This is a genomic window from Methylobacterium sp. P1-11 (genome assembly GCF_008329595.1).
In the GTDB taxonomy this organism is placed as follows: Bacteria; Pseudomonadota; Alphaproteobacteria; order Rhizobiales; family Beijerinckiaceae; genus Methylobacterium.
This window is the reverse complement of record NZ_NPKS01000016.1, coordinates 112,744-159,406: the sequence shown is the minus strand read 5'-3', so window position 1 is coordinate 159,406 and position 46,663 is coordinate 112,744. Positions and strand designations below refer to the sequence as shown.

Genomic DNA, 46,663 nt, shown 5'->3' with positions numbered 1-46,663 from the left:
TCTGATCCTTCAAATGCACAAGCATGAAGTGATATTGCTGCTCTTCTTCGGCGAAGCCGCCGCAGGGATAGCTTATCAACTCCAACTGGAATTTCCAGACGGCTGACGAATGGCTGCTTCCGGGATGCGATAGCGACTGTCGAAATGGCTGGGTTGGGTCGGTAGCGGGTCGTCCGCTTAGGGTGGAAAGCCGCCGGTCTGCTTTCGGGCGACAATGGGCGGAAGCGGACGGCATATCTTCTCCCACTCCCGATCCATTGCAGAAGGCCGAGAGGTCCGCTTCCAGGCAGGTCAGTTAGCTTACTTCGGCAGTTCCTGGCGCGAAGCCTGATGTAGGCTCTCGCGCGGCAACCCAATGACAGCTCGCCGCTTACAGCGAGCCTCTAACCATTCGATGCATCGGCGCAGGCGGACACATCGGGCGCTTCGCCCAACGCCGCGAACGCCCGACGTGCGCGCTCGATCTCAGCGTGGTGCGTCTCAGCCCAGATCCACACACCGCAGAACGCCGCCCCCAAGCTTTGACCCAGCGGCGTCAACCTGTAATCCACGCGTGGTGGGATCACCGCGTGCACCGTCCGTCGCACGAGACCATCCCGCTCCATCTGCCGGACCGTCTGTGTCAGCATTTTCTGGCTGATCCGGCCCACTGCCTTTCCGAGTTGCGTGAACCGGAGGGTGCCGTGCTCGTCCAGCGCTTCGAGGATCAGCATGGTCCACTTGTCGGCCACCTTGGCGATGATGTCGTTCACCAGCGCCTCGATCTCCGGATCGACATCCTTCGGGATCGGCCCCCGCCGTCGCGCCTCGATCATGGGGTCAGGGGCGGCTCTACGCATTTGACGCTCTCCTTTTGGTAAGTACCAATCTTTTCGGTGCCTACTTCAGTGTGGAGAGTGTGGCTCATACTCTCTGCAGCGACAACAACGAAGGTCGCCCTCATGAAAACCTCAGGTAACGCCATCCTCATCACCGGAGGCGGCTCTGGGATCGGGGAGGCTCTCGCGCATCGCTTCCACGATCTGGGCAATACCGTCATCGTCGCCGGTCGCCGGCTGGAGGCACTGGAGCAGGTCGCCATCGGCCGTCCGGGCATACACGCCATGGTGCTCGACATCGCGGATGCCGAACATATCACCGCATTCGCTAAGCGGGTCGTAGCCGAACACCCGGCGCTGAACGTGGTGATCAACAACGCCGGGATCATGCGCTTCGAGGCGCTGGATCAGGCCCGCGACCTCTCAGATGCCGAGGCGACGATCACCACCAACCTGCTCGGCCCGATCCGGCTGACGGACGCCTTGATCGAGCATCTGCTCGGGCGCCCTGATGCGGCTCTGATAAACGTGTCCTCCGGACTGGCCTTCGTTCCCCTAACGGCGACACCGACCTACTCGGCGACAAAGGCCGCCATTCACAGCTACACGGTGTCGCTGCGAGAGGTTCTGAAGGGCAAGGTCGAGGTGATCGAACTCGTGCCCCCTGCGGTTCAGACCCACCTGACACCCGGCCAAGCCACCCGAGAGGGTTACCTGCCGCTGGCCGACTTCATCGACGAAGTCATGGCGCTTTTCCAGCAGCAGCCGACGCCGCGCGAGATCCTCGTGCAGCGCGTCGCCTTTCAGCGCAACGCCGAAGCCGAGGGCCGCTTCGACGAGACCGTGATGACCCTGAACGATGCCGCTCGCAAGGCGCGCGAGGCGCAGGGCTAAGGCCGTCGGGCCCGCCCACCTGCCAAACCGCCGTTTCATCCCCCACCGTGGAGAAGACCGATGCCCTTCGCTAACATCAAGGTTCCCGAGGCGGCGCTCAGCCGCGCGCAGAAGGAGGAGATTGTCCACCGCATGACGAACCTGTTCGTCGACTACTTCAGCGAAGCTGTTCGACCACACACCATGGTGCTGATCGAGGAGGTCAAGGACGGCGGCTACGCCCGGGCCGATGAGGTGTTCGTCATACCGGGTGCATACCGCGCAAAGGACTGATCGCGTAGGAGCCGCCCATGGAAACAGCGGCCCATACACCCGGCGTCAACGCAAGCTGGTGAACGAACGTCGCAGCCGGCGGTAAGTCTGCCGCTTCGATCAACCTTCGCAGTCCGATGGGCGAAATATGCGACGGCTGTTTCCGAAGCAGTGGTGCGCCGTGCCGCATGCCTCCATGCCGACCAGGCATCGCGGCAGCTTGGCGAAGAACGGCACCCCCTGCGCCCGCCGTAGCGCCTTGCGAACGAAGACGTGCCCAGCTGCATCGACGGCGTGAACCTGGAAGATGCTCTTGGCCAGATCGATGCCGACGGTGGTGATCTCAATGGGAATGGCTCCTGCATCTGCGTGGCTGCTGCTTCGACAGCGACCACATCTTGGCACCGAGATGCCGTCGGTCGGAGCGGGAGCCATCCACCCCATCTGCTTTGAAGTAGACCAGCCGCTTTCGGCCGATTTCGTTGAAAAACTCGGGACCGCGCTGAAAGAGCGCTGCGGTGCGCCCCCGAAGGAGAATTTTCTACTATAACCTTGCCCGACACTCGCCGAAACGGCGGCAGTGATCAGCTATGAAAGACAGAAATTCTCCGGGGCGCCGCTTTGGATGAAGCCTGAAAAGCCGCCTCCGAGCTTTTCAACAAAATCCGCCCATTGCAGTCATTCAGTTAAATCTGTCAGCATCTCCGTAGCAGACATGACGCAAGCGACAGACTTAGCCACAGATCGCATCATTAGCCAATATCCAGTTGAGCTTGATCCGCCGACCGCCCGTCGTCTACGGAAGACGAATCAAATCTTGCTATTGAACACTCTGTGTAAGTCCGATCAGCATGTCGGCTGATCGGGGGGCGTCGCGGCACGACGGACCGTCGAGCGCGCGGCCTCGATCGCCACCGTGGCGGCGCCGAGCAGCCTCGGTTCCGTCGGTCTGTTCAGGGCGTGACGGGCGATGCTCGCCGCGAGGTCGTCCACCTCACCCGCGATGGCGTCCAGACGTTCACGGCTGGTCTCCCGCCGAGCGGCCGAGCGGAGGGCCAGCAGGCGCGTCGTTGCCACCTCAATCCGCTGTCGACGGATGCGGCCGAGGCGCTGCCGCAGCCAAGCGACCGTTGAGCCGACACCGCCGCCCAAGATGGCCACGAGATAGATCCAGCTCTCGTAGCGCTCGATGAACGTCTCCTGCTCACGCTCATAGTAGTCGATGGCGCCCGGGTGAATGGGCAGCCGCGCGGTGGTGGCGTCCGCGGTGTCCTCGTAGGCCGGATAGGTGAGAGCCTCGGCGGCCGATACGGTCTCGGCCAGCGCCGCGCGCATCTCGAACAGATGCTGCGTTACCTCGGCGGCGACGCTGCGCGACAGGGTGGCGCGTGCCATCAACCGATACGACGAGCCGACGGTCGTGACGTCCTCGGCCGGCAGGCGGGGATTGCCACTGAACAGCCCAGCCGGCACCGTGACCGACTGGAGGCGCGGCCAGCGCGCCAGCACCGCGGCGGTGTCCGGCACGCCGACCAGCGTGACCGTGCCGTCCGAGCTCGCCGCGCGGACGAACCCGATCAGGCGCCGCGCGGCCGGAAGCGTCGGGGTCGTCACGAGCGCCATCGCGTCGATGCGCCCGTCCTCGAATGCGGACGTCACCTCCGCTTCCTCGAGCGGAACGAGGAGAACGGCCTGCGGCGGAACAGGACCGCTCGGGGGGGCGGTGAGCAGTTCAAGCCCGTCACGGGTCATCAGGTCACGCAGAAGCGTCCTGTCCGCGTCCCGGCTGGCCAGCATCCCCAGCCGCTTGCCCGCCAGGTCCGGGATGTCCCCGATGCCGGATCGGGCGGGCGCTGCCACGAAGGCCGCGAGCTCCCGCAGGATCGCGAGGGTCAAGCCGTTCTCGGGCATTGCGACGTCCGGTCGGACCACTGCCAAATCCGCTTTGCCGGTTCTGAGCGCGTCCGCGCTCTCGCGGACGCCGGGGAAGTCCAGGATCCTGAGTTGGACCCCGGTTTTCCTGCGGGCGAGTTCGCCCGCGTAGGCCCGCAGCAGGTCCGGCTCGGTTCCGCCATTCGGGGCCACCGCAAGGATCAGGGTCGTGGCGCGGGTGAACTGGAACCCGGCCGCCGCGGTGACGACGAGCACGAGAACCAAGCCGACGGTGAGCCACGCCTCACGACCGACAGGTAACGTCGATTTGCGCATGCCAATCCCCGACCCTCAACAGCTCGATCCGTCCTCCGCGCGCCGCCGGGCAAGCGGCTCGGGATCGCGGTGACGTGCCATCATGATCGATTGAGTTCCTGGCGCGTGCTCAAGTATCATCGATTTCGGGGGATGACATGCTGGCGCAACTCGCGATCGGCACGCTCGGTAGCGTGTGCAGCATCACGATCCACGCCTTCATGATGACCATCATCCTGAAGGTAGTGCGTGCGCACCGCGCCATACGCGGTTACAGCAGCGTGACCCTGTGGCGCATCATGTCGTCAGCCGTGAGCGTCATCATGGCTCAAAGTGTTGAAGTTGCAATCTTGGCCGCGATCTACAAAGTGGCGCACATAGCACCCGCAGGATCCGATCTTCTGTAATTCGCGTTCGTCAATTATACAACGCTCGGTTACGGCGACATCGTTCCAGTTGAACGTTGGCGGCTCCTCGGCCCGATCGCTGCAATGAACGGGATCCTTCTGTTCGGCTGGTCGACAGCTGTGATCTTCTAGATCCTGCGGCGGACCCTGGCCCCCATGGAAAGAGACGCGATCTGAGGCCACGCTCCGCAAATCACAAGCGCCGGGTTCCGTACGGCGTCGATCTTTCAAAACCGATCCGAAAGACAGATCGCGGCTCGTTGCGTCTTCACTCCGCAACAATCTCCAGGACGGTGCTACAGCCAGCCTTGTTCTCTGACTGAAAACGGGGGTTCCGATGAGAGATCCCGGCACGGCGCGTCGAACCGAGCAGAAACGCGTGCCGCCGGATCTCGGCCGCGACGTGGTGGCGGGGCTCGCGGCCGCGACCGTTGTCCTGCCGAAGGCGATGGCCTATGCCACGGTGGCCGGACTGCCGGTGTCGGTGGGGCTCTACGACGCGTTCGTGCCGCCGCTCATCTATGGATTGCTGGGCTCGTTGCGCGTCCTCTGCGTGAGTTCCACGACGACCCTGACTATCCCGACCGGGCCGAGCTCGGAAGCGTGGCTCCGGACGGCGATCCGGCGCGACTTGCGGTCGCCGCGGCGACGTTGACGGCCATCGTGGGCGCGCTTCTTCTGGCGGCACGGCTCCTCAAGCTGGGCTTCATCGCAGCTTCATCTCCGTGCCGGTGCTCACGGGTTTAAAGACCGGCATTGGTCTCGTTATCCTGCTGGATCAAGCGCCCAAGCTCCTCGGGCTGCATATTCCGAAGCAATCGTTCTTCGCCGGTCTGGCGAGCCTCATCCGTCACCTCCCCAATATCTGTCTGCCAACCTTGGCCGTCGGTGGCACCACGCTGGTCATCCTCATCGCCGTGGAGCGGTTGAAGCCGCACTCGCCGGCTCCTCTGGTCATGGCCGCCGCCGCGATCGCCGCCTCGTGGGCGCTGAACCTGGGCGCGCGGGGCGTCGCCACTGTCGGACCGATCCTGCGGGGCCTGCCGTCCCTGACCGTGCCCGATCCCGGACTCGTCTTCGCACTCCTGCCGGGCGCGATCGGCATCGCCCTGATGAGCTTCACGGAGAGCATCGCGGCGGCACGGGCCTTTGCCGCCCCCGGCGATCCGCCGTCGATGCCAACCGTGAACTGGTCGCGACCGGATCGGCAAACCTGGGCGGAGCCCTGCTCGGCGCCATGCCGGCCGGCGGCGGAACGTCGCAGACGAGCGGAGTTGTGCCGGCCGAGGCCCGAGACATTCGATGCGAGCACCTGCGGACGCGGCGTCGTCGGCGGAGACGGTCTCGCCCGTTATCTCGGCGAGACCGGAACGCTGCCGTTCTTCGACTGCTTCCGGTGGCTGCCCGTCGACGAGTCCGCACGCGATCTCCCGGCGCTCGCCAGCGTCTTCGATTACGATGTCAGCAGTAACGGCTTTCCTGTCGAGCTCAAGCACGCGCGCGGGATCGAGCCTCACGGACGTTCCGGCGATCCAGGCTTCACGGCACCCGGGCGCGGGGACTTCCGGCTAATCCAAGGAGCGCTGGCAGCAACATCAGGGTGCACGGTGATGGAGACTTCGGATCACAATCTCGTCTGCGAGGAAAAGACAGGAAACCTAGCATTCGTCGGTGCACTTGGCCCTGACGGACGCCTCTACGAAGGGCCCGCCTCGGCGCGATTTCAACTTCCGGAATAGTGTGAGCCTGTGTTGGTTCGGCTCGCTCAGGTCTGCCTGGGTGCCGTTGACCGGTCCGTAGCTGCATGACCGCCGCAGTCGAGCAGGTCGCTGATGCTGGGGGTGCTGTCTTCGGCTTCGCGCACCAACGCAAAACCGGCAGATTCCTTATCGGACGGGGCTGCGTGAACATGAGGCCTTTGCCACCAACCAAACACGCGCTTTTGGTGTCACTGATCGCTGCAGCGCTACTGAGATCCAGCCCGGCGGCGGGTGGCTGGCCTTCAGGCCGGCAAGCGTTTCGATCTGCGGAGGGCAGGCATGGCTTGGAAAAACTAGGGAATCTTTTGCGAGAATTTTGCAGGGGCGATTGTCCGCCCGCGGCCGAGCCGGCGCAAGCTCTGATTCGCCAAAGGGTTAAGGGCTTAGCGTTGTCTCCCGCCGTTTCGGGGGTGCGCCGGGGCGGGTGAGGATACCGCCGTAAGCCGTTGGGCTACATTGGGAATAGATTGGAGCGGGCGATCGGGATCGAACCGACGACATTCAGCTTGGGAAGCTGACGTTCTACCACTGAACTACGCCCGCCGACATGGCCGACACGGAGACAGTTCGTTGCGGAGGGCGAAGTCCGAACGGCGCCGTGCGCTCATGTGCGGCCGAGGTTTAGCAGTTCGATGGCGACGGCGTCAAACGCCTCGGCCATCCACGCACCGGGCGCCCGGCTCTTTCGGCCCTCTTGGAGGCATGCCGTCGCGACAATCGCGTTGAATCGGCGGAACGCTGCCGCGCGCAGGTCGTTCCGCTCCTTGGAGCGGTCGCGCAACCGGAACGAGAACAAGCTGCCATCATGTGCGGAATCTGCGGTGAGATCTGCTTCGACCGGCCGGCCGATCCCGCTTCCGTCCAGGCAATGATGGGATGCCTGCGGCCGCGCGGGCCCGACGGTGAGGGTCTCTTCGGATCGGGCCGGGTCGTTTTCGGCCACCGCAGGCTCAAGGTCATCGATCTGTCCGAGGCCGGCCAGCAGCCCATGGTTGATCCGAGTCTCGGCCTCGCCATCGTGTTCAACGGCTGTATTTACAATTTCCGCGAGTTGCGCGCCGAACTCGAGGCGAAGGGCTACACGTTCTTTTCGTCGAGCGACACGGAAGTGGTGCTGAAGGCCTATCACGCCTGGGGGAGTGCCTGTGTCGAGCGCTTCGCCGGCATGTTCGCTTTCGCGATCCTGGAGCGGGATTCCGGGCGGGTCGTGCTGGCGCGCGACCGGCTCGGCGTAAAGCCCCTCTATTACAGCGAGACGAAGGGCCGATTCCGCTTCGCCTCGTCGCTCCCGGCCCTGCTCGCCGCGGGCGATGTCGACACCGGGATCGATCCCGCCGCCCTCCACCATTACATGAGCTGGCACGCGGGCGTGCCGGCGCCGCTCACCATCCTCAAGGGCGTTCGCAAGCTCGCACCGGCGACGATCCTGACGATCGAGGGGGATGGGACGCAGCGCGCCGCGACCTATTGGACGCTGACGATCGGGCCCCGCCAAGCCGACCGCGGCCGGACCGAGGCGGATTGGAGGGAGGCCGTCCTTGAAGCCCTCGGCACCGCCGTCGAGCGCCGGCAGGTCGCCGACGTCCCGACGGGGGTCCTCCTCTCAGGCGGCCTCGACAGTTCGCTCTTGGTGGCCCTGCTCGCGCGCAGCGGGCAGACCGGCCTGAAGACCTTTTCGGTGGGCTTCGACGCGGTGAACGGCGTTGAGGGCGACGAGTTCAAGTACTCGGACATCATCGCGGAGACCTTCGCGACCGACCATACGAAGCTCGCAGTTGACGGCTCGCGCACCCTCGAGGCGCTTCCCGAGGCCATCGCGGCGATGTCCGAGCCACAGATGAGTCACGACGCGGTGGCGTTCCTCCTGCTCTCCCAGGAGGTCGCCAAGCACGTGACGGTGATCCAGAGCGGTCAGGGTGCTGACGAGGTGTTCGCCGGCTATCACTGGTACCCGAAGCTGATGGGCTCGACCGATCCGGTCGCCGATTACGCCAAGGCCTATTTCGACCGCGACCATGCCGAGATGCGCGAGGCGCTCGCGCCCGATCTGCTGAATGGCGATTACAGCACCGACTACATCGCCACGTTCTTTGAGCGATCGACGAGCGCCAGCGCCATCGACAAGACGCTGCAACTCGACCAGCAAATCATGATGGTCGATGACCCGGTGAAGCGCGTCGACAACATGACGATGGCTTGCGGGCTGGAGGCGCGGATACCCTTCCTGGACCACGACCTCGTCGAGCTGGCGGCCCGCATCCCGGCGGAGCTGAAGGTCCGCGACGGCGGCAAATACATCCTGAAGGAGGCCGCGCGCGCGGTGGTTCCGGCAGAGGTGATCGACCGCAAGAAGGGATATTTCCCGGTCCCCGCCCTGAAGCACATCCGAGGGCCGTTCCTCGACTATGTTCGCGCTATCCTCGACCGGCCCGAGGCGCGCGACCGCGGCATCTTCAACCGCGCCTATGTCGATCATCTGCTCGCCGACCCGGATGGTACGCTGACGCCCAAGGGCAACTCGAAGCTCTGGCAGGTGGCCCTTCTGGAGAGCTGGCTTCAGACGCACGGCGTCTGAAACCCGCTGCGGCACGGCTTTCGCGACCAATCGTGATCGACGCAGCCCTCAAGGTGCCGCGCTTTGTCCACGATCGTCCCGGATCAGCCGGTCGACACTCACCCGGAGAAGCCTGTCGATGTGCCGTTGGATCGCCTATGCGGGCCGCACCATCCCGCTGGAGCACTACGTCACCGAGCCGTCCCACAGCCTCGTCGCGCAGAGCATCCAGGCGCTCGAATCGACCGCGGCCACCAACGGCGACGGATTCGGCCTCGGCTGGTACGGCGATCACCCGGAGCCGGGTCGATACCGGGAGGTTCAGCCCGCGTGGTCGGACGACAACTTGCGCTACCTGTGCCGGCACCTGCACTCGCACCTGTTCTTCGCGCATGTGCGCGCCGCGACGGGCACATCGATCACACGTCCGAACTGCCATCCCTTCGCCTGCGGCCCGTGGCTCTTCATGCATAACGGCTATATCGGCGACTGGAGTCGCCTGCGGCGGCCGGTCGAGACCCTGATCCCCGACGAGCTTTACCCGTCGCGTGCCGGGACAACCGATTCGGAGGCGATCTTCTTGGGGCTGCTCGGCTGCGGGCTGATGGGTCCGGGCCCGCGACGCGACCCAGTCGATGCGACGGCGCGGGCGCTCGTGGCGCTCACGGATTTGGCCGGGACGCATCCGTTCCGCTTCACGGCGGCCCTCGCGAACGGCCGCGACCTCTACGCGTTTCGATACGCCGCCAACGACATGGCCAACTCGCTCTACTACCGCACCTCGGAGGGCGGCGTGGTCGTCGCCTCGGAGCCGCTCGACCGGGACCACGCAACCTGGACGCCCGTCGCCGAGAACAGCGTCGTCATCGCGCGGCGAGATGCGCCGGTCGAGGTCCTGTCCCTGGCGCAGTTCGGCCTGGGCGCCGTCCCGATCGACGAGCCAGTCCGCCGGCTGCGCGCCTGAGCGAGGGCGTTCAGGCGACGCGGGAGAGGCTACCGGCCTGCGATCCGTGCGTGCCACGCGCAGAATCGTAGGCGCGATTGCGCAGAGCGGTCTCGCTCGGGAGCTGATCGATGACGTTGCCGGACGCCGGATCGACCACCTGGAAGACGATCGAACTGGTGTCCGGATCCTGTATGTAGCGTGCCTTGCCGCCGTTCGTACCGATGTCGAGCTTCACCGCCGGTTCCAGCGGCGCGGTGCTCGTCTGGGGCTCGGGCGCCTCCTGCGTCACGGCGGCGGCGGCCGTGGCTCCCAGCGCATCGAGGCCCTGAGGCCCCGGCGTCGTGGCTGTCATCTGGCGGATCTCCATGGCCGGTCTCCTACGATCCTGTGATCGGAGGATTCAGCCGGTCATCTGCCTAATCATCGGTTAAGGGCTGCGCCTCGTCCACTGGATGCTGGCCGACGGTCGGAGATGCGATGAACATCCCGTTACCGCCGTGACACAAATCCGTGCTGCTTTCTCGGCGAGGGGCGAGTCGTCGCGCATCTGACCCGCCCACCCGGTGATGGTGCCGAGATCAAGCCCGCGCCGCACGGAGCTTCGCATGCGGAGGATCTATCTGGTGTTCGCCATGGCGACGTCGGCGCTCGCCGCGCAGGATCCCGGAGGTGATCCGGCCATGCGCGCGCTTTTCATCCGCGCGCACCTTTGCGAGCTCGCGGAGCGGATCGACACCATCCACCGGCGCGGGCCGGTCGGCGTATCACGCGACCGCTTCATCGTCGTCGGGTTGCGCGAGCAGCCGCAGCGCTACGTCCAGTGCATCTTCCAGGATCGCGATACCCGGATGCTCTGCGAGGCCGCGTCGGGCGCCTACGGGCCGCCGGATGGGAGCCGCCTGCGGCTGGATGCGTCTGCTCGGGACGCCTTGAAGGCACTCGGATTCGTTCAGGAGAGTCCGCGGGAGAACTTCGCCCGGATCGTGGAGCTTGGGAACCCGCCGGTGAGCGGCATCGCGGCGGACCTGATGCTCGCGACCTTGCACGACGCCTATGGCGCCCGCCCGGGCGCCGCTCTCGATATCGAGGCTCCGTACGGCGGATCCCCGGGGAGCGGGTGCGGCACGCCCGCATCCTGAACGGATCGGGCGTGCCGCCGTCTCACTCGGCGGCGTCCACGTAGAGCTTCCCGCCCTCGGCCAGGAATTCCTGCGACTTCGCCCGCATGCCGGCCTCGGCCTCGGCCTTGGACATCGCGGGCGACGCGCCCACGACCTCGCCGGCCTCCTCCATCGCCAGCACCTCGGCGCGGAGATCCTGCGTGATCTTCATCGAGCAGAATTTCGGACCGCACATCGAGCAGAAATGCGCGACCTTGTGGGCATCCTTCGGCAGCGTCTCGTCGTGGTAGCGGCGGGCCGTATCGGGATCGAGGCCGAGGTTGAACTGGTCCTCCCAGCGGAAGTCGAACCGGGCGCGGCTCAGTGCGTCGTCGCGCAGCTGCGCGGCGGGATGGCCCTTGGCGAGGTCGGCGGCGTGGGCGGCGATCTTGTAAGTGATCACGCCGGTCTTCACGTCGTCCCGGTCGGGCAGGCCGAGATGCTCCTTCGGGGTGACGTAGCAGAGCATCGCGGTGCCGAACCAGCCGATCATGGCGGCGCCGATGCCCGAGGTGATGTGGTCGTAGCCGGGGGCGATGTCGGTCGTCAGCGGGCCGAGGGTGTAGAACGGCGCCTCGCCGCACTCCTTCAGCTGCTTCTCCATGTTGACCTTGATCTTGTGCATCGGCACGTGGCCGGGGCCCTCGATCATCACCTGGCAACCCTTGTCCCAGGCGACCTTGGTCAGTTCGCCCAGCGTCTCCAGCTCGCCGAACTGCGCGGCGTCGTTGGCATCGGCGATCGAGCCCGGCCGCAGGCCGTCGCCCAGCGAGAACGACACGTCGTAGGCCCGCATGATGTCGCAGATCTCGTCGAACCGCTCGTAGAGGAACGATTCCCGGTGCCCGGCGAGGCACCAGCGCGCCATGATCGAGCCGCCGCGCGAGACGATGCCGGTGACGCGCCGGGCGGTCAGCGGCACGTGGGCCAGGCGCACGCCGGCATGGATGGTGAAGTAGTCGATGCCCTGCTCGGCCTGCTCGATCAGCGTGTCCTTGAAGACCTCCCAGTCGAGCTTGAGCGGGTCGCCGCCGACCTTCTCCAGCGCCTGGTAGATCGGCACCGTGCCGATCGGGACCGGGCTGTTGCGGATGATCCACGAGCGGATATTGTGGATGTTGCGGCCCGTGGACAGGTCCATGACCGTGTCGGCGCCCCAGCGGATCGACCAGACGAGCTTCTCGACCTCATCCGCAGCCGAGGACGTCACCGCCGAGTTGCCGATATTGGCGTTGATCTTGACCAGGAAGTTCCGGCCGATCGCCATGGGCTCCAGCTCGGTGTGGTTGATGTTGGCTGGGATGATCGCCCGGCCGCGGGCGATCTCGTCGCGCACGAATTCGGGGGTGATAAAGGGCGGGACCGAGGCGCCGAAGCTCTGGCCGTCGGCGAGCGCGGCCTCGGCGCCCGCGAGCATCGTCTCGCGGCAGACATTCTCGCGATGGGCGACGTAGATCATCTCCTCGGTGATGATCCCCGCGCGGGCGAACTCGTACTGGGTCACCCTCTGGCCCGGGGCCGCCTTGCGGATGGTCCGCTCGGCGGGGCAGGGGGCCACGAGCTTGTCGCCCGCGAAGCCGTTATCCTCCGGCTTCACCGCCCGCGGCGCAACGGCCGCGTAGCCGCGCGCGGCGATCCAGGGCTCGCGCACGCCGGGGAGGCCGGCATTGAGGTCGATGCGGGCCTCGGTCTCGGTATAGGGGCCCGACGGGTCGTAGACCCGCACCGGTTCCTCCTTCGGATCGGAGAGCACGATCTCGCGATAGGGGACGCGGATGTCCGGCCGGCCGGCCGGGCTCGCATAAGCCTTACGCGATCCGGTGACCGGACCCGTGGTCACGGTCTCGGGGCTGCCTTTCACGTCCTTGGGGAGAACGGGTGCGTTCATCGTGGGCCTCTCCTCGTGCTGGAGCGGTCCGGTCCACGCGATGGCCGAGATGAGATGAGGCCGCGCGAGAGGCGACCGCAGGTTCCCGTCCCTCCGCCGGTATGAGCCGGATCAGGTTCAAGGGTCAGGGCAGCGCGCCCAATCTCAGCCCCCTGCAGGGCCCCCCTCGGAACGGTTCCAGACTCGGGCCCGCGGACGGCTTTGTCAATGCTGACAGGCCGCCCTAGAAAACACTTCCCGAAAACCGTCCGTCCGAACGCATTCGTACGCCCGCATCCCATGCGTCTCCTCGCCGGCCTCCCGCTCGCCGCGTTCCTGCTCTGCGGGTTGGCCTGCGCCGCGCTCGTCCTCGGACAGCGCCGCTTCCTCTATCCCGGAGCCTTCGACCCACCGCCCCCAAGGCCGGTGCCGCCCGGGATTGCGACCATCACGGTCGCGACCCAGGATGGCGAGGCCCTTCACGGCCTCTGGCGCGCGCCGCGGCCGGCCTGCGGCGTCATCGTCAGCTTTCATGACAACGGATCACGCCCGGAACCGCACGCGGCGCGCTTCGCCGCGGAGCCGTGGCGGGCGCGCGGCTGGGGTCTGCTGACTTTGGCGTATCGCGGCTATCCCGGCTCGACCGGCAGCCCCAGTGAGGACGGGCTGATCCGCGACGGGCTCGCAGCCGTCGAGGCCGCGCGGGCGCGGGCGCCCGGCGCGCCGATCTTGCTCCACGGCCACTCGCTGGGCGCTGCCGTAGCGGTCGCTGTCGCCGAACGTGTGCCGGCGATCGGCCTCTACCTGGAGGCGCCTTTCGACTCGATGACCCACACCGTGCGGCTGCATGTCCCGCTAGCCCCGATCTGGCTCCTGCGCGACACGTACCGCTCGGATCTGCGCATCCGAGGCAGGATCGAACCGCTTCTGATCGTACAGGGCCGCGACGACACGGTGGTGCCGGTCAAGCTGGCGCGGAGCCTCGCCGAGGCGGCCGGGCCGCGGACGCGGATCGACGTGACTCCGGGCGATCACGTGTCCATCCTGGGGGCCCTGGACCGCGAGGCCGAGGCGCTGTTCGGCCAGCGGATCGGTCAGGCCTGCCCGCAGCCGGTCGATCAGCACGAGTAGGAGAGGAGGCTCGCGTGGTCGGACGGCGCTCGCAGCGCAGGAGCGCCGAGGATCAGGACGCGCCGGGCGTCCAGGGGCGCCCGGACCCGGTCTGCCCTCTCTGCGAGCGCCCGATCCCGCGCCGCGCCCGCTCCAGCCTCCATCACCTGACGCCGAAGCTGAAAGGCGGGACCCATCGCGGCACCGTCCGGCTGCACCAGATCTGCCACTCGGCGATCCACGCTCGCTACAGCGAGGCCGAGATCGCCAAGCGCCTCGCGGATGTCGAGGCCCTGCGCGCCGATCCGGAGATCGCCCGCTTCCTTCTCTGGGTCCGCGGCAAGCCCGACGATTTCCACGCCGCCACGCGCATGACACGCGCGCGGCAATCGGCGCGGCGCAAGATCTGACCGGCCGGCGTTTACCGCCCGTTCGTCACATCCGCAGGTGGCGGCCGCCGCGTTCCTTGCCGTCAACCCGAACCGGTCCAGGATCGCTCCGATCGCGAGGGTGGCACGATGGCCGGGGTCGGAAATAGGGAGGATCGGCTCGCCTGGGTCGATATCGCCAAGGGGATCTGCATCCTCCTGGTCGTCATGATGCATTCGGTCACCGGCACCGGTGAGGCCATGGGCGGCGAGGGTTTCCTCCACCCGGTCGTCGCCTTTGCGAAGCCTTTCCGGATCCCGGACTTCTTCCTGCTGTCAGGCCTGTTCATGGGGCGGGTGATCGGCCGCGACTGGCGCCTGTTCTCCGACCGCCGGGTCGTCCACTTCGCGTATTTCTACCTGCTCTGGCTGGTGATCCAGTCAGCCGCCAAATACGGCAGGATCGTCGGCGATGCTGGTCCCGCGGCTTTTGTGGAGCACCTCGCTTATGCCCTGGTCGAGCCCTATTCCAGCCTGTGGTTCATCTACCTGCTGGCGGTGTTCTCGGTCGTCACCAAGGTCCTGCACCGGCTGCCCGGCGGCGTGCTGCTCGCCGGTGCCGCCCTCCTGCAGATCGCCGACATCCGCAGCGACTCGACCCTGATCGAGGAGTTCTGCGCCCGTTACGTCTTCTTTCTCGCGGGTTACCTGTTCGCCGACCGCATCTTCGCGCTCGCCGACACGGCGCGCCGCCGCGTCCCTCTCGCCCTGTGCGGCCTTGCCGCCTGGGTGGGCCTGGAGGGCTGGCTCGCGCTGACCCCGTCAGGCTTGCCACATTACCCGACGCTCGCGAGCGTGCCGCTGGTGAGCCTCGCCCTCGGCGCCGCCGGTGCCCTCGCGATCGTGGTGGTGGCCACGCTGATCGGCCGCGCTGGCGGGCCCATCGCCGAGGCTGTCCGAACCTGCGGCCAGCGCTCGATCGTGATCTACCTCGCCTTTTCACTGCCCATGGCGGCGGCCCGGGAGATCGTGGTGCGCACCGGCACGATCCCCGATATCGGGCTCGCGAGCCTCACGGTCATGACGCTGGCGGTGCTGCTGCCTTTGGCGGTGGAGCGGCTGGTTCGCGGCACGGCACTCGATCTGCTGTTCGTGCGGCCCCGCCTGTTCCGGCTCGTGGCGTCGGGGCCGCGGACGCGCCCGTCCCTTCAGCCGACCTGAGGCGGTCGGCGTCAGCCCTCGAAGGCGATGCCGATCCGACGGCTGCGTCGCCACGCCACCGTGGCTCGGCGCGGTTCGGCGTCCGCGCTGACGCGCAGCGGAAACCGATCCGGCACGGCCTGATCGTCCTCGACCTCGATCTGCGCGCCGACCTCAGTCGCGTCCCAGACCAGGCAGCTGACTTCGCCGCCATCGAGCAACACCGCGCCGAAGGTGAAGGCGTTCTTCCGGAAAGCGCCGCGGCGATTCTCCGTCATCGACTCCTCCATCCGGTCACGCGACCCCGCAGAGACGGCCTCCGCGGCCCCGGACGATGCCGGATGGCGGTTAACAGGGCCAATACGATCCTGTGTCTGCCCTGGCTGGCCGAGATCAATAATCGTCCGGATCGCCCCGATAGCGGCGTGGGCCGGGCCCATAATCTTCGTCATACGGGCGGCGCGCGGGCGGGCGGTCGTAGTCGCGGCCATACCGGTCGGAGTCGCGCCCGCCGTCGTAACCGTCGTTCCGATAGCCGCTTCCGCTGCCATAACCGCCGCCGCCATAGCCGCCTACGCCGCCTGCGGTGACGCGGGGCGCGTACCAGCAACTCTTCGCCTGACCGGGGGCCGGATCGCCGAAGGTCTGGCTGTTGCAGGGCACGACGCCGCCCTGTGGGAACGGCCGGCCGTTGGTCCGGCCGGGTACGCCGTAATAGACGTTGGTCGGGTAAGGCATCCGGCAGACGCCGCCGTCCTGCGCGCAGCCGACGAGATTCACCGTGTCGAGTTGATAGGCCTGTGCCGGAGCAGGTGTCAGAGCCCCGCCGCCCAGCGCGATGGCCCCGAAGGCCAGAGCGATCCGAATCTGCACGTCCCCGATTCCCCCATGGTTTGCGGTCCGCGTGCCGAATAATCCGGTCGGCGGCTTCCGACCACCGGCCGCGCTCGCTATGGCGTCGCGGACGGATCCGCGCGGGCCGGTCCGCTGCCGACGCGATCATGAGCGGGCGGAATGACCCGCTCGCGGGGGGAAAATAGCGCCTCAGGAGGCCTTGATGAGGGATGCGTCCGCGCAGGAGCTTCTGCTGCTCAGCGCGCTGCAGGAGTGCCGGATTCAGCTCGACGCCGCGCGAAAGGACGAGGCGGACCGCGCCACCGTCCGGGCGGATCTGGAGGCCGCCCTCGGCCGCGAGGCGGCTCTGTCGGCGGCCCTCGTGGAGGAGCGCGAGCGGACGGAGGCGGTCCGCCTCGTACTTCAGGCGCTGGTGATGAGCATCGGCCGGTTCGGCCTGCGCCGGCGCCTGTTCCTGTCGCGCATCGCCCGGCTGGGGCGCGAGACGCCGGATTCCGGTCCGCAATCGGCCCGGCATCCCGTTCTGCTCGCGGAAGCCCGACGGGTGCTGGGCGCGGAGCCCACTACGCCGACGGCGGAGCGGTGAGGCACATTGGCGCCTGCGACCTGGAACGGGAGCCGAACGCTTCGATAACGGCCCCTTAAACCGCCGCATTTAGCGTGCGGAAACCGTCCTGCTGCGCGTCTGAGACGCGTGTCGCGGCGGAACATTTGAAGACGGGATGCATGGCCAAGGGGCGGGGCAGGATTGAGCCGAATTTCGACGTGCCCGAGGGGCGCGTCCGGGATCGCGGCGAACTCGATCTGCGCCTGTCCCGGGAGGACCGGCCCGGAGCAGGAGACGGCGTGGCGAAGCGATCAGGCGGAGCAGCGCGGCAGCCCGGCAAGGCGCCGGCCCGGACGACAGGACGGGCGAAAGCCACGGGCCGCGGTCGCCGCCGGCGCTCCTGGCTCGGTCGCATCGTCTACGGGACCGTGGTCCTCGGACTCTGGGGGGTCATCGGGCTTGCCGGGCTAATCGCCTACCATGCGTCGCAATTGCCGCCGATCGACCAGCTCGCGGTGCCGAAGCGGCCGCCCAACATCGCCATCCTGGCGAGTGACGGCTCGCTGCTCGCCAATCGCGGCGAGACGGGCGGCCGCGTCGTGTCGATCAAGGAACTGCCGCCCTACCTGCCGCGCGCCTTCGTGGCGATCGAGGATCGCCGCTTCTACCAGCATTTCGGCGTCGATCCGGTCGGCATCCTGAGGGCCATCGGCCAGAACCTGACGCGGCGCGGCGTTGCACAGGGCGGCTCGACCCTGACGCAGCAGCTCGCCAAGAACCTGTTCCTGACTCCGGAGCGCTCCGCCTCGCGCAAGATCCAGGAGGCGATCCTCGCGCTCTGGCTAGAGCACAAGTACACCAAGGACGAGATCCTCGAACTCTACCTGAACCGCGTCTATTTCGGCGCCGGCGCCTACGGGGTCGAGGCGGCCGCGCAGCGCTATTTCGGCAAGCCCGCCAAGGAGGTGAGCCTCGCCCAGGCCGCGATGCTCGGCGGCCTCGTGCAGGCGCCGTCGCGGCTCGCGCCGAACCGCAACCTCCCGGCCGCCCAGGCGCGCGCCGCCCAGGTGCTTGCCGCCATGCAGGAACTGGGCTTCGCTGCGCCGCAGGACGTCAAGGTGGCGCTCGCGCAGCCGGCAAAGCCGGCCAATGCCCGTGGCGGCGGCTCCGCCAACTATGTCGCCGACCTCGTGATGGACGTGCTCGACGATTACGTCGGCAAGTTCGAAACCGACATCACGGTCCAGACCACCGTCGACCCAAGCCTGCAGGCCGCCGCCGAGAAGGCGCTCACCGACGAACTCAACGCCAAGGGCGCGCGCTTCAATGTCAGCCAGGGCGCGCTGGTCTCGATGCGGCCCGACGGCGCGATCCGCGCGCTGATCGGCGGCCGCGACTACGCCCAGAGTCAGTTCAACCGCGCCACGACGGCGAAGCGCCAGCCCGGCTCCTCGTTCAAGCCCTTCGTCTACCTCGCCGCCGTGGAGCACGGCGCCACGCCCGACACGGTCCGGGAGGACGCACCGATCCGGATCGGCAACTGGGCGCCGGAGAACTACTCACACCGGTACGAGGGGGCCGTCACCCTGCGGACGGCGCTCGCCCAGTCGCTCAACACAGTCGCGGTGCGGCTCGGTCAGGAGGTCGGCCCGAAGACCGTGGTGCAGACCGCGCAGCGGCTCGGCATCACCTCGCCGCTGCAGGCCAACGGTTCCATCGCCCTCGGCACGTCCGAGGTCACGCTCCTGGAGATGGTCGGCGCCTACGGAGCCTTCGCCAATGGCGGCAACGGTGTGATCCCCTACGTGGTCACCGCCGTGAAGAATCAGGACGGAAAGGTTCTCTACAAGCGGTCCGACAACGGTCTCGGACGGGTCATCGACGCCAATGCCGACGGCATGATGAACGCGATGATGCATGAGACCTTCGTCAGCGGCACCGGCAAGAAGGCCGACATCCCGGGCTGGGACCTGGCCGGCAAGAGCGGCACCACCCAGGATTACCGCGACGCATGGTTCATGGGCTACTCGGGCAGCCTCGTGACCGGGGTCTGGCTCGGTAACGACGACGGCGAACTCACCAAGAAGGTCACCGGCGGCAATCTGCCTGCGGAGATCTGGAAGACCTACATGACCCAGGCGCTGAAGGGGCAGACCCCTGTTCCGCTTCCCGGCCTGAACCGCTGGCGTCGGCAGCCGGAGACGACAGCCTCCGTCGCGAGCGCCGCCCCGGCCGCCCCGGGCGGGCTGCTCGGGCAGATCCTGGGCGAACCGGACGCGCCCGCACCGCGTCAGGCCGCGCCCTCGCGGCGTGGCCAGAAGGACGATCGCAACTTCATCGAAAAGTTGTTTGGGATCGGCGACTGACGCTTCATGAGCGTCGGAGGTTGCGCGTCAGCACGTGTCCCGGGCCGGATGCCGGCCGCACCGCGCCGACGCGCGCCTGCTCGCCGTACCGCCGAGTTCGGACCGGGTCCGGCTTTTTCGGGTCGGCACTCACATTTGTCTTGCCTGTATTAGTATCGGCAGCAATTGTGTGTATCTTAGCGCTGCGAATAACGCCTTTTTCAATCTTCGCGGCCATAAAATCGGACTGACAGGAAGTCCGCCGGCCGCACTGGCGCGGCCGGTGGCGATCCGATCGAGCCCATGGTCCTGCGCGCGACTGCCACAGCGATCCGAGCCCACCTCGCCGATCGCGCTTCGCGCCTGATTGCGGCGGGCGGCACATGCCTGGTGCTCTGCCTGACTCTGCTCGGCGTCTATCTCTGTCTCGACCTGCGCGACGTGGCCTGGCACAACGCGCGCCGCAATGCCGCGAACCTGCTGGCGGTGATCGAGGAGGGCGTCGGCCACAGCCTGCGGGTCTACGACCTCTCCCTGCAGAGCTCCGCGCGCCTCGCGCGCCGTCCGGACATCGCCGCCCTCGATCCGGAACTCCGGCGCTTGGCCCTGTTCGACACCGCGGTCGCGGGCTCCGGTCTCGGCCCGATCGTCATCACGGATGCGGCCGGCGATGTCCGGATGACAAGCGATGCCGACGGGCGGAACCGGCTCAACATGAGCACGCTGCCGAATTTCCAGATCCACCGCGCCGACCCCGATGCCGGCCTGATCCTCTCCGGGCCGACCCGTTCCCGTCTGACCGGAGAGCCGATCATCCGCATGACCCGGCGGATCCAGACTCCCGACGGCACCTTCGCGGGGATCGTGTCCGGATCGATCATGCTCGAGCATTTCCAGGCGCTGTTCGACCGTCTGCACTTCGAAGACGGGATCGCTCTGAACGTCTTTCATCGGGACGGGACGCTGCTGATCCGCGCGCCGGCACGGCCGGACGCGCTCGGGCAGAGCATCGGCGCCAGCGCGGGCTACAAGACCTATCGGTCGCAAACCCGCGGCGAGTTCCAGGGGCGGTCGTTCCTGGATGGTGTGGAGCGGGTCTACAGCTTCGCCGATCTTGAGGATCTGCCGCTGATCGTAACCGTGGCCACGGACGTCGACAGCATCCGCGCCGTCTGGATCTACAAGGCGGCGATCGTCGGCGTCCTGATCCTGTTCCTGTGCATCCTCTCCCTGGGGCTGACGGTCCTGCTTCACCGGGAGGTCGGGCAACACATGGCCGCGGAGGCAACCACGCGCGAAGCGAACGCTGCGCTCGCGGTGCTGGCCCGGACCGACGGCCTGACCGGGTTGCCGAACCGGCGCAGCTACGATGAGCACTTCGCCGTGGAATGGGCGCGCGCCGCGCAGTTCCGGACCCCCCTGGCCCTGATGATCGTCGACGCCGACCACTTCAAGCAGTTCAACGACCGCTTCGGCCATCAGCGCGGCGACGAGGTGCTCAAGGCGGTGGCCGATTGCCTGCACCGGACGCTCGGTGTCGGCGGACTCAGTTTCCGGATCGGAGGTGAGGAGTTCGTTGCGCTGCTGCCGGGTCTCGACGTGACCGCAGCCAGCGTCGCGGCGGAGCGCATCCGCCGCGCGGTGGTGAACCTCCGGATCCCCCATGCCCCGGAGGTGGGAGGCACCGCCACGGTGACCATCGGCGTCGCCTGCGCCCATCCCGGCGGCGGCGATCCGCCCGAAGCGCTGTTCACCGCGGCGGACGCGGCGCTGTACGCGGCCAAGACGGCCGGACGCAATCGGGTACGGGCCGCCGCACCGCCCGATCCGGTCACCCTGGCGCTGCGGGCCTGAGCCGGCGCAGGTCTCACAGCATCGGCAGGATCCGAGGCCTCGGTCCCCGCGGGAAATGCGCATCGATCAGGGCGACCTCGGCCGCGCCGAGATGCAGGTCCGCCGCGCCTGCGTTCTCGATGGCCCGGCTCGGGCGGCCGGTCTTCGGGATCGTGAAGGTGCCGGGCAGTCGGGTCAGGAAGGCGAGGGCCACAGCGTAGGGCGTCGTCCCATGGTTGTGCGCGATGCCGGCCAGCACGCGGCCGCCGGCGCTGGCCGGGTCTGGGAAGTCGCCGCTGCCGAAGGGCGAGTAGCCGACCATCGCGACGGCGTGCTTCTCGCACCAGGGCAGCACGGCGTGTTCGATCGCCCGCTCGTTCAGGTGGTAGAGCACCTGATTGCAGGCGATCCGGTCGGGCCCGGCGATGGCGCGGGCCCGGTCGAGATCCTCGACGTCGAAATTGCTGACGCCCCAGGACAGGATCTTGCCCGCCCGGCGTAGGTCCTCGAAGCCCGCGATCGTCTCCTCGAGCGGATGCTGTCCCGGCCAGTGCAGCAGGTAGCTGTCCAGCCGGTCCGTCCGCAGCCGACGGAGCGAGGCCTCGCAGGCCCGCGCGACGCCGCGGCGTGTCGCGTTGGCCGGCACCACTTTCGAGACGAGGAACACCTCCTCGCGGCAATCCGCGATGGCGGCGGCCACGATCGCTTCCGCGTCGCCATACATTTCCGCGGTGTCGATATGGGTCATTCCGGCGTCGATCCCGGCCCGCAACGCACGGATCGCGTCCGACCGGTCCGAACTGTCGATGTGCCACGTGCCCTGGCCGATGACCGGCACCGAGACACGGGTCGCGCCGAAGCTCCTGGCGTACATGGCAGCGCTCCCTCTTCGCTGTCACAGGGGTTGCCGGCGGCGATCCGGTTGGGCTCCGGGCCGCAGGCATGTCACGGCTCTGCCGTTGAACAACCCGGCACGCCTTACTCGCGCCATCTTGGGGCGTTGAGCAATGGCTGGCAGCCTTCCGCGACGCTAAACTTTAGGCCTGAGCCCGAAGTCCGGCGGCGCGGGCCTGCCACGCCGGCGCCTCTCCGCAACAGCGCCGCCGCGCCCGGCCACGCGACACCCGGTCCGTCATGTGGCCATGCTGGAGATGCGTCGATGCTGCCGGCCCATCGGATATTCTGGGGTCTGATCCTGCTGGCGGCGGCCGGGGCGGGGCTGCTCTACAACATCATCTTTGCGGCCGGTGCCTCTCCCATCGCCGGCTTCACCTACGGCCTCTGCATGGGCGCCACGGTGCTGGCCTTCGACCGCGGCTTGATCCTGGCCGGGCTGCAGGCACGGATACGCCGGCTGCCGGCCTGGCTCTACGTCCTGGCCGCGGAACTCGCCTATGTGCTGATGATCATGGCGGGCAACGCCCTCGGCGGCCTCGTCGTGTGGACCTTCGCCCTGACACCGGACGACCTCACCTCGGCGACCCGCATGACCGCGCGGGTCCTGGCCTACGCCCTGGCCGTGTCGGGCCTCCTCGTCTTCGTGATCCGGATGCGCGACCTGATCGGCGGCGAGGTGTTCGTGAACTTCATGATCGGCCGCTACCACAAGCCGGTGGAGGAGGAACGGATCTTCCTGTTCCTCGACGTCGTCGGCTCCACCGCCTTCGCGGAGACCCACGGCGACCTGCGCGCGCAGGAATATCTCGGCGCCGTCTTCGCGACTCTGGCCGAACCGGTGCGGCGCAACGGCGGCTCCGTGGATGACTATGTTGGCGACCTCGCCATGGTGACGTGGCCAATGGCCCGCGGTCTCAAGGATGCGCGCTGCGTGACCTGCGTGTTCGAGGTGCTCGACCGGATCGACGCGGATGCCGCGGCCTGGACCACCCGGTTCGGGACGGTGCCGCGGCTGCGGGCGGCGCTGCACGGCGGTTCGGTGGTCACGGCCGAAGTCGGGGTCGACCGCCACAAGATCGCGTATTTCGGCGACGCCGTGAACGTGACGTCGCGGATCGAAGCCCTGTGCCGCCCGCTCGGCGTCGGCATCCTGATCTCGCAGGATCTCCTCGGTCGCTTGCCGCGCCTTCCCACCGGCATCCGGGCGCGATCCCTCGGTGCCCATGCCCTCCGCGGCCGCGGTGCGCCGCTTTCCGTGGCGACGCTGGAACGCGGGCCCGCCGAGAGCGCCGCCGTGGCGGATCTGGCGCCGCGCCGCGCTGCGCTGGCCCGTTGATGGCGCAGGTCAGCGCGGCCCGCGCAAACACCCTCATCGCCGTGAAGATGGCGCTCCGCTTCGGCCTGCCGCTGATCGGGGTCGCGGTTTTCGGCCGCGCCATCGTGCTGTCGGTGGGCGGCGACATCGAGCGCTGGCAGTTCGGCCTGGGCGTGCTCCTGATCCTGGCGGGCTTCACCTCGAAACTCGTTCCCCGCCCGTGAGCACCACCATGAGCGCCGCGCCTTCAGGGCCGCCGATCTATCTCGATGCCGATGCCTGCCCGGTCAAGGACGAGACTTATCGGGTGGCCGTTCGTTACGGCCTCACCGTTCACGTCGTCGCCAACAGCGTGCTGAACCTTCCGCGCGAGCCCTGGATCGAGCGCGTGGTGGTCGGATCGGAACTCGACGCCGCCGACGATTGGATCGCCGCGCGGGCCGGGCCGGGGACCATCGTGCTCACCGCCGACGTTCCGCTGGCGGCGCGGTGCGTCAAGGCCGGCGCCACGGTTCTGGCCTTCACCGGCAAGCCGTTCAGCGAATCCTCGATCGGCCTCGCGCTCGCCACGCGCGACTTGATGCAGTCACTGCGCGAAGCCGGGACCATCACGGGTGGGCCGAAGCCGTTCTCGCGCGCTGACCGGTCGGCCTTCCTGTCAGCCCTCGACCGGGCCGTGAACCGGATCCTGCGGGACCGGCCGAAGCCGGGTTGAGATCTGGCCGCTCTCCGGCTCGGCGGATGTCTCAGGCGTCGACCCCCGGAACGAGGCTCTTGAGGGCCTCGTTGATGCGGTCCTGCCAGCCCGGCCCATCCTTCTGGAAATAAGCGAGAACGGCGCTGTCGAGTCGCAGGCTCACCACTTCCCGAGAGCCGGGGATCGTCGTGGGCCGCGCGACCGGCTGCGGCGCCGGAGCGGCCGGCTTCGGTGACGTGGCGGCCCGGAAAGCCGCCTCGGCGGTCGCACGCGGGTCGGTGAAGCGGCGGCGGTTGCGGTCCTCGGCCATCGACACCTAATCCTTCGCGGTCGTCTTCTTGGGTGCGGCCTTCTTCACGGCCTTCTTCGCGGCGCCCTTGGCGGCAGCCTTGGCTTCCTTCTCGGCGGCCTTGGTTTGCGCGTCCGCGGCTTCCTTGGCGAGGCGCATCGAGCGCAACCGGACCGTCCGCTCGTCCACCGCCTTGATGGCCGCGTGATGTTCCGCCATCGCCTGGGCGCCCTCGCGCGCCATGCGTTCCGCCCGTTCGGCGCGCTCGGCGCGGTTGTCGGCGCGTGTCTTCGCTTCCGCTTCCGCGTCGCGGACGGAATTCACCTCGTCGAGGTCATACTCGGTATCGTCGCTCATCCTGTCCCTTTCACCCCGGCTCGACGGATCCAACCCTGCACATCCTGCGCGGGACGGAGTCTGAGCGGGTCCGGCCTGTTCGAGGGGCGGGGTGAGGCCGGATCGGTCGCCCTCCCGCATCGCCGTCAGGCGCACAAGGAGAGCAGGTTGACGAAGGCTTTAGCATGCCCGCGGCGCGAATGGCGAATCCGGATCGCGCGATGAGACTGACGACGCACATCATTCGTCTCAGAGCCGCCGATAAAGTCGATCGGGTCCCAGGTCTGCTGAAACCGGTGGAACCCGATCGATGTCGGTTCAGCGCACGCGGAAGTTGAGCGGAATAGAGACGGACAAGCTCGACTGCGTAACACCTGGGGGCGCCGCCGGCATGCTGCCGCGCACCGCCGCCAGGGCGGCGCTGTCGATCTGGCCGACTCCGCTCGAGCGGGCGACGCCCGCGCCCGTGACCTGTCCCGAGCGCATCACGGTGAAGCGCACCACCGCGGTCCCGCCACCGGTCCCAATGGCCGCGTTCACGTTCATCCGGCTGTGGATCGCCGCGCTGATCGCGCCCTGCCACTGGCGCATGGCGCTCGGATCATTGCCCGCAGCGGCACGGCCGGGAGCATTCTCGCGCGAGGACGACGCCGAACTCCGCTCGGCGCCCGCCCGTGCCTTGGCTTCCCGCGCCTTAGCCTCGCGAGCCGCCTTGGCCTTCGCCTCGCGGATCTCCTCCAGTCGCTCCTGCCGCGCTTCCTCCCGCTTCTGCTCGCGGAGCTTCTCCTCGCGGATCTTCCGCAGCTTGGCCTCCCGCTCCGCCTTGAGCTTGGCGGGATCGGGCGTCGGCTTCGGCGGCGGCTCGGTCTTGGCGACCTCGGCGGGCGGCGGCGTCTGCGGCTCGGCGGCCTCGGACGTCGAGGTGATCACCTGATTCTGCGCCTCGACCGGCTGCGCCTCCGGGGGCACCTCGACCGCCTGGGTATCTTCGGGCTTGACCTCAGTCATCTCGGTCGGCGGCGGGGGCTGCACCGCCTCATCGGGCGGCGTGTCCACCGGCCTGGTCTCCGGCGGGGCCTCCTGGCTCATCTGCTGCTCCGCCGGAGCCTCGGTCGCCGCATCGGTCATGAGCGGCGCCAGGTCGACGGTGATCTGCTGCTCGCCGGGCGGCGCGGGCGGGGCGAGCCGCAGGAACATCATCGCAGCCAGCGCGAGCGCATGCAGGCCCAGGGCGATCAGGAAGGCGGCGGCCAGCCCGGACGGGCGGCGCTCGCCGAGGCCGGCCGGCAGATCCGTCGACGTGTAGGTGCTCATCGGCTCAGCGCGCGGTCCCTGCGGGAGCGGCGGATGCGGCAGGCGACGCCGGTGCGGCACCGCCGGGCGACTGCGCGATCAGCGAGACCTTGGTGAAGCCAGCCTGGCCGACGAGGCCCATCACCTCCATCACCTTGCCGTAGGGGACGTCGCGGTCGCCGCGCACCAGGATGACCTGATCCTTTTCGGCGGCCGCCATCTCGCGCAGGCGCGGCACGATGCTCTCCATCGTGAACACCTCTTTGGCGATGGACGGGTTGCCGTCCTTGTCGACCGTCACCTCGGCGGGCTTCTTCGATTGCGCCACCTTCGGGGCTGCGGTCTTCGGAAGCTGAACGGGCACGCCGGTCGTCATCAGCGGTGCGGCGACCATGAAGATGATCAGCAGCACGAGCATCACGTCGACCATCGGCGTGACGTTGATGTCGGACATCGGCACGTCGTCGAGATCGTCGTCGTCGTTCGCGCGAAGGGATCCCATCGCCATGGGGCGTCTCCGGTACCGTTACGTTCGGTTCGATGCGGGCGGTCGCGGCGGCTCTACTCGGCGGCCGCGCGATGGGCGCCGGCGCGGTCGCGTGCCAGGCGGTTGCCCAGAACCGAGATGTAGGATGTGAAGGTGCTCTGGATGCCGCTCACGTCGCTCGACAGCTTGTTGAAGGCCATCACCGCCGGGATCGCGACGACGAGGCCGATCGCGGTCGCGAACAGCGCTTCCGCGATGCCCGGCGCCACCACGGCGAGCGAGGTGTCCTGGCTCCGGGCGATGGACGAGAACGAGTTCATGATGCCCCAGACCGTGCCGAACAGGCCCACGAACGGGGCCGTGGAGCCTGAGGTCGCCAGCAGCGAAAGGCCGGTGCGCAGGCGCTTCACCTCGAGGGCGAGGGCGCCCTTCATCGCCCGTTCGATCCGTTCACGGCGCTCGGCCCGGGTCTCCGAGGAATCCTGGTCGCGCCACGCGTCGATGGCCGCCTTCACCACGTGGCCGGCGATGCCGCGATGCTCGCCGTCGAGGCTTCCGCCGGAGCGGACCAGGGTGGCGAAGGCCTTGGCTTGGCGCCGCGCGGCGGCCAGCCGGATGATCTTCTCGAACACCACCGTCCAGCAGGCGATCGAGGCGATCACCAGCAGGATCATCACGCCCTTCACGATGGGGTCAGCCTGCAGGAACAGGCCGAGGAACGAGAAATCGTGGGCCGCCTCGATCGGCGCTTGTGTCGGGTCCATCGCGGGCTCCTGGCGTCCTGGTCTCACGCGGCCTTGCGCCGCCATCGTCTCGGGGTGCGGCGAAAGCCGCAGGCCGCCCGGCGGCCCTCGCCGCCGGGCGGTTTGGTCTCGTCGACCGTCAAACCACCCCGCCTCAGCGGTCGAACGGCAGGCCGGCCTTGGTGTCGGTCTCGGTCCGTTCGAGGCAGGCCTCGCGGGCGGCGTCGCCGCCGTCGCAGGCGAGAACGTCGTTCAGAAGGACGCGTCCGACCTTATTGCAGGCGATGCCGGGAAAATCGAAGATCTTCACGGTGGTCTTCTTCGGCGGCAGCGGACCGAGTTCGACGGCCACGCGCTTCTGCGCGACGCCCTCGGGGTCGAAGGCGAAGAGATCCACCTTGTAGGTCTTGAGGCCTGTGCCCTTGTTGTCGATCACCATGGTGATCCGGCAGGCCTCGCCCGCGGTCTCGACCTTGTTGAGCTGCAGCTTGATCGTGGCGGCCTTCTCGGACGCATCCTGCGCCAGGGCCGACACCACCAGGAGCGCCGAGAGCGCGAAGCAGGCCGCCGTGTCGAGGGCGATACGCCCGATCCGCCGACGGTACAGGGGAGCGCGCAGGGCAAGCACCGTGACCAGGTCCTCTTCAAGTTCATGCCGACCGGCGGGTCTCGCCCCGCGGGCCGGTGTGGTGGGTGGCAGTCGCCGGATCAGTGAAGCACCACGCCGGACGGGCAGGAAGCTGGGGCGAGCCGCTGGGCCGCCGCATCCAGCGGGCCGACCGCCGCACGGACCGCCGCCACGAGGCGCGGCGCCGCCTCCTGTCCGGTGATCTCGGCGGCGGCCGCCTCGAGATCCGTCCAGAGGCGCTGCCGCCCCCGGTTGATCAGGTTCACCAGCGCGCATTCGTGGCCGGTCACGCGGCAGCAGCTCGCCGGCATGAACGACCAGTCGCCGTCGCGCTCCGCCCGCAGGGCCCGGATGATCGCGACCACGCAGGCGACGAACCGGCAGCCTTCCGCCGGTCCGAGCAATTGCTCGGCGCCGTCGAAGGCTGCGTTCCAGCAGGCGACGTCGCTGGTCATGTAGCCGGCCGCCACGAAACGGGCCACCGACAAGGCCAGGACATCGGCCTGATCGCCGCACACATCGGCGACGCGCCGCATCGCCGCATGGTCAGACCGGGTCAAGGGCGCGCTCATGGGCTGTGGTGCCTCGCGTCGCGGGAAAGATCACGCCGACCAACCGTCGCGGCCGGATCGTCTGCCGCGGCAGTATCCAGGCCGGCCGTCCGGATCAATACCCAGCGAGAAAATCAGAGCAGTTCCAAACTGTTAGAGGAAAGCGTGGCGGTTCGGGGGTTTGCCTATGAATCCCGGGCGTTTTTGCCAAATTATCCTGGATCTTGTTAGTCCGGGATCGTGGCAGGAAACCGGGGCCCGCTCTTGATGGCGTGCGAGGCCTTGGCCATATCTGGTCGTTGCCGGCGGTGTCCCGCCCGGCGGAGCGCTGCCCCCCGCGGGCTCCCTACCGACGGGGTGCTCAGGCATCCCGGGATTGCGGCAGATCCCGGGGTCGGAGGCCTCGCCTTCTGGATGATGGCCGCGATGACTCGATCCTCGCCCTTCGGGCACCCGTTCCTGCTCGGCTTCGACGAGATCGAGCAGGCCCTCGACCGGGTTTCCAAGGCCGCCAACGATGGCTATCCGCCCTACAATATCGAGCGGCTGCCCCGCACCGAGAGCGAGCCTGAGCGCCTGCGCATCACTTTGGCTGTGGCCGGCTTCACCCGCGATCAGCTGGACGTGATGCTCGAGGAAAGCCAGCTCATCGTGCGCGGCCGGCAGGTTGACGAGCGCGAGCGGCACTTCCTCCACCGCGGCATTGCCGCGCGCCAGTTCCAGCGGGCTTTCCTGCTCGCCGACGGCATGGAGGTCCTCGGCGCCGACCTCGCCAACGGCCTGCTGTCGATCGATCTCGTCCGGCCGGAGCCGGACCGCATCGTGCGCAAGATCGATATCGGCGCCCGCGGCTGAGACCGATTGATTGGGCGGCGCGGATCCCCACATCAGGGTGGAGCCGCCGATGCCGTCAGGATCGGCGGTGGACGCTCTGCCACCCCAGGAGGGCTTTATGACCAGTCTGAACCCGTCTCCCCTGACCCCGGCCGATCTCGATCCGGCCGATTTCCAGCCCGCCGATCTCGCCGCGCTCGGTGAGGGCCATATCGCCTACGTCCGGCCGATCCGGTCCGACGAGGTCCGCCGTTTCTTCCCGCAGGCTCCCGACCTGCTCCCCGGCCTCGATCTGTTCGCCCTTCTGTCCGCGAGTGGCGCCCCGATCATGCTCGCCGATTCGCGGGACGTCGTCCTGGCGAACGCGGTCGCGCAGGACCTGCAGCCGGTCAGCCTGCACTGACCGGGCTGGCCGGGTGACCGGTCAGGCAATCTCGGCCACCGCCGCCACCAGCCGCGCGATATCCTGCGGCCGCGACAGGCGGTGGTCGCCGTCCGCGATGAGCGTCAGCACGGTCTCCTCAGCGGGCAGCCGGTCGAGGATCTTCAAGGCGTGCGTGTAGGGGACATCGGTGTCCCTCATGCCCTGGAGGATATGGACCGGGCAGGCCGGATCCACCGTCCCGGCGAGCATGCAGTGGCGACGCCCGTCCTCGATCAGGGTCCGGGTGATGGGGTCTGGCTCCGGCGCATACTCGCTGGGCTTTCGCAGGACACCGTCGCGGATCAGCATGGCGCGGGCGGCCTCGCTGAGTCGGTTCCAGATCAGCTCTTCCGTGAAGTCCAGGGCCGGGGCGATCAGCACGAGCCCGGCGGTTGCCTGACCGGTGGCCGCCCGGTTGCGGGCGGCCAGACAGGCGATCCAGCCCCCCATCGATGAGCCGACCAGGATCGGCACCTCACTGGCATAGGCGGCCAGGACGGCCTCTGCATCCTCGAGCCACGAGGAAATCGTGCATTCCGTGAAGGTGCCGCCCGAGGCGCCATGTGCGGCGTAATCGAACCGGATGAGCCTGCGGCCCGTCTGGGCGGCCCAGGCATCCAGCGCCGACGCCTTCGTGGCCGTCATGTCGGAGCGGAATCCGCCGAGCCAGACGACCGGCGGACCGCCGCCCTCGCGCACCCGCACGGCAATGCGCCGGGCCGCCTCGCCCGTTCCGACGGTGAGGAACTCGAGGGCCGCATCCGTCATCGTTCTCTCCGATATCCCTGTCTCGCCGCAGGAGAAGTCCGAACCTGAACGGTTCGGCTTCAACTCTCGTTTACCGGACCGTAAAGCCCGACGGCGATGCTGGATCAATGGCAGCGAGCATTTGGCAGATACCGACCGGGGGCCTGCGCGTCCTCGCCGAGGGCCCGCGGACGGGCGAAGGCACCCATGCCCTGTCGGGCTTTCCCGCGGAGGTCGGGGCGCTGGCGGGCGCCCGCATCCTGCAGATCATCCCCGAACTCGATGCCGGCGGCGCCGAGCGCACCACGGTCGATGTTGCGGGCGGCCTTGCGGCCGTGGGTGCACGCGCGCTGGTTGCGACGGAAGGCGGACGGCTTGTCGGGGAATTGCAGGCCAAGGGCGGACACTGGCTCCGCTTCCCGGCCGCGGCGAAGAATCCCGCGCTGATGGCTGTGAATGTCCTCCGGCTGATGGCCCTCTGCCGTCGCGAGAAGGTGCAGATCATCCATGCCCGATCCCGCGCGCCCGCATGGGTCGCCCTCGGGGCGGCGCGCCGGCTCGGCTTGCCGTTCGTCACCACCTATCACGGCAGCTATTCCGGCCGCACCAACGTGAAGGTGCTGTACAATTCGGTGATGGCCCGCGGCGACGTGGTCATCGCCAACTCACACTACACCGCGGAGCTGATCCATCGGCTGCATGCCGAGCAGGCCGGCGACCGCGTGCGGGTCATCCACCGCGGCACGGATCTCGGCGTATTCAATCCTGTCGCCGTCGGGGCCTCCCGGGTCGAGGCCCTGCGTCGGAGCTGGAACGTCGCGCCGCACGAGCGCGTGATCCTGCTGGCCGCCCGCCTCACCGCCTGGAAGGGCCATCGCGTGCTGATCGAGGCGGCCGCGCAGATGCGCCACCGCGGCGTGCCCGATCTGGCCGTGGTCCTGGCAGGGGACCCGCAGGGCCGCGCCTCCTACGAGCGCGAACTCGACGCGCTGATCGCCGCGCGCGGGCTCCAGGGCATCGTCCGGCGGGTCGGGCACTGCACCGACATGCCGGCCGCCTTCCGGGCCGCCTCGGTCGTGGCCGTGCCGTCCGTGGAACCGGAGGCCTTCGGGCGCTCGGCCGTGGAGGCGCAGGCGCTCGGCACGCCGGTGGTGGTCTCCGATCTCGGGGCCGTGCCGGAAACGGTTCTGGCGCCGCCGGAGACGCAAGCGGGCCAGCGCACCGGATGGCGCGTGCCGGCTGGCGACGCGGGCGCGCTCGCCGCATCCCTCACGGAGGCCCTCTCCCTCGGCGCCAGCGCGCGCGACGCCCTCGGGCGGCGGAGCCGCGCACATGTCGAGGCGCATTTCTCCCTCGAGCGGATGGTCGGCGACACGCTGGCCGTCTATGCCGGATTGCTCGGCGGTTGCCCCTGAGCGGCCGGCTGGCCGCAGGATCGAACCGAGACGCGGCAGCCGTTTATTTTCGGCACCGCGACCGCAGCCGGTTGACTCTGGCCGCGGTTCCACCAACGTTGTATGCCCGGAAGAGACCGGGACGGCAGGCGGTCAGGAGATCCTCCTGGAAACCGCCGTTTCGCCGTTGCAGCAGGAGACTGAAGCCATTCGTAGACCGATGAGAGCCATGCCGGCCCCGCAGAAGGACGGGCCGCGCGCGAACCGCGACATTCGCGGTGTGCGGGAAGTGCAGCTGATCGACGATACCGGGCAGAACCGCGGCGTCGTCCCCTTCTTCGACGCCTTGAACATGGCCGAGGAAGTCGGTCTCGATCTCGTGGAGATCGCGCCGAATTCCGTGCCGCCCGTCTGCAAGCTGCTCGATTACGGGCGCTTCCGCTTCAACGAGCAGAAGAAGCAGAACGAGGCTCGCAAGCGCCAGAAGACGGTCGAAGTGAAGGAGATCAAGCTCCGGCCTGGCATCGACAAGCACGATTACGACACCAAGATGAAGTCGGTGCACCGCTTCTTCGAGGAGGGCGACAAGGTCAAGGTGACCCTGCGCTTCCGTGGTCGTGAGATGGCTCACCAGGATATCGGTCTGCGCCTCCTGGAGCGCGTGAAGCACGAGACGGCGGAGATCGCCAAGGTCGAGAGCGAGCCGATGCTCGAAGGCCGGCAGATGATCATGATCCTCGCGCCGCGCTGAGCGGCACGGATCAGGGATGCGAGACCCGCGCCGCCTCCTCACCGGGGCGGCGTTGTCGTTTCTGCGCTTCCGATCGGCGCTGCGGCGGATTATGGGCAGCCCATGGCCCTCGCTTCCGATGAGATCGAACGCTACGCCCGCCACTTGGTCCTCGCCGAGGTCGGCGGTCCCGGTCAGGCGCGGATCAAGGCCGCCCGGATCCTGGTCGTGGGAGCCGGGGGGCTCGGCGCGCCGCTGATCCAGTACCTCGCCGCTGCCGGAATCGGGACGATCGGCATCGTCGACGACGATGCCGTCTCACTCTCCAATCTTCAGCGGCAGGTGATCCACGGGACCCCGGATCTCGGCCGGCCGAAGGTGGACAGCGCCGCCGACGCGGTGGCACGGCTCAATCCACACGTGAGCGTGGTCCCGCATCCGTTCCGGATCGATCCGGACAACGCCGTCGAGTTGATCGGCGGCTACGACCTCGTGGCCGACGGATCCGACAATTTCGCCACGCGCTACGCCGTGTCCGATGCCTGTTTCCACGCGCGACGCCCGCTGGTGACGGCAGCGCTCGGCCGCTTCGACGGCACGCTGACCACGATCCGGGCGCATGAGACCGGACCCGGCGGGACGCCGAACCCGACCTATCGGTGCCTCTTCCCGAACCCGCCGCCGCCCGGCAGCGTGCCCGCCTGCGCGGAAGCCGGCGTGCTGGGGGCCCTGGCCGGCGTGATGGGCTCGCTGATGGCCATGGAGGTGCTTCGCGCCGTGGCGGGCTTCGGTGAGCCGCTCGTCGGGCGACTGCTGATGGTCGATGCCCGCGCCATGCGGTTCGAGACGCTGAACTACGGCTGGGATCCCGAGAACCCGCTCAGCGGCAGCGGCGCTTCAGCCGCCTAGGGGTTGAGGCGGCATCCACGGTCCCTCGACCGCTTCCGCGTTGAGGCAGCATTTCTTGAACTTCTTGCCCGAACCGCAGGGGCAAGGATCGTTGCGGCCGACATCCTTGAACGGGTTGCGCTGCGGCTCGCCCGCGCCTTCCTCGGCCCAGTCGAGCGCTTCCACCGGATCGTCGAGATAGCCGTATTGGTATGGGCCGAGCCGGTCGCGGTCGTCCGGCTTGGTCTCGGCCTTCCGCAACGCCTCCTTGAACCATTCGGCGTCGCTGACTTCGTCGGTGAGGCGTCCGTCGGCGCGGGCCGCGGCCGCCCTGGGTGCGAGGTCCCGGAAGCCGAGATGCGCGATCGTCTCCTCCCAACCGACCCAGGCCGGTGCCTCTTCCACGGCGGCCTGGGCATCGTCGAACCGGACAAGCAGGTCGTGCATCGCCGCCCGGTCGATCCGGCCTTCCAGGGTCAGGAAGGTGCAGGCGCTGAGCAGCGCCATGCGCACGTAATCGTCGGCCGTGCTGTCCAGGATCAGCCGGAACAGCGGCTGCGGATCGCCGTCGAACAGGCTCGCCACGACCCTGGCGAGGGTCGCCGTGACCGCGTCGCCGAGGATCGCGTCGAGGGTCTCCTCGTCGTGCCGGAGCAGCCTGAGGAGCGGCGCCAGGGCGCGCGTGTCCCGCGCATGGGCCAGCACGTGCAGGCCCCAGAACAGGAGGTTCGTCTCCTCCGGCGCCAGCTCACGCCCGTCGGCGGCCGCCTCCAGCAGCGGCAGCGTCGCCTCCGCCACGGCGGCCGGATGTTTGAGCGCCTCCCGCAACGCCGCTTTCGGCCGGTACTCGGCCGCCGCGAGATCGTCGATGAGCAGGGCGATCCGGTCCATGGCGTTTCTCAGGTCCGAAGGGTCGCGCCCGTCCGGCGGGAGACCTCGGCGACGATCTTGGCGCTCACCGCCTCGATCTCCGCGTCGGTCAGGGTCCGCTCGACGGGCTGGAGGCGCACCGCGATCGCAACCGACTTGGCGCCGTCCGGCACGCCCGGTCCCTCGTACAGATCGAACACGTCGACGCCGGTCACGAGCTTGCGCTCGGCATTCTGGGCGGCCTTCACGATGTCGCCGGCCGGCACGTCGCGGCCGACTACGAAGGCGAAGTCCCGCGACAGCGGCTGGAATTCCGACAGCGACAGGGTGGCCTTGGCCTTGGTGGGCTTGAGCTTGGGCAGGGGAAGGGCGTCGAGGACGATCTCGAAGGCCACGAGGGTCCCCTTCAGGTCGAGGGCCTGCAACGTCCGGGGATGCACCTCGCCGAACCAGCCGATCTCGGTCTTCGGGCCGAAGCGCAGCGTGCCCGAGCGGCCGGGATGCAGCCAGGACGGGCCGCCTGCCGAGATCTGGAGGCCGCCCGTCGGCACGCCGAGGCTGCCGAGCAGGGCGAGGGCATCCGCCTTCGCGTCGAAGGCGTCGACGGTCGTGGCTGTGCCGTCCCAGTGGCGCCCGGCGCCGGCCAGGGTCGCGCCGCCGCGGCGGACCGCCGCCGCGCGGATGGTCTGGCCCTCCGGCTCGTCCGTGGCGAAGCACTGGCCGACCTCGAACAGGGCGGCGTCCGGGTAGCCGCGGTCGGCGTTGCGCTGCGCCGCGCGCAGGAGGCCCGGCAGCAGGCTCGGCCGCATGTCGGACAGCTCCGAGGCGATCGGGTTGGCCAGCACGAGGTCGGCCCCGCCGCCGCCGAACAGGATCGCATCGTCGTGCGGCACGAACGACCACGTGACCGCCTCCATGAGGCCGCGGCTCGCCAGGGCGCGCTTGGCCAGACGGGTCCGCTTCTGCATCACGGTGAGCAACGGGCGGCCAATCCCGGCGAGCGGCGGCAGGGGCTTAGCCTCGATACGGTCGAGCCCGGCGATGCGGACGACTTCCTCGACGAGGTCAGCCTTGCCCTCGACATCGGGCCGCCAGGACGGCGTCAGCACCTTCACCCGGTCTCCGGTGCCGGAGATGTGGAAGCCCAAGGTCTCCAGGATGAGCTTCATCTCGATGCGCGGGACTTCGAGGCCGGCGAGGCGGCGAACCTCGGTCCAGGGGAAGTCGATGATGTGCTCGGCTTCCGGCGGCTCGCCGGCGATCCGCGCCTCCGTCGGCGTGCCGCCGCAGAGATCGACAACGAGCCGCGTCGCGAGGTCGAGGCCGGGGAGCGTGAAGGCCGGGTCGACGCCCCGCTCGAAGCGGTAGCGCGCGTCGGTGATGATGCCGAGGCGGCGGCCCGACTGGGCGATGTTGGTCGGGTCCCACAGGGCAGACTCGATCAGCACGTCCGTGGTGCCGGCGTCGCAGCCGGACGCCTCGCCGCCCATGATGCCGGCGATGGATTCGACACCGTTCTCGTCGGCGATCACCACCGTGTCTTCGGTGAGGGCGTGGGTCCGGCCGTCGAGGGCGAGCAGGCTCTCGCCCTCCCGCGCCCGCCGCACGGTCAGCTTGCCGGCCACCTTGGCGGCGTCGAAGACATGCAGCGGCCGGCCGCGGTCGAACGTGACGTAGTTGGTGATGTCCACGAGGCTGTTGATCGGGCGCAGGCCGATGGCGCGCAGCCGCGCCTGCATCCAGGCCGGCGACGGGCCGTTCCGGACGCCGCGCACCAGACGCAGGGCGAACATCGGCGCAAGGTGTCGGTCGGCTGGATCGAAGGCCAGCTCGACCCCGACAGGGCAGGGGCCTTCGCCGCGCACGCCCGGCAGGGTCTCACGCTTGAGCGTGCCGATGCCGGCGGCCGCGAGGTCGCGGGCGATGCCGTGGACCGAGGTGCAGTCCGGCCGGTTCGGCGTCAGGTTGATCTCGATGACCGGATCGTCGAGCCCGGCATAGAGCGCGTAGGCCTGGCCGACCGGCGCGTCGGTCGGGAGTTCCAGGATGCCGTCATGGTCGTCGCCGAGTCCGAGCTCGGCGCCCGAGCACAGCATGCCGCGGCTCTCGACACCGCGGATCGTGCCCACCGACAGGGTGATGTTCTTGCCCGGGACGTAGGTGCCGGGCGGCGCGAAGACCGAGACCAGGTCGGCCCGGGCGTTCGGGGCGCCGCAGACCACCTGCACGGGCGCGCCCGCGCCGGTGTCGACGGTGCAGACCCGGAGCCGGTCGGCATTCGGATGCTGCTCGGCCGTCAGGATCTTCGCGATCACGTAGGGCTTGAGCGCGGCGGCCTTGTCCTCGACGCCTTCCACCTCCAGGCCGATCCGCGTCAGCGTCTCGGCGACGGTGTCGAGGGTGGCCTCGGTGTCGAGGTGGTCCTTGAGCCAGGAGAGGGTGAATTTCATGATGGACCTTCGAGAGCCTGACGTCGGCTCGACCGTCGGAGGAACAGGATCGCGGAGCCTTCACCGGGGCCGGACGGCCGCGGTGAGGGCGCAGGCGGCTCAGCCGGTGAGGCCGCCCACGAGGCTCGGTATGTCGAGCGGGCGGAAGCCGTAATGGTCGAGCCAGCGGACGTCGGCCTCGAAGAACGGGCGCAGGTCCGGCATGCCGTATTTCAGCATGGCGATGCGGTCGATGCCGACGCCGAAGGCGAAGCCCTGCACGGCGTCCGGGTCGAGCCCGCAATTGCGCAGCACGTTCGGGTGCACCATCCCGCAGCCGAGGATCTCCAGCCAGTCGTCACCCTCGCCGAAGCGGATCTCACCGCCCTTGCGCGAGCACTGGATGTCGACCTCCGCGGAGGGCTCGGTGAAGGGGAAGAAGGACGGTCGAAAGCGCATCTTCACGCCCTCCACCTCGAAGAACGCCTTGCAGAACTCCTCCAGCACCCATTTCAGGTTGGCGATGTTGGCGCTCGTGTCGATCACCAGCCCCTCGACCTGGTGGAACATCGGCGTGTGGGTCTGGTCGGAATCGTGCCGGTAGGTCCGCCCCGGGATGATCACGCGGATCGGCGGCGTCTGCGCCCGCATGGTGCGGATCTGAACCGGCGAGGTGTGGGTACGCAGCACCTTGCGCTTCCCGTCGCGGTCCGGCGCCAGGAAGAAGGTGTCGTGCATCTCGCGGGCCGGGTGGCCGGGCGGGAAGTTGAGCGCCGTAAAGTTCAGCTCGTCCGTCTCGATGTCCGGGCCCTCGGCGACCGCGAAGCCCATATCGGCGAAGATCGCGGTGATCTCGTCGATGACCTGGGAGATCGGGTGGATCCGGCCGCGCACCTCCGGCGCCTCGCGGACCGGCAGGGTCACGTCGACCCGCTCGGAGGCGAGGCGGGCCTCCAGGGCGGCCTCGGCGAGTTCGGTCTTGCGCGCGGTGACGGCGCCCTGGACCCGATCGCGCAGGCCGTTGATCAGCGGGCCGCGCTCCTTGCGCTCGTCCGGCGTCATCGAGCCGAGGGTCTTCAGGAGATCCGAGACGCTGCCCTTCTTGCCGAGCGCGGCGACGCGGACCGCGTCGAGGGCCGCCTCGTCGGACGCCGCGCCCACCTGGGCCAGGAGATCGCGTTCGAGGGTGTCGAGATCGGTCATCGCTGTCTTCGAGCAGGGTTGGCGGAGTCGGCCGTCGGGCCGTGCTCTCGCGCGTTGCGCGCCCGGGCGCAAGCGCGGGGCGCGGGGACTCGTAAACGACGAAGGCGCGGCTCCCCGGGGAACCGCGCCTTCCGTCCGTCTCGCCTCAGGCCTGGATCAGGCCGCCTTGGCGGTGTTCTCCGGCAGCGCGGCCTTCGCCTTCTCGACGACGGCGGCAAAGCTCGCCGGTTCGTGGATCGCCAGATCAGAGAGGGCCTTGCGGTCGACGATGATGCCCGACTTGGCCAGACCGTTGATGAAGCGCGAATAGGTCAGGCCGTGCTCGCGGACCGCCGCGTTGAGGCGCTGGATCCAGAGGGCGCGGAACGTGCGCTTCTTGTTCTTGCGATCGCGGTAGGCATACTGCATGCCCTTCTCGACCGCCTGCTTGGCGATCCGGATCGTATTCTTACGCCGGCCGTAATAGCCCTTGGCGGCCTTCAGAACCTTCTTGTGCTTCGCGTGACTGGTCACGCCGCGCTTGACGCGGGCCATCGGTTATCTCCTGGATTCGACGAAAGACAGTGGCAACGGGTGTTGAAGGACTTACCGCGCGTTCGGCAGGAAGTACTTCTTCACGTTGGCGGCATCGCCCTCGAACAGGGTCGTGGTGCCGCGCAGGTTGCGGATCTGCTTGGTCGTCCGCTTGATCATCCCGTGGCGCTTGCCGGCCTGGGCGTACATCACCTTGCCGGTGCCGGTGATCTTGAAGCGCTTCTTCGCGCCCGATTTCGTCTTCAACTTGGGCATTTGGCTCTCCGTTGCGCGAAATGATCTCTGGCCGATCCGGGGGGATCGGATGAGGTTCGCGCGCTGATGCTTCTGGTGGAGCAGCACGAGCCGCCACGGCAGCCCTATCGGCCGGGCGGTTCGACGCGGGGCGGCTTATGACAGAAAGCTGACGCGGCGGCAACGTCTGCGAGGCGAGGCGCTGTCGTCGCATCGCAACGGGTCCGAGCGTCGGTTGCCAGGCGAACGCCCACGCCGTTCCTCCGGGCTCGCCTCCGGCGCGCCGGGAGGACGGGTTCGTCATCCCGAGTCGAGACGGTGCAACACGCCTGCGGATCGGAGTCGAGCCGGTTCCGCCCTCCGTCCCGGGCCGCAGACGAGGATGGCGGCCCGCGCCATGTCACCCCGCTGATTCGGAGGAATTCGGGGACAGCGTGCGCGCTGCACAAAACGGTGAGCGACAGCGGGGGGTGCCAGGAACCATAACCTTGGCCGTCCGTTTCATTCATGTCCCGCTCAGGCCGGCAGGGTTAGACCCCCCGTCAAATTCGGCCAACCAGGAGACACTTCGTGCGCATTGCCCAGATCGCTCCGTTGTCGGAGGCCGTCCCTCCGAAGTTCTACGGCGGCACCGAGCGCGTCGTCAGCTGGATTACAGAGGAACTGGTCCGCCAGGGCCACGAAGTCACGCTGTTCGCGAGCGGTGACTCCGAGACGTCTGCCAAGCTCGCGGCCTGCACGCCCGAGGGCCTGCGCCTTCTCGGCTATCGTGATCACACCGCCAGCCACCTGGCGATGCTGCATCAGGTGCACCGCCGCGCGCACGAGTTCGACATCCTGCACTTCCACATCGACCTGCTTCAGTATCCGATGTTCGAGGATCTGAACCACAAGTGCATCACCACGATGCACGGTCGCCTCGACGTGCCGGACTTCATGCCGGTATACCGCACCTTCACGGGCATGCCGCTGGTCTCGATCTCCGACAACCAACGCCTGCCCATGCCGCCGGCCTCCAGCTGGCTGGCGACGATCCATCACGGCCTGCCGGCTGAGAATTGCCCGTACTACCCCGAGGCCAAGGGCGGCTACCTCGCCTTCCTCGGCCGGATCTCGCCCGAGAAGCGGCCGGACCGGGCGATCGAGATGGCGATCCGCTCGGGCACGCCTCTCAAGATCGCCGCCAAGGTCGACAAGGCCGACCAGGATTACTGGGATGAGGTCATCGAGCCGATGATCCATCACCCACTGATCGAGTATATCGGCGAGATCAACGAGGAGCAGAAGAAGGAATTCCTCGGCAACGCCCTGGCGCTCGCCTTCCCGATCGACTGGCCGGAGCCCTTCGGTCTCGTGATGATCGAGGCGATGTCGGCCGGCACGCCGGTAATCGCCTTCCGCAACGGCTCGGTCCCCGAGGTGATCAAGGACGGCGTCGGCGGCGTTCTCTGCGAGAATATGGACGACGCCGTGGCTGCGGTCGCCAAGGTGAAGGCCATGAGCCGCGCCGGCGTGCGCCGCCACTTCGAGAGCGCCTTCACGGCCGAGTGCATGGTCAGGAAGTACGTTGCCGCGTACGAGGAGCTGCTGTCCCGCGGCGCCGACGTGATCAAGCTGCCGAAATCGGGCTTCAAGCCGCAATACGGCGAGGTGAACGGCTCCGCTCGGCCGGCGATTCCGGTCGCCGCCATGCCGGCCTGAAACCCGGCTCCGGACTTGCGAGACGGGTCCGGCTCGGCCTAGCGTCTTAAAGGCGACTCATCCGTAGGGTGAAGAGGGCTGCCGCATCGAAGGGATGCGGCAGCCCTCTCGATTCGCACCTCTCACTTGCACCCGGAGATGCCCTGCATGGCGGCGGACAACACGGCAGCGGCCCACGATGCGAAGGTCCGGACCGCGGCGAGCGCCGGAAGCGTGGCGCACGGATTTCAGGACGCGGACGACGTTCTTCCGACCTACCACATCGAGGCGCAGACCTCCCTGGTGGAGCGGCCCCTGCGCTCGCTGAAATTCGGCGAGGCGTTCGGTGTTCTCGACTCCTACGGCGATATCGGCGTCCAGCCCGGACCCGAAGGCCTCTACTTCCAGGACACACGCTATCTCTCGCGCCTGGAGGTGACGGTGGAGGGTCAGCGCCCGCTGATGCTCTCCTCGGTGATGCAGGACGATAACGGCGCGCTCAGCGTCGACATGACGACGCCCGACATCCGGCTCGACGCCCACGACGAGACCTCGATTCCCCGCGAGACGATCGCGATCGAGCGCACCAAGTTCCTGTTCCGCGGCGCCTGCTACGACCGGATCGGCCTGCGCTCCTTCGATTCGAAGCACCGCCGCCTGCGCATCGCCGTGACCTTCGACGCGGATTACCGCGACCTGTTCGAAGTGCGCGGCACCGACAGGAAGAAGCGCGGCAAGCGCGGCGTCCTGGTGGCGAGCGACCGGGAGGTCCAGTTCCGCTATGTCGGCCTCGACGAGATCGTACGGACCACGGCGCTGCATTTCGGCCCGAAGCCCGACATGATCGAGCCGGGCCGCGTCGTCTTCGATGTGTCGCTGCCGCCGGAGGGCCGGACCTCCCTGTTCATCCGCGTCGCGTTCGAGGCGCATCGGGCCTTCACCAAACCGCCGACCGACATGATGGTCGGCGAAGATGCCGCCGCCAAGCTGACGCTCGCGGCCAATGCCGGTGGCGCCCGGCGCGAGCTCAAGGAACTCGGCGAAGGGATGATCTTCGCCCGCGCCTATCGCGACTCGCGACGCGATCTTCGGGCGCTGACGGCGGGGATCACCACGATCATCTCGTCGAACGACCAGTTCAACGAGGGCCTTTGCCGCGCCACGGCCGACCTCTACATGCTGGCGACCCGCACCCCTGAGGGCATCTACCCGTTCGCCGGCATCCCCTGGTACTCCACGGTCTTCGGGCGCGACGGCATCATCACGGCGATGATGGCGCTCTGGATCGACCCGAAATTCGCCCGGGGCGTGCTGCGTTACCTCGCCTCGACCCAGGCCAAGGCGGTCGACCCAACCGCTGACGCCCAGCCCGGCAAGGTCCTGCACGAGACTCGGCGCGGCGAGATGGCGATGCTCGGCGAGGTGCCGTTCCGGCACTATTACGGCACCATCGACGGCACGCCGCTCTTCGTCATGTTGGCCTGGGAATATTACGCGGTCACGGGCGACCTCGACACCGTCCGGGCGATCTGGCCGGCGCTGGAACTCGCCCTGGAATGGATGGATCGCTACGGCGACCGGGACGGCGACGGCTTCGTCGAATACGCCCGCGACACCGACAAGGGCCTGGAGAATCAGGGCTGGAAGGACAGCCACGATTCGATCTTTCACACCGACGGTCACCTGGCCAAGGGGCCGATCGCCCTCTGCGAGGTGCAGGGCTACGTCTACGCGGCCAAGAACGGCATGGCGAAGCTCGCGGCGCTGCTGGGGCATGACCCGATGGCCGAGCGCCTCACGCAAGAGGCCGCGGCCCTCCGCGAGAAGTTCGACGCGGCGTTCTGGAACGAGGAGATCGGCACCTACGCGCTGGCGCTGGACGGCGCGAAGAAGCAGTGCGCGGTGCGCTCGTCCAATGCCGGCCACGCCCTGTTCACCGGCATCGCCAAGCCGGAGCGGGCGGCCCGGGTCGCCGAGACGCTGCTGTGCAAGGACGGGTTCAACGGCTGGGGCGTGCGCACGATCGCCAAGGGCGAGGCGCGCTACAACCCGATGTCCTACCACAACGGCTCGATCTGGCCGCACGACAACGCCCTGATCGCGATGGGGCTGGCGCGCTACGACCGCAAGCACGAGGCCGCGCGCATCTTCCAGGGGATGTTCGATACCTCGCTCTACCAGGACCAGAAGCGCCTGCCGGAGCTGTTCTGCGGCTTCATGCGCCGCAAGCAGCGCGGGCCGGTCTCCTATCCGGTGGCCTGCAGCCCGCAGGCCTGGGCGGCGGCGGCACCCTTCGCGTTCCTGGCGGCCTGCCTCGGACTCGAGTTGGACCACGAGCGCAATCGCGTCCGGCTCAAGAACCCGATCCTCCCGTCCTTTCTCGACGGGGTGACACTCTACAACGTCCGGCTCCGGGACTCGCGCCTCGACATCCGGTTCCAGCGCTACGATGACGATGTCACCGTGTCGGTTCAGCGCCGCCACGGTGACGTACAGGTGGTGGTCACCAAGTAGGGCTCCCGGGTCGGCCCGCTTCGCGGTAAGCGGGCCGTGCGGCACTCTCCGCCGCAGAGGACGGGTTCATGCCGGCTGATCATCACGCCCCCGATGCGGCCCTGCGCCTCGCGCAGGCGCTGATCCGCTGCCCGTCCGTGACGCCGGAGGATCGCGGCGCCCTCGATGTTGTCGCCGAGGCGCTCCGGCCCGCCGGCTTCACCGTCGCGCGGCCGGTCTTCTCGGAGCCCGGCTATCCCGACACGCCGAACCTGTACGCGCGCATCGGACGGGAAGGCCCGTGCCTCGTCTTCGCGGGCCATACCGACGTGGTGCCGGAAGGCGAGGGCGCGTGGCGCCATGCTCCCTTCGAGGGGGCAGTGATCGACGGGATGCTCTACGGCCGCGGCGCGGCCGACATGAAGGGCGGCGTCGCCTGCATGCTGGCGGCCACGCTCGCCTTTCTGGAGCGGCGCGGCGGTCATTTCGGCGGCTCCATCGCGTTCCTGATCACCGGCGACGAGGAGGGGCCGGCGGTCAACGGCACCGTGAAGCTGCTCGATTGGGCGCGGGCTCGGGGCGAGCGGTTCGACCATTGCGTGCTCGGGGAGCCGACCAATCCAGGCCGGCTCGGCGAGATGATCAAGATCGGGCGGCGCGGCTCGCTCACCGGCAAGCTCACCGTGCTCGGCCGCCAGGGTCACGTCGCCTACCCGCACAAGGCCGAGAACCCGATCCCAGGCCTGCTGCGCCTCGCCTCGGCCCTGGTCGCCGAGCCGCTGGATCGCGGCACCGCGCATTTCGACGCCTCGAACCTCGAATTCACTACGATTGACGTCGGCAATCCGGCCAGCAACGTGATCCCGGCGACCGCCCGGGCGACGTTCAACATTCGCTTCAACGACGACTGGACGGCGGAGAGCCTGGGCGCCGAGATCCGCCGGCGCCTGGAGCAGGCCGCCGGGAACGCGGTGCGCTTCAGCCTGGACCTTCAGCCGTCGAACGCGCCGGCCTTTTTGACGCGGCCGGACGCCTTCGTGACGCTGGTCTCCGAAGCGATCCGGGCGGAGACCGGCCTCACGCCGACGCTGTCGACCACCGGCGGCACGTCGGATGCGCGCTTCATCAAGGATGCCTGCCCGGTGATCGAGTTCGGCCTCGTCGGCGAGACCATGCACCAGGTCGACGAGTGCGTGGCCGTCGCCGATCTGGAGCGGCTGACCGCGATCTATGGGCGTGTGCTCGAGGTCTATTTCCCCGGCACGTAATCCACGCCCACGAAGGTCAGCCCAGCGGCCGGCGCCAACGGCCCGCACCGGCGCTTGTCGCCTGAAGCGAGGATCTCGGCCACGTCATCCGCCGAGAGGCGTCCGCAGCCCGCCAGCATCAGGGTGCCCACCATGGCCCGCACCTGATGGTGCAGGAAGGAGCGCGCCGAGGTCGCCACCACGATCTCGTCATGGAGCGCCATCGGGGCGCGGGCGACGTCGAGCTGCTCCAGCGTGCGGATCGGGCTGTTGGCTTGGCATTCGGCCGCCCGGAAAGCCGAAAAATCGTGATGGCCGACGAGGCGCTGGGCCGCGTTGTGCATGCGGTCGGCATCGAGGGGCCACGGCACGTGCCAGACATGGGCGCGGGTCAGCGCCGCCGGGCTGCGCCGGTTGAGGATGCGGTAGCGGTAGTGTCGGCGGATCGCCGAGTGGCGGGCGTCGAAGCTCGCGGGCACGATCTCGGCGGAGAGAATGGCGACGGGCCGAGGCCGCAGATGGGCGTTCAGCGCATCGCGCACCGTGTCGGTCCGCCAGTCCTTGGCGAGGTCGAGATGGGCCACCTGATGGATGGCGTGGACCCCGGCATCGGTCCGCCCGGCGCAGGTGAGCCGAACCTCCTCTCCGGAAAAGCGCGTCACGGCTGCCTCGATCGCGCCCTGGACGGTGGGATCGTCGGCCTGCCGTTGCCAGCCGCAGAACGGGCCGCCGTCGTACTCGATGACGAGCTTGTAGCGGGGCATCAGCCGAGGCGGGCGCCGGGCGTCAGGCGGGCGCCGCGGGCGAACTCGGCGCCGTTCGCGCTGCCTCCCTTTCCGGCCCGGCGCAACGCCATGAGCCGCACGGCGCCGTCGCCGCAGGCGACAAGTCCCTCGGAATCGCGCAGCGTGCCCGGCTCGCCCGCGCCCTCTGCCGGGACGGCGCGGAGCACCTTCACACGCTCGACACCCTTGCCGAGATCGGTCTCGAAGAAGGCGCCGGGGAACGGCGACAGCCCGTTGATCCGGTTGGCGACCTCGCGTGCCGGCCGAGACCAGTCGATCCGCGCCTCGTCGTTGGTGATCTTGTGGGCGTAGACCACGCCGTCTTCCGCCTGTGGCGTGAGGTGCAGCGTGCCCGCCGCGAGTTGGACGATGGCCTGCGCCATCAGGTCGGCGCCGAGCGGCATCAGTGCGTCGTGGAGTTCGCCTGCGGTCATGCCCGGCGTGATCGGGATGCGGGCCTCCAGCGCCACGGGGCCGGTATCGAGGCCGACCTCCATCCGCATCACGCCGACGCCGCTCTCGGCGTCGCCCGCCATGACCGCGCGCTGGATCGGTGCCGCGCCGCGCCAGCGCGGCAGCAGGGATCCGTGCAGGTTGAGGCAGCCGTGCTGCGGCGCATCGAGGATCGCCTGCGGCAGCAGCATCCCGTAGGCGACCACCACGGCGACGTCGGCCCGGTGCGCCGCGAAGGTCACGGCCGCCTCCGGCGTCCGAAGCGTCGACGGGGTCAGGACCGGTACGCCGAGCGTGTCGGCCAGCGCGTGGACCGGGGAGGGGCGCAGGCTCATGCCGCGGCCGGCTTTCGCCGGCGCGCGGGTATAGACCGCCGCGATGTCGTGCCCGTCCTGCGCGAGGCGCGCGAGCGTTGGCACCGCGAAGTCCGGTGTCCCCATGAAGACGATGCGCATGGCCGGGTCAGGCCGCGTCGCGCTTGGCCGCCTTGGTGAACTTCTTGATCACCCGGTCGCGCTTCAGCTTCGAGAGGTGATCGATGAACAGGACGCCGTTGAGATGGTCGATCTCGTGCTGGATGCAGGTCGAGAGCAGGCCGTCGGCCTCGATTTCCTGCTCCTTGCCGTCGAGGTCGCGGAACCTGACGCGCACCCGGTCCGGCCGCTCGACCTCGGCGTAATAGTCCGGAATCGACAGGCAGCCCTCGTCGTAGACCCGCCTCTCCTCCGAGGACCAGACGATCTCGGGGTTGATGAACACCCGGGCGTCGCGGACGCCTTCCTCCTTCGACGTGTCGATCGTCACGACGCGCTTGGCGACGCCGATCTGGATCGCCGCCAGCCCGACGCCGGGGGCGTCGTACATCGTCTCGAACATGTCGGCGACGAGGGTGCGGACCTCGTCGGTGATCGGGCCGACCGGCTCGGAGCCGAGGCGCAGAACCGGATCGGGGAGGATGACGAGCGGGCGGATGGTCATGGCGGAAACCGGCAGGGAAGGCGCCGGGACGGGGCCGGGCTCAGCGTCGAATAGGATGCGGCCGAGGACCGGTCAAATACCGGTCCGCGTCGGGTTAACGTCCCTCAGAACGCCGTGCGGCTGCGGATCGCCGCCGAGAGGGTGCCCTCATCCAGATAGTCGAGTTCGCCACCCACTGGCACACCATGGGCGAGGCGCGTGACCTTCACGCCGCAATGGCGGATCGACTCGGTGACGTAATGGGCGGTGGTCTGGCCGTCGACGGTGGCGTTCAGCGCCAGGATGACCTCGGTCACCTCGGGCGGGGCCACCCGCTCCACCAGGCTTGCGAGGTTCAGGTGCTCCGGCCGCACGCCGTCCAGGGCCGAGAGGACGCCGCCGAGCACGTGATAGCGTGCCTT

Annotated in this window: 50 protein-coding genes, 1 tRNA gene, 3 pseudogenes and 1 riboswitch (1 of these 55 cut by a window edge); of the genes and pseudogenes, 27 read left to right on the top strand and 27 right to left on the bottom strand. The window is 68.5% G+C overall.

Annotated elements, in window-relative coordinates; genetic code table 11:
- Nucleotides 1–383: 383 nt before the first annotated feature.
- Nucleotides 384–839 (bottom strand): helix-turn-helix domain-containing protein, encoded by a 456-nt coding sequence (locus tag CIW48_RS17845; protein ID WP_149311959.1) that lies wholly within the window; start codon nucleotides 837–839, stop codon nucleotides 384–386.
- 102 nt (nucleotides 840–941) lie between these two features.
- Between CIW48_RS17845 and CIW48_RS17840 the strand changes: the two genes are divergently transcribed.
- Nucleotides 942–1,712, top strand: a complete 771-nt coding sequence (locus CIW48_RS17840) for an SDR family oxidoreductase (RefSeq protein WP_149311969.1) — start codon at nucleotides 942–944, stop codon at nucleotides 1,710–1,712.
- A 60-nt stretch (nucleotides 1,713–1,772) separates the two neighbouring features.
- Entirely contained in the window at nucleotides 1,773–1,985 is a 213-nt protein-coding gene (locus tag CIW48_RS17835; protein ID WP_149311958.1) for a 4-oxalocrotonate tautomerase family protein, read from the top strand.
- Nucleotides 1,986–2,135: 150 nt separating this feature from the next.
- Here the strand turns inward: CIW48_RS17835 and CIW48_RS17830 are convergent.
- Together CIW48_RS17830 and CIW48_RS17825 are read right to left on the bottom strand one after the other, a co-directional pair.
- Nucleotides 2,136–2,312 (bottom strand): annotated as a pseudogene (locus tag CIW48_RS17830) (IS110 family transposase); the annotation flags it as partial.
- Between the two features lie 498 nt (nucleotides 2,313–2,810).
- The gene (locus CIW48_RS17825) at nucleotides 2,811–4,172 is read right to left on the bottom strand and encodes a TAXI family TRAP transporter solute-binding subunit (protein WP_149311957.1); all 1,362 of its coding nucleotides are present in this window, start codon (nucleotides 4,170–4,172) and stop codon (nucleotides 2,811–2,813) included.
- A 137-nt stretch (nucleotides 4,173–4,309) separates the two neighbouring features.
- Here CIW48_RS17825 and CIW48_RS17820 point away from each other — a divergent pair, with 137 nt between their 5' ends.
- The 5 genes and pseudogenes from CIW48_RS17820 (at nucleotide 4,310) to CIW48_RS34710 (ending at nucleotide 6,029) form a co-directional block, all read left to right on the top strand.
- Nucleotides 4,310–4,558, top strand: coding sequence for a hypothetical protein (locus CIW48_RS17820; protein WP_246695294.1), 249 nt, complete (start codon nucleotides 4,310–4,312; stop codon nucleotides 4,556–4,558).
- A 12-nt stretch (nucleotides 4,559–4,570) separates the two neighbouring features.
- Nucleotides 4,571–4,690, top strand: a pseudogene (locus CIW48_RS34045) (ion channel); the annotation flags it as partial.
- 205 nt (nucleotides 4,691–4,895) lie between these two features.
- Nucleotides 4,896–5,213 carry a SulP family inorganic anion transporter gene (locus CIW48_RS34720; protein ID WP_348645132.1) on the top strand — a complete coding sequence of 106 codons (318 nt, stop codon included), beginning with the start codon at nucleotides 4,896–4,898 and terminating at the stop codon, nucleotides 5,211–5,213.
- A 70-nt stretch (nucleotides 5,214–5,283) separates the two neighbouring features.
- Nucleotides 5,284–5,655, top strand: a pseudogene (locus CIW48_RS34715) (SulP family inorganic anion transporter); the annotation flags it as partial.
- On the top strand, nucleotides 5,541–6,029 hold the full coding sequence (locus tag CIW48_RS34710; protein ID WP_348645133.1) for a SulP family inorganic anion transporter: 489 nt from the start codon (nucleotides 5,541–5,543) through the stop codon (nucleotides 6,027–6,029). The pseudogene CIW48_RS34715 and the gene CIW48_RS34710, both read left to right, overlap by 115 nt.
- A gap of 757 nt (nucleotides 6,030–6,786) precedes the next feature.
- Here the strand turns inward: CIW48_RS34710 and CIW48_RS17805 are convergent.
- Nucleotides 6,787–6,861: transfer RNA gene (locus CIW48_RS17805), tRNA-Gly, on the bottom strand.
- A gap of 61 nt (nucleotides 6,862–6,922) precedes the next feature.
- Nucleotides 6,923–7,261, bottom strand: coding sequence for a hypothetical protein (locus tag CIW48_RS34040; protein WP_246695301.1), 339 nt, complete (start codon nucleotides 7,259–7,261; stop codon nucleotides 6,923–6,925).
- Here CIW48_RS34040 and CIW48_RS17795 point away from each other — a divergent pair.
- Nucleotides 7,145–8,893, top strand: a complete 1,749-nt coding sequence (locus CIW48_RS17795; protein ID WP_246695299.1) for an N-acetylglutaminylglutamine amidotransferase — start codon at nucleotides 7,145–7,147, stop codon at nucleotides 8,891–8,893. The genes CIW48_RS34040 and CIW48_RS17795 overlap by 117 nt on opposite strands.
- A gap of 118 nt (nucleotides 8,894–9,011) precedes the next feature.
- Nucleotides 9,012–9,836 (top strand): class II glutamine amidotransferase, encoded by an 825-nt coding sequence (locus CIW48_RS17790; protein WP_149311954.1) that lies wholly within the window; start codon nucleotides 9,012–9,014, stop codon nucleotides 9,834–9,836.
- 10 nt (nucleotides 9,837–9,846) lie between these two features.
- On the opposite strand, the gene CIW48_RS17785 is transcribed toward CIW48_RS17790, so the two are convergent.
- Nucleotides 9,847–10,185, bottom strand: coding sequence for a flagellar protein FlaG (locus CIW48_RS17785; RefSeq protein WP_149311953.1), 339 nt, complete (start codon nucleotides 10,183–10,185; stop codon nucleotides 9,847–9,849).
- A gap of 238 nt (nucleotides 10,186–10,423) precedes the next feature.
- Between CIW48_RS17785 and CIW48_RS17780 the strand changes: the two genes are divergently transcribed.
- Nucleotides 10,424–10,957: a hypothetical protein gene (locus CIW48_RS17780; protein WP_149311952.1), complete on the top strand. Its 534-nt coding sequence runs from the start codon at nucleotides 10,424–10,426 to the stop codon at nucleotides 10,955–10,957.
- A gap of 22 nt (nucleotides 10,958–10,979) precedes the next feature.
- Here CIW48_RS17780 and thiC read toward each other — a convergent pair whose 3' ends face one another.
- Nucleotides 10,980–12,866: a phosphomethylpyrimidine synthase ThiC gene (gene thiC, locus CIW48_RS17775; RefSeq protein ID WP_149311951.1), complete on the bottom strand. Its 1,887-nt coding sequence runs from the start codon at nucleotides 12,864–12,866 to the stop codon at nucleotides 10,980–10,982.
- A gap of 71 nt (nucleotides 12,867–12,937) precedes the next feature.
- A riboswitch (TPP riboswitch) is annotated at nucleotides 12,938–13,043 on the bottom strand.
- Between the two features lie 102 nt (nucleotides 13,044–13,145).
- Here thiC and CIW48_RS17770 point away from each other — a divergent pair.
- From CIW48_RS17770 to CIW48_RS17760, 3 genes are all read left to right on the top strand, one after another.
- Nucleotides 13,146–13,976, top strand: a complete 831-nt coding sequence (locus tag CIW48_RS17770) for an alpha/beta hydrolase (RefSeq protein WP_246695293.1) — start codon at nucleotides 13,146–13,148, stop codon at nucleotides 13,974–13,976.
- Nucleotides 13,977–13,990: 14 nt separating this feature from the next.
- Nucleotides 13,991–14,365 carry an HNH endonuclease gene (locus tag CIW48_RS17765; RefSeq protein ID WP_149311949.1) on the top strand — a complete coding sequence of 125 codons (375 nt, stop codon included), beginning with the start codon at nucleotides 13,991–13,993 and terminating at the stop codon, nucleotides 14,363–14,365.
- Between the two features lie 108 nt (nucleotides 14,366–14,473).
- Nucleotides 14,474–15,544, top strand: coding sequence for an acyltransferase family protein (locus CIW48_RS17760; protein WP_149311948.1), 1,071 nt, complete (start codon nucleotides 14,474–14,476; stop codon nucleotides 15,542–15,544).
- A gap of 11 nt (nucleotides 15,545–15,555) precedes the next feature.
- Here CIW48_RS17760 and CIW48_RS17755 read toward each other — a convergent pair whose 3' ends face one another.
- Nucleotides 15,556–15,801 (bottom strand): pilus assembly protein PilZ, encoded by a 246-nt coding sequence (locus tag CIW48_RS17755; protein ID WP_149311947.1) that lies wholly within the window; start codon nucleotides 15,799–15,801, stop codon nucleotides 15,556–15,558.
- A gap of 115 nt (nucleotides 15,802–15,916) precedes the next feature.
- Nucleotides 15,917–16,396 carry a hypothetical protein gene (locus tag CIW48_RS17750; protein WP_149311946.1) on the bottom strand — a complete coding sequence of 160 codons (480 nt, stop codon included), beginning with the start codon at nucleotides 16,394–16,396 and terminating at the stop codon, nucleotides 15,917–15,919.
- A gap of 184 nt (nucleotides 16,397–16,580) precedes the next feature.
- On the opposite strand from CIW48_RS17750, the gene CIW48_RS17745 reads away from it, so the two are divergent.
- The 3 genes from CIW48_RS17745 to CIW48_RS17735 all read left to right on the top strand — a co-directional run bounded on the left by CIW48_RS17745 (nucleotide 16,581) and on the right by CIW48_RS17735 (nucleotide 21,124).
- On the top strand, nucleotides 16,581–16,964 hold the full coding sequence (locus CIW48_RS17745; protein WP_091778681.1) for an ATP-dependent helicase: 384 nt from the start codon (nucleotides 16,581–16,583) through the stop codon (nucleotides 16,962–16,964).
- A 140-nt stretch (nucleotides 16,965–17,104) separates the two neighbouring features.
- Nucleotides 17,105–19,291 (top strand): transglycosylase domain-containing protein, encoded by a 2,187-nt coding sequence (locus tag CIW48_RS17740; RefSeq protein WP_149311945.1) that lies wholly within the window; start codon nucleotides 17,105–17,107, stop codon nucleotides 19,289–19,291.
- A 282-nt stretch (nucleotides 19,292–19,573) separates the two neighbouring features.
- The gene (locus CIW48_RS17735) at nucleotides 19,574–21,124 is read left to right on the top strand and encodes a sensor domain-containing diguanylate cyclase (RefSeq protein WP_149311944.1); all 1,551 of its coding nucleotides are present in this window, start codon (nucleotides 19,574–19,576) and stop codon (nucleotides 21,122–21,124) included.
- 13 nt (nucleotides 21,125–21,137) lie between these two features.
- Here the strand turns inward: CIW48_RS17735 and CIW48_RS17730 are convergent, their stop codons facing one another.
- Nucleotides 21,138–21,977, bottom strand: a complete 840-nt coding sequence (locus tag CIW48_RS17730; RefSeq protein WP_091778687.1) for an aldo/keto reductase — start codon at nucleotides 21,975–21,977, stop codon at nucleotides 21,138–21,140.
- Between the two features lie 285 nt (nucleotides 21,978–22,262).
- Here CIW48_RS17730 and CIW48_RS17725 point away from each other — a divergent pair, with 285 nt between their 5' ends.
- Genes CIW48_RS17725 through CIW48_RS17715 form a run of 3 tightly spaced genes read left to right on the top strand, consistent with a single transcriptional unit; the run spans nucleotide 22,263 to nucleotide 24,030 of the window.
- Entirely contained in the window at nucleotides 22,263–23,336 is a 1,074-nt protein-coding gene (locus tag CIW48_RS17725) for an adenylate/guanylate cyclase domain-containing protein (protein WP_149311943.1), read from the top strand.
- Entirely contained in the window at nucleotides 23,336–23,539 is a 204-nt protein-coding gene (locus tag CIW48_RS17720; RefSeq protein WP_091778691.1) for a hypothetical protein, read from the top strand. The genes CIW48_RS17725 and CIW48_RS17720 overlap by 1 nt, the downstream gene beginning before the upstream one ends.
- A gap of 8 nt (nucleotides 23,540–23,547) precedes the next feature.
- Complete coding sequence (locus CIW48_RS17715; RefSeq protein ID WP_149311942.1) at nucleotides 23,548–24,030, top strand: YaiI/YqxD family protein; 483 nt, start codon at nucleotides 23,548–23,550, stop codon at nucleotides 24,028–24,030.
- 31 nt (nucleotides 24,031–24,061) lie between these two features.
- Here CIW48_RS17715 and CIW48_RS17710 read toward each other — a convergent pair whose 3' ends face one another.
- The 7 genes from CIW48_RS17710 to CIW48_RS17680 form a co-directional block, all read right to left on the bottom strand.
- A complete protein-coding gene (locus tag CIW48_RS17710; RefSeq protein WP_149311941.1) occupies nucleotides 24,062–24,322 on the bottom strand; it encodes a BrnA antitoxin family protein in 261 nt (86 codons plus the stop codon).
- 6 nt (nucleotides 24,323–24,328) lie between these two features.
- Nucleotides 24,329–24,658 carry a hypothetical protein gene (locus CIW48_RS17705; protein ID WP_091778698.1) on the bottom strand — a complete coding sequence of 110 codons (330 nt, stop codon included), beginning with the start codon at nucleotides 24,656–24,658 and terminating at the stop codon, nucleotides 24,329–24,331.
- Between the two features lie 297 nt (nucleotides 24,659–24,955).
- Nucleotides 24,956–25,951, bottom strand: coding sequence for an energy transducer TonB (locus CIW48_RS17700; protein WP_149311940.1), 996 nt, complete (start codon nucleotides 25,949–25,951; stop codon nucleotides 24,956–24,958).
- 4 nt (nucleotides 25,952–25,955) lie between these two features.
- Nucleotides 25,956–26,438 (bottom strand): ExbD/TolR family protein, encoded by a 483-nt coding sequence (locus CIW48_RS17695; protein ID WP_091778700.1) that lies wholly within the window; start codon nucleotides 26,436–26,438, stop codon nucleotides 25,956–25,958.
- Nucleotides 26,439–26,491: 53 nt separating this feature from the next.
- A complete protein-coding gene (locus tag CIW48_RS17690; RefSeq protein WP_091778703.1) occupies nucleotides 26,492–27,181 on the bottom strand; it encodes a MotA/TolQ/ExbB proton channel family protein in 690 nt (229 codons plus the stop codon).
- Nucleotides 27,182–27,314: 133 nt separating this feature from the next.
- Nucleotides 27,315–27,788: a Tat pathway signal protein gene (locus CIW48_RS17685; protein ID WP_149311939.1), complete on the bottom strand. Its 474-nt coding sequence runs from the start codon at nucleotides 27,786–27,788 to the stop codon at nucleotides 27,315–27,317.
- An 80-nt stretch (nucleotides 27,789–27,868) separates the two neighbouring features.
- Complete coding sequence (locus tag CIW48_RS17680; protein ID WP_173009297.1) at nucleotides 27,869–28,360, bottom strand: hypothetical protein; 492 nt, start codon at nucleotides 28,358–28,360, stop codon at nucleotides 27,869–27,871.
- Nucleotides 28,361–28,765: 405 nt separating this feature from the next.
- On the opposite strand from CIW48_RS17680, the gene CIW48_RS17675 reads away from it, so the two are divergent.
- Entirely contained in the window at nucleotides 28,766–29,194 is a 429-nt protein-coding gene (locus CIW48_RS17675; RefSeq protein ID WP_149311938.1) for an Hsp20 family protein, read from the top strand.
- A gap of 97 nt (nucleotides 29,195–29,291) precedes the next feature.
- Nucleotides 29,292–29,576, top strand: coding sequence for a DUF1150 domain-containing protein (locus CIW48_RS17670; protein ID WP_091778707.1), 285 nt, complete (start codon nucleotides 29,292–29,294; stop codon nucleotides 29,574–29,576).
- Nucleotides 29,577–29,597: 21 nt separating this feature from the next.
- Here CIW48_RS17670 and CIW48_RS17665 read toward each other — a convergent pair whose 3' ends face one another.
- Nucleotides 29,598–30,365: an alpha/beta hydrolase gene (locus CIW48_RS17665; RefSeq protein ID WP_149311937.1), complete on the bottom strand. Its 768-nt coding sequence runs from the start codon at nucleotides 30,363–30,365 to the stop codon at nucleotides 29,598–29,600.
- Between the two features lie 107 nt (nucleotides 30,366–30,472).
- Between CIW48_RS17665 and CIW48_RS17660 the strand changes: the two genes are divergently transcribed.
- From CIW48_RS17660 to moeB, 3 genes are all read left to right on the top strand, one after another.
- Nucleotides 30,473–31,759: a glycosyltransferase family 4 protein gene (locus CIW48_RS17660; RefSeq protein WP_246695292.1), complete on the top strand. Its 1,287-nt coding sequence runs from the start codon at nucleotides 30,473–30,475 to the stop codon at nucleotides 31,757–31,759.
- A 208-nt stretch (nucleotides 31,760–31,967) separates the two neighbouring features.
- Nucleotides 31,968–32,489, top strand: coding sequence for a translation initiation factor IF-3 (gene infC / locus CIW48_RS17655; protein ID WP_244513920.1), 522 nt, complete (start codon nucleotides 31,968–31,970; stop codon nucleotides 32,487–32,489).
- A 102-nt stretch (nucleotides 32,490–32,591) separates the two neighbouring features.
- On the top strand, nucleotides 32,592–33,377 hold the full coding sequence (moeB, locus tag CIW48_RS17650; RefSeq protein WP_149311936.1) for a molybdopterin-synthase adenylyltransferase MoeB: 786 nt from the start codon (nucleotides 32,592–32,594) through the stop codon (nucleotides 33,375–33,377).
- On the opposite strand, the gene CIW48_RS17645 is transcribed toward moeB, so the two are convergent.
- The 5 genes from CIW48_RS17645 to rpmI all read right to left on the bottom strand — a co-directional run bounded on the left by CIW48_RS17645 (nucleotide 33,366) and on the right by rpmI (nucleotide 38,647).
- Nucleotides 33,366–34,247 (bottom strand): DUF1186 domain-containing protein, encoded by an 882-nt coding sequence (locus tag CIW48_RS17645; protein ID WP_149311935.1) that lies wholly within the window; start codon nucleotides 34,245–34,247, stop codon nucleotides 33,366–33,368. The genes moeB and CIW48_RS17645 overlap by 12 nt on opposite strands.
- Before the next feature lie 8 nt (nucleotides 34,248–34,255).
- Complete coding sequence (gene pheT / locus CIW48_RS17640) at nucleotides 34,256–36,676, bottom strand: phenylalanine--tRNA ligase subunit beta (RefSeq protein ID WP_149311934.1); 2,421 nt, start codon at nucleotides 36,674–36,676, stop codon at nucleotides 34,256–34,258.
- Between the two features lie 99 nt (nucleotides 36,677–36,775).
- On the bottom strand, nucleotides 36,776–37,858 hold the full coding sequence (gene pheS, locus CIW48_RS17635) for a phenylalanine--tRNA ligase subunit alpha (protein ID WP_149311933.1): 1,083 nt from the start codon (nucleotides 37,856–37,858) through the stop codon (nucleotides 36,776–36,778).
- Nucleotides 37,859–38,014: 156 nt separating this feature from the next.
- Nucleotides 38,015–38,392, bottom strand: coding sequence for a 50S ribosomal protein L20 (gene rplT / locus CIW48_RS17630; RefSeq protein WP_149311932.1), 378 nt, complete (start codon nucleotides 38,390–38,392; stop codon nucleotides 38,015–38,017).
- Between the two features lie 51 nt (nucleotides 38,393–38,443).
- On the bottom strand, nucleotides 38,444–38,647 hold the full coding sequence (gene rpmI, locus CIW48_RS17625; protein ID WP_007561407.1) for a 50S ribosomal protein L35: 204 nt from the start codon (nucleotides 38,645–38,647) through the stop codon (nucleotides 38,444–38,446).
- A gap of 549 nt (nucleotides 38,648–39,196) precedes the next feature.
- Here rpmI and CIW48_RS17620 point away from each other — a divergent pair.
- From CIW48_RS17620 to dapE, 3 genes are all read left to right on the top strand, one after another.
- On the top strand, nucleotides 39,197–40,327 hold the full coding sequence (locus CIW48_RS17620; RefSeq protein WP_149311931.1) for a glycosyltransferase family 4 protein: 1,131 nt from the start codon (nucleotides 39,197–39,199) through the stop codon (nucleotides 40,325–40,327).
- Between the two features lie 147 nt (nucleotides 40,328–40,474).
- Nucleotides 40,475–42,820, top strand: coding sequence for an amylo-alpha-1,6-glucosidase (locus CIW48_RS17615; protein WP_149311930.1), 2,346 nt, complete (start codon nucleotides 40,475–40,477; stop codon nucleotides 42,818–42,820).
- Nucleotides 42,821–42,888: 68 nt separating this feature from the next.
- Nucleotides 42,889–44,067 carry a succinyl-diaminopimelate desuccinylase gene (gene dapE / locus CIW48_RS17610; RefSeq protein WP_149311929.1) on the top strand — a complete coding sequence of 393 codons (1,179 nt, stop codon included), beginning with the start codon at nucleotides 42,889–42,891 and terminating at the stop codon, nucleotides 44,065–44,067.
- Here the strand turns inward: dapE and truA are convergent.
- The 4 genes from truA to recR form a co-directional block, all read right to left on the bottom strand.
- Complete coding sequence (truA, locus tag CIW48_RS17605) at nucleotides 44,049–44,810, bottom strand: tRNA pseudouridine(38-40) synthase TruA (RefSeq protein ID WP_149311928.1); 762 nt, start codon at nucleotides 44,808–44,810, stop codon at nucleotides 44,049–44,051. The two genes, dapE and truA, sit on opposite strands and share 19 nt — an antisense overlap.
- Nucleotides 44,810–45,739 (bottom strand): methionyl-tRNA formyltransferase, encoded by a 930-nt coding sequence (fmt, locus tag CIW48_RS17600; RefSeq protein ID WP_149311927.1) that lies wholly within the window; start codon nucleotides 45,737–45,739, stop codon nucleotides 44,810–44,812. Before fmt ends, truA begins: the two co-directional genes overlap by 1 nt.
- 7 nt (nucleotides 45,740–45,746) lie before the next feature.
- Nucleotides 45,747–46,262, bottom strand: coding sequence for a peptide deformylase (locus tag CIW48_RS17595; RefSeq protein ID WP_149311926.1), 516 nt, complete (start codon nucleotides 46,260–46,262; stop codon nucleotides 45,747–45,749).
- 104 nt (nucleotides 46,263–46,366) lie between these two features.
- Nucleotides 46,367–46,663, bottom strand: the final stretch of a protein-coding gene (gene recR / locus CIW48_RS17590; RefSeq protein ID WP_091778736.1) for a recombination mediator RecR. 309 nt of this gene lie beyond the right edge of the window; 297 of the gene's 606 nt are visible here — the last part of the coding sequence; its start codon lies beyond the right edge, outside the window; it ends in the stop codon at nucleotides 46,367–46,369.

Coding starts and splice junctions, on each gene's coding strand:
- CIW48_RS17845 (WP_149311959.1), bottom strand. CDS start 839: ATGCGTAGAGCCGCCCCTGACCCCATGATCGAGGCGCGACGGCGGGGG.
- CIW48_RS17840 (WP_149311969.1), top strand. CDS start 942: ATGAAAACCTCAGGTAACGCCATCCTCATCACCGGAGGCGGCTCTGGG.
- CIW48_RS17835 (WP_149311958.1), top strand. CDS start 1,773: ATGCCCTTCGCTAACATCAAGGTTCCCGAGGCGGCGCTCAGCCGCGCG.
- CIW48_RS17825 (WP_149311957.1), bottom strand. CDS start 4,172: ATGCGCAAATCGACGTTACCTGTCGGTCGTGAGGCGTGGCTCACCGTC.
- CIW48_RS17820 (WP_246695294.1), top strand. CDS start 4,310: ATGCTGGCGCAACTCGCGATCGGCACGCTCGGTAGCGTGTGCAGCATC.
- CIW48_RS34720 (WP_348645132.1), top strand. CDS start 4,896: ATGAGAGATCCCGGCACGGCGCGTCGAACCGAGCAGAAACGCGTGCCG.
- CIW48_RS17790 (WP_149311954.1), top strand. CDS start 9,012: ATGTGCCGTTGGATCGCCTATGCGGGCCGCACCATCCCGCTGGAGCAC.
- CIW48_RS17785 (WP_149311953.1), bottom strand. CDS start 10,185: ATGGAGATCCGCCAGATGACAGCCACGACGCCGGGGCCTCAGGGCCTC.
- CIW48_RS17780 (WP_149311952.1), top strand. CDS start 10,424: ATGCGGAGGATCTATCTGGTGTTCGCCATGGCGACGTCGGCGCTCGCC.
- thiC (WP_149311951.1), bottom strand. CDS start 12,866: ATGAACGCACCCGTTCTCCCCAAGGACGTGAAAGGCAGCCCCGAGACC.
- CIW48_RS17770 (WP_246695293.1), top strand. CDS start 13,146: ATGCGTCTCCTCGCCGGCCTCCCGCTCGCCGCGTTCCTGCTCTGCGGG.
- CIW48_RS17760 (WP_149311948.1), top strand. CDS start 14,474: ATGGCCGGGGTCGGAAATAGGGAGGATCGGCTCGCCTGGGTCGATATC.
- CIW48_RS17755 (WP_149311947.1), bottom strand. CDS start 15,801: ATGACGGAGAATCGCCGCGGCGCTTTCCGGAAGAACGCCTTCACCTTC.
- CIW48_RS17745 (WP_091778681.1), top strand. CDS start 16,581: ATGAGGGATGCGTCCGCGCAGGAGCTTCTGCTGCTCAGCGCGCTGCAG.
- CIW48_RS17740 (WP_149311945.1), top strand. CDS start 17,105: ATGGCCAAGGGGCGGGGCAGGATTGAGCCGAATTTCGACGTGCCCGAG.
- CIW48_RS17735 (WP_149311944.1), top strand. CDS start 19,574: ATGGTCCTGCGCGCGACTGCCACAGCGATCCGAGCCCACCTCGCCGAT.
- CIW48_RS17730 (WP_091778687.1), bottom strand. CDS start 21,977: ATGTACGCCAGGAGCTTCGGCGCGACCCGTGTCTCGGTGCCGGTCATC.
- CIW48_RS17725 (WP_149311943.1), top strand. CDS start 22,263: ATGCTGCCGGCCCATCGGATATTCTGGGGTCTGATCCTGCTGGCGGCG.
- CIW48_RS17720 (WP_091778691.1), top strand. CDS start 23,336: ATGGCGCAGGTCAGCGCGGCCCGCGCAAACACCCTCATCGCCGTGAAG.
- CIW48_RS17715 (WP_149311942.1), top strand. CDS start 23,548: ATGAGCGCCGCGCCTTCAGGGCCGCCGATCTATCTCGATGCCGATGCC.
- CIW48_RS17710 (WP_149311941.1), bottom strand. CDS start 24,322: ATGGCCGAGGACCGCAACCGCCGCCGCTTCACCGACCCGCGTGCGACC.
- CIW48_RS17705 (WP_091778698.1), bottom strand. CDS start 24,658: ATGAGCGACGATACCGAGTATGACCTCGACGAGGTGAATTCCGTCCGC.
- CIW48_RS17700 (WP_149311940.1), bottom strand. CDS start 25,951: ATGAGCACCTACACGTCGACGGATCTGCCGGCCGGCCTCGGCGAGCGC.
- CIW48_RS17695 (WP_091778700.1), bottom strand. CDS start 26,438: ATGGCGATGGGATCCCTTCGCGCGAACGACGACGACGATCTCGACGAC.
- CIW48_RS17690 (WP_091778703.1), bottom strand. CDS start 27,181: ATGGACCCGACACAAGCGCCGATCGAGGCGGCCCACGATTTCTCGTTC.
- CIW48_RS17680 (WP_173009297.1), bottom strand. CDS start 28,360: ATGAGCGCGCCCTTGACCCGGTCTGACCATGCGGCGATGCGGCGCGTC.
- CIW48_RS17675 (WP_149311938.1), top strand. CDS start 28,766: ATGACTCGATCCTCGCCCTTCGGGCACCCGTTCCTGCTCGGCTTCGAC.
- CIW48_RS17670 (WP_091778707.1), top strand. CDS start 29,292: ATGACCAGTCTGAACCCGTCTCCCCTGACCCCGGCCGATCTCGATCCG.
- CIW48_RS17665 (WP_149311937.1), bottom strand. CDS start 30,365: ATGACGGATGCGGCCCTCGAGTTCCTCACCGTCGGAACGGGCGAGGCG.
- CIW48_RS17660 (WP_246695292.1), top strand. CDS start 30,473: ATGGCAGCGAGCATTTGGCAGATACCGACCGGGGGCCTGCGCGTCCTC.
- infC (WP_244513920.1), top strand. CDS start 31,968: ATGCCGGCCCCGCAGAAGGACGGGCCGCGCGCGAACCGCGACATTCGC.
- moeB (WP_149311936.1), top strand. CDS start 32,592: ATGGCCCTCGCTTCCGATGAGATCGAACGCTACGCCCGCCACTTGGTC.
- CIW48_RS17645 (WP_149311935.1), bottom strand. CDS start 34,247: ATGGACCGGATCGCCCTGCTCATCGACGATCTCGCGGCGGCCGAGTAC.
- pheT (WP_149311934.1), bottom strand. CDS start 36,676: ATGAAATTCACCCTCTCCTGGCTCAAGGACCACCTCGACACCGAGGCC.
- pheS (WP_149311933.1), bottom strand. CDS start 37,858: ATGACCGATCTCGACACCCTCGAACGCGATCTCCTGGCCCAGGTGGGC.
- rplT (WP_149311932.1), bottom strand. CDS start 38,392: ATGGCCCGCGTCAAGCGCGGCGTGACCAGTCACGCGAAGCACAAGAAG.
- rpmI (WP_007561407.1), bottom strand. CDS start 38,647: ATGCCCAAGTTGAAGACGAAATCGGGCGCGAAGAAGCGCTTCAAGATC.
- CIW48_RS17615 (WP_149311930.1), top strand. CDS start 40,475: ATGGCGGCGGACAACACGGCAGCGGCCCACGATGCGAAGGTCCGGACC.
- dapE (WP_149311929.1), top strand. CDS start 42,889: ATGCCGGCTGATCATCACGCCCCCGATGCGGCCCTGCGCCTCGCGCAG.
- truA (WP_149311928.1), bottom strand. CDS start 44,810: ATGCCCCGCTACAAGCTCGTCATCGAGTACGACGGCGGCCCGTTCTGC.
- fmt (WP_149311927.1), bottom strand. CDS start 45,739: ATGCGCATCGTCTTCATGGGGACACCGGACTTCGCGGTGCCAACGCTC.
- CIW48_RS17595 (WP_149311926.1), bottom strand. CDS start 46,262: ATGACCATCCGCCCGCTCGTCATCCTCCCCGATCCGGTTCTGCGCCTC.